The organism is Fibrobacter succinogenes (genome assembly GCF_902779965.1).
Classification (GTDB): domain Bacteria; phylum Fibrobacterota; class Fibrobacteria; order Fibrobacterales; family Fibrobacteraceae; genus Fibrobacter; species Fibrobacter succinogenes_F.
The window spans coordinates 1-45992 of record NZ_CACZDK010000027.1; the positions used below are offsets into that span (position 1 = coordinate 1).

A 45992-nucleotide genomic window follows, 5' to 3' on the forward strand; every position below is an offset into this window, starting at 1 on the left:
CTCTTGGAACATTTCCAAGGCTTTTGCCCACTCTTCTTCTGTGTGTTTCTTATACATGAAAACCCCGAAAGTTGTGTCCAACTTTCGGGGTTCACATCATTAGGCGGGGATTACTTTTTTATATCTACTCGTGTTTTGTATATTCCGTCATATGAATTATCATGTTGGAATGAAAATAGCTTCTCTTGCGGCGATATTCCTCTGTATGGCTTGCACACTATTTTGTACAGCCTGCTCAGATAGGGAAAAATATATCGCTTTAAATCGAGGTTCTTTAAAAGCCGAAAGTTGGCTTGAAGTTGAAAAGAATGATTCTCTCAAGGTTTGTATTGACACAAAAGTCCGCACGTGGGAAACCTCGCTGGATACTGAAGTTCTAAACGATTCTTGCTTAAAAGTTCAAGTTCCAACGCTTATTGGTGTCTACCCAATTAACGTGCTGTTTTCCGACTTAGACATATCCTATAAAATCAATCTGGTCGTCGGCATGAAGTATTTGAACTTCAAAAATGAAGAAACTTTATACGGAAATGATCAGTTTCAAATGCCTGCGTCTGACACAAAGATAGTGTCTGTTACAGGAACTTATCTAGTAGATGAATACCCAGTTACCAATTGCGAAATTACACAGTTGATGTGGGATGAAATTCCCTTAAATCCAAAGAATCATCAGATTGAAAAAGAATGGTCTGAAAGAAAAAAGTCTAGCATGCGTAACGAAAAAAAATGCGATGCTCATGATTCTGCAGCAAATATGATTTCTTTGTATATGGCAATGATGTATGCCAATGCGCGCAGCATTCGAGAAGGACTAAAACCGTATTATAAATTTTCTGCGACAAAGTATAGAAATATAAAAATAATTGAACCTGAATCAGGTGAATATGACGATTCAATAATCAATCCGCGATATCAATATGTTGCAATTCACTATCGTGACTATACTAAACAACGCAAAGGACCAAGGCATCAATATGTCATTATGTCTTATGATTTTTCTAATCATAAAGAAAAAGCAATTCTTGTTAGCATAGATTCAACTTCTGATGGTTATCGGCTTCCATATTATGACGAATGGATGATGCTTGCTCGTGGTGGAGAAAAAAAGGCCATGACGCCTTGGTGCAATAATTCCACTAAAATTAAAGACGTTACAAAATATGCAAGATTTGCCAAATATAAGGAACATGTAAAAACAGAACCTGTAGGTCAGTTGCTGCCTAATGGTTATGGTCTATATGATGTTTTGGGCTTGGTGGAAGAACACGTTCTTTTAGAAGATCACAATTGGTTAAGACCTAATTCCTATATAATGATTAATCCAGGTGGACCTGAGAGAGCGGAAATATGCCGTCCAGGAGATTGTCCATATTGTTTAAAAGAAGGCGAAAATTGTCCGTCTTGTTTGAAGGGTGGAGGCCTTTTTCACGATTGGAAAAGGATAAACTATAGTTATCGTTCTGAGGATCGATATACAGGTTATTCCGGCGGTTTCCGCCTAATCCGCAACATCGGCAATAACGCCAAATGGAGCGAAGTCAAGTCAGAAAAAGAATAACTTTTAAACGAAAAAAATGCCCCCGACCAAATCGGGGACAAAAATGTTATTGTCATTCTCCGTTAGGAGAATCCATACCTTTCAGCTTGCTTAATTCATAAATCCGGCAAAGATGTTATTGCTCAGGAACGGCAGGAATCCGAGAACGATCACGGCGGCGCTCAAGAGAATGATCACTTCGCGCTGGCGCTTGGTGAGGCGGAGCGGAGTGAGGTGTCCATCCGGTTCATCGACCCAAGCGGCCTTGATGAGCTGCAAGTAGTAGAAGAGCGCAATGACGTTGTTTAAAACAGCAAATGCGACGAGCGCGTAATGGCCCGTTGAGGCTCCGCTGAAGAACAGGTGGAACTTGCCGAAGAATCCGGCGAGAGGCGGAATGCCTGCCAAGCTGAACATCGAAATCGCAAGGGCAATGCCAAGGCTCGGGTTCTGCTTAGAAAGTCCACGGAGCGACTGGAATGTTTCTTCGCGGTGATGCCCGATAATGCCGAACACGAAGAAGGCGAGGTAGTTCGAAACGGCATAGACAAAGAGGTAATAGATGATGGCTGTTTTTGCGGTTGTTGCAGGGCCAAGCAAGGCGACCATGATGTAACCGGCCTGAGCGATTGAGCTGTAAGCCATGAAGCGGCGGAGGCGGCTCTGCTTTAAAGCACCGAGGTTTCCGACAAAGAGCGTGACACCTGCGAGGAGCGCAATGAGCGGTGCCATCTTGTCTTGAATCGGGGAGAGCGGGCCATAGACGAGCACGACGAGGAATGCAATGGCGGTTGCCTTCGATGTCACAGAAAGCACGGCGGTTACCGGCGTCGGGGCGCCTTCATAAACGTCCGGAGCCCAGGTGTAGAACGGGAACAGCGTGAGCTTGAAACCGATTCCGCAGAAGAGGAACAGAACGGCAATCCACAAGAGCGGGCTAGAACCGCTTGCGACAGCGGCCTGGATTTCGTTGAAGTGGAGGCTCCCGGAGAAACCGTAGAGGTAGCTGAAGCCGAACAGTTCAAATGCCGTTGCTACAGAGCCCATCAAGATGTACTTGGTGGCGGCTTCGGAACCGTACTGGTCACGTTTGTTCCAGGCGGCAAGAGCGTACATTGGGATGGTTGCGATTTCGAGGCCGAGGAAGAATGTGAGCAAGTCGCAAGCACTCACGACCGTGAATCCGCCGAATGTCGCAAATGCGATGGCTCCGATGAATTCGGCAATCTGGTGCATAGGCGGCTTTTTGTCGGCTCCGTGTTCAAAGTAATCCTTGGAAAGCCACATGCCAAGCAGAGCGCTCACCATGAGCACTTCGCGCATGAGCACACCAAAGTCGTCCACTTTCCAGTTGCAGATAAAGAACTTGCCGTTGCCACTGGCGAGCGGGATGAAGTTCAGTAAGAGGAAAATGGCGATAAAGCCGATGTTTGCCATACGCCAAGGGACCTTGGATTGTGTAGTCACGAAAAGGCGTATCCCAATCACGACGAACGGGAAAATCAGCAGCAAGACGTCAGGTAGAATGAAGTTTGGAATTGCAAAATTTGTCATAATTAAACCTACTATAAACCTGCCGATGAAATCTTTTCAAAAATCGGAGCTATGCTCTGGTCCAGGAGTTCCGAAATCCAGCCGGGGCAAACACCGATGAACAACAAGCAGGCAACGAGAACGACGATGACCAACTTTTCGCGGAAGCATCCATCGGTGAGGCCTTCGTACTTCTGCGGGAGCGGGCCGTGAAGCATACGGTTCGCGGTTTGCAGAATGTAGACGGCGGTCGTCGTGATGGAGAGAATGGCGAGAATCGTCACGATGCGCGTGAGCGTGGAATCTTGCTGGAATGCGCCAATGAAGATGGTGCTTTCGGCGATGAATCCGCTAAAGCCCGGGAGGCCGAGCCCTGCGAAACCGGCAAGCACAAAGCCAACGCCAAGGAACGGCATCTTGCGCATGATACCGCCCATTTCCGTGATATCGCGGGTGTGGGTGCGTTCGTAAATCATGCCGATGGTGGCAAAGAAGAGGCCTGTCAAGAAGCCGTGAGAAATCATCTGGAGGCTAGCGCCGCGAAGTCCAATGGGCGTCATGGCGGCAAGGCCTAAGAAGATGAGACCCAAGTGGCTGATGGAACTGTAAGCGGTGATGTACTTGAGATCTTTGTGGCGAATGGCGATGAACGGGCCGAGAACCACGTTAAAGATAAGGAGCGCTACAACGTACGGGAGCCAAATCTTGGCGGCTTCGGGCATGAGGAACATGGCAACGCGGAGGCATCCGTAGGCTCCCATTTTCATCATGACGCCGGCAGCGAGCATCGAAACGGCGGTCGGTGCGGCGGAGTGACCGTCCGGGCTCCAGAAGTGGAACGGGAAGAGCGAACTTGAAACGGCGAATCCCATGAACATGAGCGGGAAGGCCCACATCTGGAAATCCATCGGGAGAGTCGTCTTTGCAATTTCAATGAGGTTCCAGCTGGTAGCGTCGCTTTCGAAGAAAAGCCCGAAAAGCGTCGCAAGAATCATCGAAGAGCCAAACGCGAGTGTCAAGGTGAGCTTTTTACCACCGTAATCGCGCTTGCCGCTGCCGTAGCAGGCGATCATCAAGTACATGCAAAGTGCTTCCATTTCGTAGAACACAAAGAAAAGCACCAAGTCAAAGCTCATATAGACGCCGTAAACGCTTGTTGCTAAAAGCTGGATAAGTGCAAAGAAAATCTTTTGATTCCCTTTGATTTTGAGGCTTACAAGCACGCCAGCCCAGACGATGAACGCCGTGAGCGCAAGCAACAGCATGTTGAGACCGTCAGCGCCGACAATGTAATGGGCATTGAACATCGAAAGCCACGGAATATCCGTGAAGAAGCGGAGCGCAAGCGGTGCGGCTGCCGGATCGGTCGGTGTTCCCGAGAGGGCATAGACGGCATAAGTCAAGTAGCAGACAATTGCAAGAACAATCGTTGCCGACGTGACGTGGATGGTTCGGAGCGTTTTTTCGTACGTGACGGGAATCAGTACGCAGGCGAGAACCGTTAAGAGGGGGAGGACCCAAATGGAGTTAAAAAGTATTGTATTCATGGGTGCGCCTTACAGGGGAAGCTGGCCGAAGAATCGCCAAAGGAGAACGCCAACAATCAATGTGCCCAAATAGAACGGCAAGTATCCGGCCTGGGCAAAACGGACCAAGTCACCGAGCTTGTGGACAAACCAGACCGTAAAGGCGAGGAGTCCTTCAATCACGTAATCGTTGAATGCGCGGGCAACGCGGGCGATACCGCCAAAGATGAACTGGCGGACAACGGCGTAGTACATTTCATCGAAGTAGAACTTGTGGTAAATAACTTTGTAAATGCCGCTGCGGTTCGTTTCGTCGAGAGCGCGCTGGACTTTTGCCCATGGGCTTGCGTAAAGTAACCAAGCGATGACGAGCGCTACGACTGCAATGCCGACGGCTACATACGGAATCCATTCGGCATGTTCAAGCCTCATGAGTTGCGGCACATGCAATTGGCCCGGCACAAAGAACTTTTCGAAAAGGGGCTGGGCGGCAAATCCGCTTGCAAGTGCGGGTATCGCAAGAATGGCAATCGGGAGTGTCATGGCGAAATCTTCGTGCACATGGCCAGCCTTGACGCCTTCGTGACGCGGAGCGCCGTGGAAGGCGAGGAAGAACAAGCGGAACATGTAGAATGTCGTGAGCCCGCTCGTGAGGAGCGCAAGCCCGAAGACAACGTAATGGTGCCCTTGGAATGCGGCGAGAATGATTTCGTCCTTGGAGAAGAATCCGGAGAACGGCGGAATGCCCGAAATCGCGAGAATCGAAATAAGCGTGCAAGCGTAAGTGAGCTTCATCTTCTTGCCGAGACCGCCCATGGCATCGAGGTCGTTCGTGCCGACTTGATGGATCAAGCTACCGGCGATGAGGAACAAGCTGCACTTGAAGAAAGCGTGCGTAAAGATGTGGAACGTCGAAGCAGTCCAACCGGTAACGGCAACGACTTGCCCAATCTTGCAAGCGCCAAGCGCAAACATCATGTAACCGAGCTGCGAAAGCGTGGAGTAGGCGAGAATGCGCTTGATGTCCTTTTGCGTACAGGCGATAACCGCTGCAAAGACCATAGTGAATGCGCCCACCCACATGATAAGCGTGAGGGCGTTATCGCAAATGGCAAAGAACGGGAACAGACGAGCGACCAAATAAACGCCTGCGACCACCATCGTTGCACTGTGAATGATCGAGCTGACCGGAGTCGGACCTTCCATCGCATTCGGGAGCCAAATATGCATCGGGAACATGGCGGACTTGCCCCAGCCACCGGTGAAAATCAAGATGGAACCGAGAACGAGTGCTTCGGACTTGGGGACTGTCACAAGGCCAAGGTTGATGAATTCATTTTGGAAATTGATGAGGCTAAGCGAATTGAGCGTTGAAAAGTCGAAGCTCCCGACGACATAGCTTACAAGCACAATGCCGAGCAAGAAAAAGCTATCGGCAAAGCGGGTGAGGATGAATGCCTGCTTGGAGGCGCTCACGGCGCTTGGCTTGTGGTACCAGAAACCGATGAGCAAGTAACTCGAAACGCCCACCAGTTCCCAAAAGATGAACATCTGGAAAAGGTTTGTTGCAATGACGAGTCCGAGCATGCTGAAGCTGAACAGCGAGAGCAATGCAAAGAATCGCCCGGCGGCGCGGTCTTCGCGCATGTAGCCGATGCTGTAGATGTTCACCATGAAGCTGATGAACGTCACCACCACGAGCATCATCACGGAGAGCGGGTCGATGAGCATGCCGATTCTTGCGACAAGGTCACCCACGAACGGAATGAACGTATGGTCGAACAGAATTGCTTTTTGTGGAGCGAAGTCCGAACTGAAGTAATGGAAGGCGAGTGTGCCTGCGGCGGCAAAGGCAAGGCCGTTGCAGAGGACTGCGAAAATCGCGGCGGCTTTGGCGCACTTGTTTCCGAGGAAAAGCCCGTTCACGACGAACGTGATGAGCGGGAACAATAGAATCAAATAGCCGAGAGTGATATCATCAATCATGGAGGTCCCTCAACTGGTCAACGTCAAGACTCTTGTGGCGGCGGTACATGGTCACGATAATCGCAAGGGCGATGGCCATTTCGCAAGCCGTCACGGCAATGACAAAGATACTGAACAGAGCGCCTGCAGTCGCATCGTGTGCGGTGAAGTAGGCAAAACTGATAAAGTTGATGTTTGCTGCATTCAGCATGAGCTCAATGGAAATGAGCATGCCGATGAGATGGCGGCGGCGCATGAGGCCCCAAACGCCAATCCCGAACAGCAAAAAGGCGAGAATCAAACAATTCAAAAGGTTCATTTAGAAACCTCCTCTTCGGCATCTTCCTTGGTGCGGCGGGCGATTGTGATAGCGCAAATGAGCGTCATCAGGAGGAGCACGCTCACGATTTCAAACGGGATGATGAATCCGTTGGGATCGTTACCAAGCAAGCGCAAGGCGAAGTTCTGGAGTGAAGAATAGTCGGCGGGGGAGTTCACGATGCCGCTTGCCAAATCCGGAGTCGGTAAAACGCACTTGACCATCACGAATACAAACGCGATGGAGAGTACGAACGCCGTGAAAATTCGCGGCATCTTTGTCGAGAAGGCGTCTTCTCCCAAATGGCTTGTGAGAAGAATCGTAAACACCACGAAAATCACGACGCCGCCCACGTAAACCATCACCTGGGCAAGCGCAATGAATTCTGCGTGCATGAGCATGTAGAGAATAGCCGTCGTGACAAAGCTAAAGATGAGGAACACGGCACTCTGCAAGATGTTCTTCACGGCAACGCAACAAACCGCGGTCAACAATATCACGAGTGCGACGACATAGAACGCAATGTCCATGCCTCCCATCGGGAATGATAAAGGTAAATCCGGGAACATTAACCTTGTCCCTCCTTCTTATTTAAAATCATTTCGAGATCGTTGGGGTCGGTTGTCGCCACTTCGAAAGCGGGGCTCATCTGGATGGCTCCAAACGGGCAGGCTTCTACGCAGAGGCCGCACTGGGTGCAGCTTGCAAAGTGATAGACATAGCGCCCGAGAACCTTCTTGCCGGCAATGTTCTTTGTGGCAAGCACGTTGATGGAGGCGTTCGGGCAGGCGCGTTCGCACATGCCGCAAGCGGTGCAGTGGTTGTTGCCGTCTGCATCTTCAATCATTTCGAGGCGGCCGCGGTAGCGGTCGTGCATTTTGAGCGTCTTTCTGTTTTCGGGATATTGTTCCGTAACGATGCGCTTCGGGTTGAAAAAGTACTTGAGCGTCACGGACAATCCGCAAATAAGGCTCCACGGACCCGTGATGCAACGCTTCAAGTAGCGCTTGATATATTGTAATGTTGAAATCTTTTCTTGCATAAACTAACCACCAATTGCGATAAAGGCTGCGCCAGCGACGAGCAACACTAGGTTTACCGGCAAAAGGAATTTCCATTCGAAGTCCATGAGCTGATCGACTCGCGGGCGCACAAACGTCCAGCGGACCATCATGTAGCACCAGACCATAAAGTAAATCTTTGCGAAGAACCACACGACGCCAGGCACCATCTTCAAAACGTTGTCGATAGCGTCAATGCCCACGCACGGCGGGAAAAATCCACCGAGGAAGCATGTGGTCGCAAGGGCGGAGTTCGTGATGAGGGCGATGTATTCGGCGAGGTAGAACATGGCAAACGGGGTGCCATTGTATTCCGTGTGGTAACCACCGGTGAGTTCCTGTTCTGCTTCGGCAATGTCGAAGGGAGCGCGGTTCATTTCGGCGGTGCTCGAAATAAAGAACAAAATAAAGGCAATGAAACCGAGGACTGGAATCTTGAAAATCCACCAGTCAAAAATCGTTCCTTCCTGGCCCATCGTGATGCTCATGAGGTTCGTGGAACCCGAAATCATGACGACGAACAAAAGGATCATCGCAAACGAAATTTCGTAGCTGATCATCTGGGCGCCACTGCGGAGGGCTCCGAGCAAGGAATACTTGTTGTTACTGCTCCAGCCGCCAAGCAAAATGCCGAGCACGCCAAAGCCGTTCACCGCGATAATGAGCGGAATGCCCATGGAAACGTCGGCCACGACAAGGTTCTTGTCGAATGGAATCAAGGCGCAAACGATAAACGGTGCAATCAAGACGATGAGCGGAGCCAAGTAGAACATGAGCTTGTCTGCACCGCTGGGAGCGTACACTTCCTTGAAGAGCATCTTGATCACGTCTGCGATGGTTTGGATCGTTCCGTGCCAACCGAGTCGCATCGGGCCCAAACGGCATTGCACGTGGGCGCAAACCTTGCGTTCCATGTAAATAAGAATTGGGGCAGAACCGATGTTCACGATGCAAACCGCGATAATGCAAATCACGGCGTTAATGAGGAACGCGATAACGCTGTTGAGCGTGTCGGACTGGATGCTTGCCGGCAGATATTCTGCAATGCGCGGTACCAAGTCGCGGACAAAATCGCCAATAGGATGTGTTACTGAAGGTACAAACATAAACTACCTGTCAATTTCTGGAATCACGGGGTCAAGAGTTGCCATGATGGTCACGAGGTCCGAAATTTTGTGGCCCTGAGCCATCTTGTTAATCGCTGCAATATGCGGGAAGCTTGGGCCGCGTGTATGGATGCGGTACGGCTTTTCACCGGTTGTTGCGGCGACAACGTAAGTAGCGTAAAGGCCCTTTGCGGTTTCGATTTCGCTGTAGTAGCGGCCCACGGGGAGTCGCACCGGCTTTTCCTTGGAACGCCACGGACCTTCTGGGAACTTTTCAACGCACTGGCGCAGAATCTTCATAGATTCGTGAATCTCTGCAATGCGGATTTTGTAGCGGTCGTAGCAGTCGCCGTTTTGGAATACGGGAACTTCAAAGTCGAACTGGTCGTAAATGCTGTACGGGTTTGCACGGCGCACGTCAAAGTTCACGCCGCTCGCGCGGAGCACAGGGCCAGAGCAACCGTAGGCAATGGCATCTTCTTTGGAAAGAACGCCAATGCCGATACTGCGTTCCAATACAATGATGTTTTTCGAAAGGAACCTCTCGTAATCCTTCATCGTATCTTCCATGTGGTCGAGGAACGCTTTCACGCGCGGAATAAACGTATCGGGAACGTCATAGCGGCTTCCGCCCGGTCTAAAGAAGTTCGTCGTAAGGCGAGAACCAGTCACTTCTTCGAGGATGTCGTGAATCATTTCACGTTCCTTGAAGCCGAAGAGCAAGCATGTTTGTCCGCCAAGGTCACCGCCAAAGCAACCGTAGAACACCAAGTGCGATGCAATACGTCCAAGTTCTTGGAGCATCACGCGGATGTATTCGCCGCGGAGCGGAACGCCTACGTTCATGCCTTTTTCAAGAGCGATGACAACGCCCAAGTTGTTCTGGATAGCGGTCAAATAGTCTTGACGGTCCGACATGGCGATGTACTGCAAATAGCTCATCGATTCCGCTTGCTTTTCCATACCGCGGTGGATATAGCCAAAGTGCGGGACAAGTTCTACGATGGTTTCACCATCCATGCGGAGCGTGAGACGCAATGCACCGTGAGTACTTGGGTGCTGCGGACCCATGTTGATAAAAAATTCTTCAGTATTCGATTTGCGTTCGAGGCGAAATCCCGGAGGTAACTGATGACTCATATAGGCCTCCTGATCATTTCCGGGTGGGTAAAGTCTTTACGGAGCGGATAACCCACGAAGTCCTTGTCGAGGAATATGCGGCGAAGGTCGGGGTGATTTTCAAACTTGATGCCGAACATGTCGTAAACTTCGCGTTCCTTGACTTCGGCACCGGGGTAAAGGTGCGTGATGGATGGAACACTTGCAAGGAGCGATGTCGGGCGCTTTTCTTCTTCAATGGAGAAGTCTTTCTTGAGTTGCACACAAAGGAAAATCTTGTGGCCGATTTCAAGGCTACGGAGCATCGTGACCATGTCGAAGTGATCGTCGTAGTCAATGGCGGTCACGTCAATCAAGTAGTTCATCTTGAATTCGGGATCGTTCTTGACAAATTCAACAACGTTCAAGTAGTCTTCTTTTTCGAGCATGACTTCCAGCGGGCAGTCCGCAGGCATCTTGGCGACGACATCTTCTGGAGTGTCTTCACCGCGCGTATGCACTGTCACGTTCGGGAACTTGGCGCGGAGCTTTGCAAAAAGCTCTTGCTGCGTAAGACCCATGCGCTTGAACGGCACGCGTTCTACTTCTGGGAAATCCGGTTTCTTGACGCGAATCGGCTTGAAGGCGCTCTTGTAGTCCGGATTTTCTTCCTTGAACTTGGCGCGGGCTTCGGCCATCTGTTCGTCTTTCATTTCTTCGAGAGCGGCCCAAGTTTTTGCTGCTTCGCGGTAACGGTCCATCGTCGAAACATCTTTCGGTTCGCCGACCTGCCACGGATTACGGCATGTCTCGTGCAAAATCTTATCGCGAAGTGTCAAGAGCCCGTGGAACAGAGCTTCGGGGCGTGGCGGGCAACCAGGAACGAACACATCGACCGGAATCAAGTTCTGTGCACCACGGACAACGGAATAGTTGTCGTAGATGAACGGGCCACCGCTAATGGTGCAGGCGCCCATAGCAATCACGTATTTGGGGCCAGGAATTTGTTCCCAAAGCATCTGGATGGCAGGTGCCATGCGGCGGGTAATTGTACCGGCCAAAATAAACAAGTCTGCCTGTCTCGGGGACGAGCGGAACACTTCAGAGCCAAAACGGGCAATGTCATAACGGGCCATAGAACTCGACATCATTTCGATGGCGCAGCAGCTTGTGCCGTACGTCAGAGGCCAAATAGAATTTGCACGAGCCCAGTTGACTACGTAGTCAATTGCGTTGACTACATATTTTCCACCGGGAATCGGGTCTAAAATTTTTGGAGCGAAATTAATTATTCCCATTTGAGAATTCCTTTCTTCCAGGCGTAAGCGAGACCGGAAACGAGAATAGCAATAAAGATGACGAGGTCAATAATGACGACGGATGGCGGGAGCGCCGTGTGGCCTGCCATGATTTCCCTGAAGTTCATCATGACGGGGAAGAGGAACAGCGCTTCGATGTCAAACACGAGGAAGAGCAAGGCGAACAGGTAGTAGCCCACCTTGAACTGAATTCTTGCGTTGCCGATGGTTTCCATACCGCATTCGTACGGTGCCATCTTGTTCTTTGTATTCTTGGTGCGGTAGCCTAGCAATAGGCCTGTGACGGTTGCCGCCGCCGCGATAAACGCGCCCAGAAAAAGGAAAATGGATAGTATTATATATTCTGACATTCTTTCGTCTCTCGTCTATAGGGCAAAGCCCGTTCTTTCGTCTAATAAAAGTTCTGCAAATCCTGGACGGTTCCGAAGAGCGTGTTTGCAATTTGGAAACGGTCCAAAACGTGTTTCAACAAGTCCTTAAATTCATCAATTGTTCCGGCATTCATGGTGTTCAATTTCCCCTGAATGTCGCTCACGAAACCGTAAACCACCGGGCTCGATTTCATGCCTTGCATTTCCCCACTCCATTGCTGTAATACTTTATCTGTGTCAATCCTCGCAATCACATAGCGCGTTGTCGAAAGCAGCTCTTGCAAAAAGTGCACGAGGAAAATTTCTTCTTGCAAAATACCCCAGCGTTTGTCCTTAGAGTAAAGCGAAGAATTTTCCGCCTTGCCGTAAAAGATTGCAGCCTGCGCATATTCGAGACAAGTCATCAAGAGTCGTTCGTAACGCTTGATATCCTTGCTCAAATGCTGGTACCAGGCACTGTTGTCTTCGGGCGAGGAGTCTTTCGCATCTGCGATTTCGTTTGGGAACAGCGCACGGAAAGCATAATAAACTTCTTCGTAATAGCGGTTCCTCATACGGCAGTTGAAGGCGCGATTTTTTTGTGTGTAGTCGCAATGGTGTAGGGACGATATCATGCTTTTTCAACCCCTCTGACGCCTTCGACTTGCCTTATCTTGGTCACAATGGCATCGACCTGGTCCTTGCGGAACGCCTTGAATTCCATGCGGATACGGCCTGAGTATTGGGCACTTGCAATGCTTAGGCGGTCAAGCGCCAAGTTCTCGTCTTTCAAGACCATCAAAATGCTGAGAGGCAAGTTCTTTCGGTTGTCTGTTTCAATCGTGAGGTGCGTTGTAAATGGCTTTGTAACGTCTGCGCTCCAATCGACCGGAATGTGTTGACTTTCCGGAAAATCCTTGAGGCACGGGCAGTCGCTTTTGTGCACTTCGATACCGATTTGCGGACGCATGACGCCGACAATTCGATCGCCTGGAACAGGGCCGCAGCAACTGGAGAAATGGATGAGGAGACTGGTTTCTTGGCCAATCATCAACGGCATTTCGTCGGTAAGAGTATTTCCTTTGTCTTTGCCGAATATCGGGTAAAAGCGCAGTGCCGCCGTTTCTTTTGTAATGTCGTTGCCGCCATTCAAGAAGCGGTGGATGTCCTGAAGTGGTAGTTCGCCTTGACCGATGCGTTCGAAAAATTCGTTGATGCTTACTATGCCAAAGTGCTTGAGGATGTCCTCGTCTTTGGGGCGTTTGTCTTTTTCGATTTTGAGAAGGCGAAGTTCGCGTGTCCAGATTTCTTTACCGAGGCTGCGGGATTGGATGATGATGCTTGTCTTCATCCACTTGCGGAGTTCTTGCTTGGCCTTGATGGTCTTTACCATTTTTAGCCATTCCGGGCTCGGTTCCTGGTTCGGGCTCTTTAGAACTTGAATTGTGGCGCCATGAGGCACCGGTTCATCAAGGCTCACAACTTTATCGTTGATGCGAGCTCCGATGCAGTGCAGGCCAAGCTCCGTGTGCACGGCGAATGCAAAGTCCAAAACGATAGCGCCTTCGGGGAGTTCAATCGAAGCTCCTTTCGGGGTAAACACCGTCATGCCTTCGGGTTTCAAATCGACTTTCAAGAAGTCGAGGTATTCCTTGGAGTCCGAAATTTCGGATTGCAACTTTACCATGTGGTCGAGCCAGGCGAGCTCTTCGCCTTCGTGCTGCGTTTCCATCTTGTAGGCCCAGTGCGCGGCGAATCCCTTTTCGGCTGTTAAGTCCATGTCCTTTGTGCGGATCTGGACTTCGACCATCTTGTTTTCTGGACCGATGACTGTGGTGTGGATGCTCTGGTAAAGGTTCGGCTTCGGGGTCGCGATGTAGTCCTTGAAGCGGCTTTGGAGCGGCGTCCAAAGGTTGTGCACGTAACCGAGGGCGAGGTAGCATTCGGGAATTGTTTCGACGATAATGCGGATGGCAAAAATATCGAAGATGTCTTCGAATCCGCAACCGCGCGCAAGCATCTTGTTATAAATGCTGTAGATGTTCTTGGTGCGGCCCTGGATGGTGCAGTCAAAATCTTCGAGCGCCATCTTGATTTGTAGCGGGCCAATCACGGATTGCACGTATTTTTCGCGCTTTTCCTTGTTCTCGATAAGCGCATCGACAAGCTTTTGGTATTCGTCCGGATTGACGTACTTGAAGCTCAAGTCTTCAAGTTCTGTTTTAAGTTTATATAGACCGAACCTATGGGTAAGCGGAACGTAAATGTCTAGCGTTTCTTGTGCAATAATCTTTCGCTTTTCGGGCTTCATGTATCGCATGGTGCGCATGTTGTGGATGCGGTCTGCGATTTTAATCATGATGACGCGCGGATCTTTAGCCATGGCCGTAATGAGCTTACGGTAGGTGCTTGCCTTTTGCGCTGTCTTGCTCGCTTCTTGAACGGCGGTAATTTTCGTTACCGCATCGACCATGAAAGCCGTGTCTTCGCCAAAAAGTTCAGAAATTTCGTTGAGGGTATGTGGGGTGTCTTCCACCACGTCGTGCAATAAGCCTGCTAGTACCGTTGCCTGGTCTTGCTTTAAGTCGGCAAGAATCTTGGCCACTTCATAAGGGTGTTCTGTGTAGGGCATGCCGCTTTTGCGGTATTGACCATCATGGGCATCGGCGATAAAGGCTATAGCTTTTCTAAGAATCCCTTCGTCTAACTTCGGATTCTTTTTAAGGAGCACACTGACAATGTGCTCTTGGTTTGTTGTAAAATTAGCCTGATCCATCAATCTCAATTTATCTAATATTTTAACACTTATGCGGCTTTTTTTCGTAAATATGCCAAAAATATGATGGAAAAATAGTTCTTTAGTTTAAAAGTCGTGGAAATTGAAAAAAGGATTTACATTGTATCTTGGCTGTTGTATTCGTTACAACAAAAATGTTATTACACTATGCTCTTTTTTTTAAAAATAGATTAATTTACATAACAACAATTTTGCCGAATCCACGGCTGTTGTTGGGGTTGGTATATAATGATCAAATACACTCATCTAGTGCCAATGGCAGTAGTTGCCTTTGGTTTATGGGCGTGCGGTGATGACAATGTGTCTTCTGCCGCGCAATGTACAACACAAGAATGCTTTGAAAAGTACTGGTCTTCTTCTTCTGGAAATGTTCTGGAAGGGGAATTGAGCTCTAGTGCAGTCGATGGCCTTGATGCTAGTTCGAGTTCGAATGGTTCTTTGGAATCGTCGAGTCAAGGCGACATTGGTCCAATTTCTGCCGGAAATGAAAGCTCTTCGAGCGGTGCAGTTATTGGTTCATCGGATTCCACTCCTATTAGCGCAGGGGCGGAATCTTCGAGCTCTAGAAGCCACCGTTCTAGCAGTTCTGTTGTAACACCTCCGAAGGTCTCGTCTTCCAGCGCGGAAAAGCCTGTTGTATCGAGCAGCAGTGAAACGGCTCCGCAGCCTGCAAACGACTTCGTCGAAGACCACCGCAGTGAATGCCAGATTGGCAATATTCCGTCGAGCGTGAACAACGCTAAGCTTCCGGACCCGTTCATGGGTCTCGACGGCAAGCGCATTTCTTCGAAGGCCGATTGGAAGTGCCGTCGTGAAGAAATTGGTGCCATGTACGAAAAGCTCATGTTCGGTACAAAGCCGCGTAACCCGGAAAAGGTCGAAGGCAGCTATTCCGGCGGAAAGCTCACCATCAAGGTGACTGACAAGGGCAAATCCGGTTCGTTCTCCGTGAAGATCAGCAACGCGGGTACGAAGGATAAGCCGAAGCCGGCCATGATCGGTTTTGGCGGTGGCATGATGGGCGGTTGCGGAAGCCTCGGCAACGCGACGAACGGTCTTGATATCGCTCAGATTACGTTTAACCCGGATGACGTCGCTCCCGAAAGCGGTGGCGGTATGTTCTTCCAGCTTTATAACCAGGGTCAGGGCACCATCATTGCATGGGCTTGGGGCGTGAGCCGCATTATCGACGCTCTCGAAAAGACTCCGGAAGCGGGTATTGACGTAAAGCACCTCGCCATGACAGGTTGCTCTCGCTGGGGCAAGGGTACTCTTGCCGTGGGTGCATTCGATGAACGTATCGCACTTACGATTCCGCAGGAATCCGGTTCCGGTGGCGCATCGCTCTGGCGTGTTGGCGCTCAGGTCAACAAGCAGAAGGGCAAGCAGTTTGTGCAGGGCCTTGCTAGTGCCGGTACCGAAGGCAAGTGGATGATTTCTAGCTTCAAGAGCTACGATGGCAAGGAAAATACGCTCCCGTTCGACCAGCACATGTTGGTGGCCATGGTTGCACCGCGTGCGCTCCTCATTCTAGACAATGCCGGCCAGGAATGGTTGGGTGAAGTTCCGTCGAACTATTGCGGACAAGCTTCTAAGGAAGTTTATGACGCTCTAGGTGCAACGGAAAATTACACCTACAGCCAGGAAGGCGGTCACGGTCACTGCCAGCTTCCGAACGGACAGTTCGACGAAGTCAAGGACTTTATGAACAAGTTCTTGCTCGGCAAGGATGCTAAGACGGGTAAGATTGATTACTCCAAGAATACGCAGACCATCAGCTTCAAGAAGTCTGAATGGATTGATTGGGAAACACCTAACTTGAAGTAATTGTTAGTCATTAACAGAAAGGCCTCGCAATCGCGAGGCTTTTTCTGTATAAACAGTAATCTGTCTACTTCCGACTTGTAAATTCGCTACGCTCATTTACCAAATGCTAACCTCGGTCATGCCAAAATAAGTTTTTGCGCGACTCTCGGTTTACGCATTTGTCCTACTGTCTACTAATTTACAGCGAATCTTGGAACTTGTGGAATTTGTCCAAAAGTTCTGCGTAAGTCTTCGTGGCTTCGAGCTGCGGGAACTGGGCTACGATGGAATCCGGTGCGCAGAAGAAGCTGCCCTTGTCGGCTTGCTTGAGCATACCCGTATCGTTGAAGGAATCGCCCGAGGCGAACACCTTGAAGTTGAGTTCCTGCAAGTGCTTTACGACCTTCGTCTTCTGGTCGCTCATGCGCAAGTGGTAGCCCTTGATCATGTCGTTTTCGACCACTAGGTTGTGGCAGAAAATCGTCGGGAATCCGAGGTTCTTCATGATGGGGTAGGCAAATTCTTGGAACGTATCCGAGAGAATAATTACCTGGGCTTCGTCGCGGAGCGTGTCCATGAAGTCGCGGGCGCCTTCGAGGAGTCCGAGATTTGCAATAACGTTCTGGATGTCAGAGAGCTTGATATTTTCGCGTTCGAGAATCTTGATGCGGCCCTTCATGAGCACATCGTAGTCGGGAATGTCGCGAGTGGTGAGGCGGAGGTCCTTGATGCCCGTCTTTTCGGCGACGGCAATCCAGATTTCTGGCGCAAGGACGCCTTCCAGGTCAAGAGTGACAACACATTGCTTAGTAAACATAGTGATTAGTGGTTAGTGGTTAGTAAACAGTAGGAAGTAGGCGGTAGGAAGTGGCTTGCGTAGCAAGCGTCCCCATAGCTCAAAGCCCATTTCTCTCGTCTATAATTTCTTGCAAATCCGCAGGCGTTATCGTGTAGTTTGTACGGCAGAAGTCGCAGACTACATTCAAATCTTTGTTTTCGCTGCTGAGCTCTTGCAGGTCCTGGAGCGGGAGCGTTGCAAGCGTTGCGAGCATGCGGTCCTTGCTGCACGGGCAGTAGGGCTTCGGGTCGATTTCGCGCACCACTTCGATATCGTAGGGGCCGCGGAGCTGGTCCAAAAGCTCGTCGAGGTCAAATCCCTTGTCTGCTTTATACATGTCGCAGAACTTCGGGAGATTCTGCACGATGACTTCGATCAGGTTGATGTCCTTGTCTTCGAGGTCTGGGAAAGCTTCGATATAGAATCCGGCGGCGTAGTCGAGCCTGCTTGGGTCTTGCTTGTTGAACTGCGCTTCGATACCCACGGCGGAACGGATCTGTTCGGACTGGAGCAGGTACGTGGCGAGGTTTTGACCCATCGAAACGGAGGGCGCTTCGATAATACTTTCGTGAACTCGCTTGCCCAGTTCGTTCAACTTGACAACGCTTACATGTTGTGGCACAAGCGCGGGTTCGTTGGCGCCGATTGCTTGGAGTTCTGCCTGCGGAATCATGGCGCGGACAAGGCCCATCGGCGTAGAATCGGTTTGGATCTTTGTGATTTCGCCGCCGAAAGAGGTCACGTAGGAAACGGTTCCTGCAAACTTGAGGCCTGCGCTAAGGAAAATACTTGCAATAGAGTTTTCGGCAAGCAGTTTGAGTGCAAAACCCTTGGCGTCGTGATGGCGACCGATATCATTCATGGTCTCTGTTAAATCGACCACAATAAGGCGGAAAGGCGTCTTTTTGCCTGTCGCGCGGATGATTCTATCTTTAAAATTCATGCTGCAAATATAGAATTTTCTTATGAAACTGCGGACGGTTCATCATTCTCCGTAAGAGAATCTATTGTTTCTTTTATTATTCATCGTGGCAGAACGTTGTGACCGACGTTTTTTTATACAATACCGCCTTTATGATAATTTTTTTATGAAAATTTGTAGATGAAAACGAAAAAAAAGCTATAATAATTAAGTAACTTATCGGAGGTTTTATGCAGATTCTTGTTTTGCTCGCAGATGGTTTTGAAGAAACGGAATTCGTGGTTCCTGTAGATTTATGGCGTCGTGCCGGTTTTAAGGTGACTGTCGCTTCTGTTTCGGGAGCAGATATTGTCGATGGCCTTCATGGGCTCAAAATCCAGTCCGATGTTGCTTTGAATAAACTTGAACCGACCGATTTCGATGCTGTTTTCTTGCCGGGTGGCGGTGTTGGCGTGCAGAACCTCAAGGCAAGTGCCGCTGTTGAAAATACCGTTTGCTGCTTGAATGATGATAACAAGTGGGTCCTTGCCATTTGTGCTGCTCCGACAGTCCTCAGCAAGGCTAGAATCCTCGTAGACCGCAAGGCTACTTGCTATCCTGGATGCGAAACAGAACTTGTATGTCGTGAATTTACTGAAGAGCGCGTCGTTGTCGATGGAAACATCATCACGAGCCGTGGCCCGGGTACGGCAGAAGAATTTGCTTTAAAGTGCATTGCCACAATGGGCAGTGCAGAGCTTTCTGAAAAAATCCAAAAACAAATTGTTGCGCGCTAAGTTATTTGAATCATGACTGATTCTTAAAGATTAAATTTTATCATTGTTTCGAAAACCCCTACACTTTTGTAGGGGTTTTATATATGGTTGATATTTTGTTTATTTGCTGTGAATTTCGTAAGAATGTAAGAGCAGTGTTTGTATGTGACAATATTTTTTTGTTAAAAAAAGAGATTACCTGACACGTTGTTATGTAAAAAATGCTATATATAAAGTACTCCATATACACCAATAAGGGTCGGAAACTAAAATTTCCGGCCCTTTCCTTTTTTCGAAAAAAAAGTCAACAGTTTTGATGACGCTAGGAACGGCTGAATTTCGGTTATGGAGTCCGGACTGGAACTTTGAGTTCCGTCTGAAAGTGCTGAAAATCATCAAAAAATGCAAAAAAAAAACGTGTTGTTTGCGATGAAACAACATGTTTCTTTGAAATTTAACCGATCTAGGACCTTTAGTCTGTGGTGGTTGATTCTTGCTAGCCGACGCTGTGTTCGAGTTTTAAAGTCAACAGTTGGCGGGCTTCGGTAGCGAACTCACCGGGCAGTTCTTTGAACACATCTTTACAAAAACCGCCGACCATCGCTTGGATGGCATCTTCGCGTTTGATGCCTCGGCTCTCGAAGTAGAACAGCTGGTCCTCGCTAATGCGACTGGTTGTTGCTTCGTGCTCGGTCTGGGCGCTTGCGTTCGCGACGGTGATGTACGGGAACGTGTGGGCGGCGCTCTTGGTGCCAACGAGCATGCTATCGCACTGGGTGTAGTTGCGGGCGCCTGTAGCCGACTTGCGGATGCTCACCTCGCCGCGATAGGCGTTGCTGGAGCAGTCGGCGCTGATGCCTTTGGAAATGATAGTGCTCTTGGTATTCTTGCCGATGTGGATCATCTTTGTGCCGGTGTCGGCCTGCATGTGGCCGTTCGTGAGCGCCACGCTGTAGAATTCGCCCACAGAATTGTCGCCCTGCAAAATGCAGCTTGGGTACTTCCACGTGATGGCGGAACCCGTTTCGACTTGAGTCCAGCTGATGCGGCTGTTCTTGCCGGCACACTTGCCGCGCTTTGTAACAAAGTTATAGACACCGCCGGCTCCCGTCTCGCGGTCGCCTGCGTACCAGTTCTGCACGGTAGAATACTTGATGCTTGCGTTTTCCTTGGCCACGAGTTCCACGATGGCGCTGTGCAACTGCTTGCTGCTGAATTCCGGCGCGGTGCAGCCTTCGAGGTAGCTTACGCTGGCATCGTCGTCGGCGATAATCAATGTGCGTTCGAACTGGCCTGCTTCCTTGTTGTTGATGCGGAAGTAGGTGGAAAGGTCCATGGGGCACTTGACTCCAGGCGGAATATAGACGAAGCTTCCGTCACCGAAGACGGCGCTGTTGAGGGCCGCAAAGTAGTTGTCGCCAGCCGGGACCACGCTACCGAGATATTCTTCGATGAGTTCCGGGTATTCCTTGATGGCATCGCTGATGGAGCAGAAGATGATGCCCATTTCCATGAGCTTCTTCTTGTGGCTCGTGTAGATGCTGACGGAATCGAACACGGCATCGACAGCCACGTTTGCGAGTCGTTTCTGTTCGTCCAGCGGGATGCCGAGTTTTTCAAAAGTTGCCAAGAGTTCCGGGTCCACGTCTTCGATCTTTTCGTGGCTCTTCTTGGTCTTCGGTGCGGAGTAGTAGACGATGTCCTGCAAGTCAACAGGATTGAAGTGGAGCTCGCCCCAGTTGGGCTGTTCCATCGTCTTGAGCTTTTCGTAGGCTCTCAAGCGGAAGTCGAGCATGAATTGCGGTTCGCCACGGAGCGCTGACGCCCTGCGGATGATATCCTCGTTAAGACCTTTTTCGAAGGCTTCGTTTTCAATATCAGTGACAAATCCGTATTTGTAATTTTCGCTCATCTTTAACCCGCTTTAAACGAGTGCAAAGATAGTAAAATGTGGGAGCGATTCAAAATGTGATAACGCTATTTCCATATTAACCTATAAATAATGTAGACTAGTCGTAGCGATTATATGTTGATTGAATCAATAGAATAAAAAACGGTATATAGCGAGAAGGTTTGTTATTATAAAAGGTTGATATTCAGTGTTGGAAGAATGGAAGCGTCGGCCAAGGATGGGGAGGGGGCAGGGAGGGGCCCGTGCGGCCTTCGCAACTCTGAGCTGGGGCCCCGCCCGCATAATGCGGGTCTAAGGGTTTACCCCTTCTTTATCACTTCCACAGTCAACTTATTGAAAGCTAGCTTTCCGCCTTCGCGCAGCTCTAGCGCTGCCCTGAATGTTGTGTCGTTCTTTTTGAACGGTTCAAGGATCGGCGTGGATTTGTTCTTTAAAAGCGTTTCGACTTCTTCGTCTTTAAATTCTCGCTGGAAAAACGCCTTGGGAATCCCGTAATTGCAGGCGGGGTTCATGCACACGTATGCCGCAAGCGTTTGCACTTCGCCGTTTGGCGTTTGCGTGGTCGTGCCGCTACGGAATCGCAGCTGGTCGCCGCAACAAGGGCAGGGGAGGTCTCTGTGGACAAATTCAAAATTCGTGCGACCGTCTTCGCCAAGCTTTAAGTAGGCATCGAAATCCGTTCCTTTCTTGCTTTTGAATCCGGTCAACAGTTCAGTTTTGCCGCCGGTGAGGAGCGCTTTGATATCTGCCACGCGGAGCTTTTTGCCTGCAACGGACTTGAACAGGGTAAAGTTACAAGCTGGGCAGAAAATGGCGTTTTTGTTTTCTTCGAGTTTCTTTTTGCAGAGCGGGCAGTTGAACTTGGTTTCGGTGCCGTGGAAATGCCCGTCGTTCTCGAAAGCGAATGTCGCTTTGAAATCCTTGTCCCAGACGATTTTTGCGTTGAAAGTCGTACCTTTCTTGGTCAAGAAGCCGCTGATGATTTCTGTTGTGCCGTTGCTGAAGAGTTCTGCGATTTCCGTGTCGCTCATGACATGCCCGGCAATCGTCTTGTAGAAAACGAAGTCGCAAGTTGGGGCGGTATCTGGCGTGAGCGTCGGGTCGCCGTTTTCGTTGTTCGAAGTCGTGACGTCGCTCCCTTCGCAAATCAGGCGGTTGCCGGAATCCAGCAATGTTTTGCCGCACTTGGGGCATTTATAATTGGTTGGCGTTTTGGCGCGGGCGTCATCGGAAAATTCAAAGCCGATGTTGCCGTCATCGCCTAACGTGAGCGTGGCGCTGAATGTCGTTCCTTTTTTGCTCTTGAAACCGCTGAGCAAATCGGACTTGCCTGTTTTGAGGAGTGTCGCCATTTCGGCGTGGCTCAGTGTGCGGCCGGCAATCGTGTGGCCCGCCTTGAAGCCGCATTCTTCGTTTTTGCAGACATAGCCCCACGGCGCAATTTCGAGCGGACTGGAACATTTCGGGCAAGGAATCGCATCGGTGACGGTTTCGCGTTCGAACTGGCTTGCATATTTTTGGTGCAAATGTTCGAAAAGTTCTTTGACGTAATTCACGATGCCGTCGCGGAATTCAATCGGCGTGAGTTTGCCTTTTTCGACTTGCGAAAGCTTGAATTCCCATTCGCCGGTCATTTCGGGCGATTTGACTTTCTCGTCCATGAGCGCGATGACTTCGCGTCCGCGCTGGGTGCTGACAAGGTAATTCTTTTGCGCTTCGATGAATCCGCGTTTTTTGAGCGTCTCGATGATGCCTGCTTGTGTGGCTGGCGTGCCGAGACCGCGTTCTTTCATGGCTTCGGCAAGTTCTTCGTTTTCGATTTGCTTGCCCGCCGTTTTCATTGCGGCAAGGAGCGTGGCTTCGGTAAAATACTTGGGCTTGCTCTTCTTTTTCTTTTGCAGTTCTAGGCTGTCGAAAGGAGCGTGGTCACCAACATTCCATTCCGGGAAAGTCTCAACGATGTTCGTGATATCGTCGCTATCACCCTTGCCTTCGGCTGCCACGTCGTTATCGCTTTTTTTTCCTTTCGTCTTTCGTCTTTCGTCTTTCGTCTCTTTTGCGAGTGCACGGAAACCTAAATCTTCATTCCTCTTGAGTTTTAGCCTAAAGATTTCGGCGTTGGCGGCATCCAGCAGAACTTCCATTTCGCTCCAGACATACGGCTTAAGCCATGCCTGCACAAAGCGTTCCTTTGCGAGCTTGTAGATGTTCTCTTCCATCTCAGGGAGGTTTTGCGGATCTTCTCCCGTAGGGATGATGGCAAAGTGGTCCGTGACTTTGCTGGAGTTGATGAAGACAAAGTTTTCGTTGCCGCCACGCATGACGGATTTTTCTTGCGGTGAGGCAAGTCTTTGGGCAAGCGCGTATGCTTCTTGCTGCATCGTGTCCGGCAAATATTGCGAGTCCGTACGCGGGTAGGTGAGCAACTTCTTTTCGTACAAGTTTTGTGCACAGTCGAGAACTTGCTGAGCACTGTATTTAAAACGCTTGTTGCCCTCTTTTTGCAGTTCCGTCAAGTCAAACGGTTTTTGCGGAAACTGCTTTTTCTGCTGAATGTCGATTTTTGCAATCGTCGCTTCTTCCGGCGGTGAGCATTTGTCTATAACAGCTTGCGCCGGCTCTTCTTTCTCGAAAATCGCAACTTTTAAATTGCTGCCGAGATCCTTCGACTTCGCTTGCGCTTCGCTCAGGATGACACCATTTGCTTCTGCCACACCGCTCGCTTCACTTGAAACGTTCTTAGGCACTTCGGCAAGCTCAGTGGCCTTATCCGGCTGCGGTTTCTCTCCTCTTTCGTCTTTCGTCAAGGTTGGTGAGCCTGCCGAACCACGTCTATCGTCTAATAACTGTGCCTGAAATCCTTTCCACGTTCCGACTACACTGTAATAAAACAGTTCCTTGAACTGCTCGACAATTGCATCGCGTTCCACGACCAGATTCAGCGTCGGCGTTTGCACTCGTCCCACAGAAATCATCTTTCCGCGCCCGGCGGTGAGCGTGTAAGCGCGCGTCGCATTCAGCCCGACCATCCAGTCGGCACGCTGGCGGAGCCTTGCCGCATAGCTCAAGTTCAAACGCTCTGTAGCATCTTCCAGATTCTTCCAAGCCTTGTCCAAATCCTTCGCCACATAGCTGTTCACCCACAAACGCTTGATCTGCTTTTTGCGGAAGTCCGGCGTGTAGTCGAGAATCAAGTCGAAAATCAAATTACCTTCACGGCCCGCGTCCGCGCCGTTCACAAGAACATCCGCCCTTGCCATCATATCGCGCACAACCGCGAGCTGCTTTCGTGTGCTCTCAATTTCCATCAACTTGAATTTTTCGGGCAAAAGTGGCAAGTTCGAAAGCCGCCAACCGCCCTCGAAACCGGGATAGGCGTCCAGCGGAGCAAGCGTAATCAAGTGACCCACGCACCACGTGATGCAATGGTTCTTGCCGATCAGGCACCCGTCGCCTTGCGTAAACTTTTCACCCTCAATACGCTCCAGCATTGGCTTGTAATGTTGGTTTGCAACGGAAGGTTTTTCGGCGACGAGTAAAATCATAATTGCCGAAAAGATATAAAAATTTTGGATGGAACTATGTGAATATGGTTCCTTGTAATTTGAATGTTTGTTTTGTTTTGATTGTGAAGAATTGTAAAAAAATTATTTGTGAAATAAACTATATTAGAATAAACTGAATAGAGTGAAAAATGCGCTATTGTTATGAATTTGTTTTTTTGTTAGCTTTCTTTGGCTTTGTGTATGCTCAATCACCGATTTCTGTAGAAGCTTATGATGAGCAAGGGAATAATCAAAGTCAAATAACGCTTCGATTAAAACTGATAAACAATACTTCAGATACGCTATATAATATCCATGCAAGATATTTTTTGAATAACGAAAAAAATAGGACTTTGAAAATCGCTCCGTACTATATGGAGGGCGTTTCGGTGTCGTTAGATACAATTGAAGATTATCTTGCTGTAAAGATAAGCTTTCCTGTAATTGCTCCGGGGGTATTTCCAAATTCTAGTGGGATAAGCCTCGGTATGAGGTATAGTGATGACAGTTCATTTCATAAACAGGGAAATTATAGCTATCCTATAGGAAGTAGTTTCACTGAAACAGATCGAATTCCGGTTTATTATGGCGATGTTATTTTAGTTGGCTTTGCTCCAGGTATACTACCCGATGCGAATCCTATATCAATGGTTTCTGGCTCTGAGCTTTTGCTTGATTCTACTAAGCGAGTACGCTTTGCGTGGCGTGAGGTTGAAGGTGCGAATAGTTACAAATTGACTGTTCTTTCGGCAACGGATTCCAGCATGTTAATACAAAAGGAAACGGAAAAGACTCGTGTAGATACTGCATTAAATGAAGGTGATTATTTTTGGCGAGTAGAGTCATCTGAATTTGTCGTTGGCAATGGATTTTGGGATAAAGTTGTTGATTTTACAAAACAGGCTTGGAATAGTGTTCATACTTTTTTGGATAAAATAATTGTTGATGGTGTAAATCCTTTAATAAGAACTCCACTTGCTGCACGAAAGGATACTTATCTTTTAGATGTAAAATGGGGGGAAATGTCTATCGTTCGTGAATGGGATAGACCGCATTTACATCATGAGCTTTATGACGAAGAAGAAAGTTACCGTTGTTGGGCTGTTGGTGCACAAATGCTTAATCATTATTACAAAGGCAATGTAACTCAAGATGAAATAAAACTAAAATTTAAAAGTAATCGTAATTTGTTAGTCTTTAAAGATTCCGTTTCTTCAGTGATTCTCGGAGCTTTTTTACATAGTTATCAAGGCGCTATGAGTACAGATAGTTTTGAAACTGTATTGTATTGGACTTTAAATTCCAATGTAACTTTAAATAAAAATAATCGCTCTCCAACAGAATCGGAAGTGAAATTATTTCTTAAAGACTCTGTTCCATTATATATATGGACTCATACGCATGTCGAAATTCTTGATGCTTATAAAAAAACTCTAGATGGAAATTTTTTTGTACGAGTTGTTAATACGGATAACAATGGTGATACCGCATGGGTGTCTTTGGATTCTGCTAAAATTGAAGGTTTTATGGCTCCTCAAGTTGTAGGGCCTGTTCGAATGAGTGACTCTTTAATACATAAGGACTCTGACGGAGACGGTCTTATGGATTATGATGAATTATACCGTTTTGGTACAGATTCTACAAAGTATGATTCTGATGGAGATAGTATTAGCGATAAAATTGAAATAATGTCTTATACGATTTTGGAATCTTTATATGGTGATTCTTCTAAAGTAAGCAAAGGAGTAGATGCTTTACAATTTGCTGATGTTGATAAAGACAACTATAGAGCGGAACATGATTTAGATTCTGATGGCGGCGGTGTTAGCGATGGCAAAGAGGATTTGAATTTTAATGGAATGCAGGATAATGCGGAATCTAGTCCCTATAATGCCGATGATGATTTCTTTATTGCAGAGCCAATTTTAGATATTCCCGATACATTTACCATATATGCGTTAAATGAGTTGCGCATAAACGATGGTGTTAAATGTAGCAAGGCTGATAGAGAAGTTCTTGGTTCTTTACGTAATGTAGCTTGTTCCGTAGCTTCAGAATCACAAAAAATTGAGTATGCTGTGAATATTGGTAGAAGTGTTATTGTAAACCATATTGCTTCTAAAGGAGGTGTTTTTTTAAGAGATCGTTCTATTGCAGTCGCTCCCATAAAGATATATTCATTACCTGATCTGTCTTTAAATCCGTTTGCTCAAGGACGAGCTCGAATTAGATCTGTATCTATGTGCTTGTTGCAGTCTTTGTGGCCATATAAAGTTGAAAATATTTCCTCTCTGCTAAATGTTGGAAATTCTTTCAAAGAAATATTCTACAAAGAAATCTATACATTAAAGAATGGCGATACCTTTAAAAGTTTGAAGGTTCATCCTGGTGGAAAGTTGCTAATTGAGCCTGGTGAGATGTTTGTTGGCGATATTCAACTTGAATCTGGAAGTAGAATCCAGTTTACAGAACCTGGAAGAAAAACAGTAATTCATGCAAATGGTTCAGTTATATGGAGGTCTTGGACTTTAAATGATGATAAAATACAAGTTGCTAAGGGCTTTAAGCTTATTCAACATAGTTCAGAGACCATGTTTGTTGAAGGACAATGGGCTGGAACTATACTTGCTCCGAATGCAGATTTAGTGCTTGGACAATCAAATAAGACTCTTTACGGTCGATTTTTAGGACGAAATGTTGATGTTCACCAATATTCTTCAGTTTACAATGTCTATTTTGATCCTGAAACAATAATGAACTTAGTTTTTAAAATGGAGTAGTTATGAAAAAATTATTGCTTGTTATTGCCGTTCTCTCAGAGGCTTTGTTTGCCATCTCTCCCAAAACAATGGAGATTGTTTTTAAATCCCTGAAAATAGATGACTCGAAAATAAAAGAAGACTTATGTGATTCAATTTATTCGGGATTGCCAAAAGCGGAAACTTCAAGATACCGTGCTTTATGTGTGTCAGTTTACGATATTATTGAATACAATTCCCCTATAGATTATTCTGTTCTTTTCACTTATGAATCAGGTGGTTTTACCCTGAGAAGGCAAAATCAAACATGTAAGAATCCAATTTTGAGTGATGACGCTGAGGGAACTCCAGGGACTGCTCAATTTAGCGAAGTTTTGTTTGCCGAATTGATGCGATTGCAGAAATATGGCGTTATACAAAATGATCGGGATTCTCTGGAAACTTTTTTATTTGGTGAAATAGCAAAAATGAAAGAAGCTTCATTTTGTGAGGATATTGATTTAGTTGTTTATGATGAAGAATTCGGTGCTAAAAGACCTGATATGGGTGAACAAGGTTGCTGTTCTTTAGTGAAGTCGCCTAGTGCCTTGCCTGTGCAAGTCCGGTTTCCTTCATATATTCGCGTTTCTAAAATTATTGAAAACAGATTTTTTCTGTCGAATGCAAAAATTGGCTCTAATTTTGCTTTATTCGATATGAATGGCAAAGTGCTAAAACAAGGGGTTGTGCTGTCAAAAATTATTCAAGCGCCTATGCTTCCTGCTGTTTTAAAAATTCAGAACCAAATTATGATGTTGAAGTAAATTTAATAGATGAGGGCGCGTAAAAGCTTTTTGCCTGCTGTTATATCATTTTTTTAGAATTTATGGGGAGTAATCAAAAGTAATATATGTTTATACACATATTCAATGTGAGGTTACTTATGCTGGCAGTCGTGGATGCGCTCCTTATGCAGAGCTCACTGACAAGCCGGTCTCCTTTAGAATCGAGGGTTATAATATCCCGAAGCCGGTTATTGCGTTCTTTTCCATCAACTTGAATTTTTCGGGCAAAAGCGGCAAGTTCGAAAGTCGCCAACCGCCCTCGAAACCGGGGTAGGCGTCCAACGGCGCTAGCGTAATCAAATGACCCACGCACCACGTGATGCAATGGTTCTTGCCGATCAGGCATCCGTCGCCTTGCGTAAACTTTTCACCCTCAATGCGCTCCAACATTGGCTTGTAATGCTGATTGGCAACAGAAGGTTTTTCGGCGACGAGTAAAATCATAATTGCCGAAAAATATAATTTAATTCTTGAGAGGCTAGTAGGAGGATTAAGTTCTTATTGTAGAATCGCTTTAGCCCATTCCGGGATGTTTTCTATGTATTTTTTGATAAGCTTCCCATCTGATAATCGAAAAAGCAAACTAGCATCAGATCCGTCAATGGAGTTGTCATAAACATATAAGCGGTCGATTGTAGATGCTATACGTTTGCAATTCAAAATTGACTTTTGATATCTTGAGATGATTTTTGAAATGGGAACATCGTGACCACCGCATATAACTCTATTTGCTATTCTTGAAGCATTGATAGATGGATGGTTTGTAGCGACAAAGAAAATACGAATGAAATATCCTTGTTGCTTTGCTTTTTGAACAAAATTTATTTTTTGTTCCGAAGAAAAAACGCTTTCAAAAATTATGTTCTGTCGTTCTTTTAAACAGTGTTCTCGCCATTCGTCGCAAAATTGAGCTGCTTTAAGCACCGCTTCAGGTGAGTTCCAGTTTCCAAATTTTTCTTGGGCTACATTATCGGGATTGATGTAAACTGCATTCTCCAGCCATTCGTGCCGAAGAATTTTAGAAGTTATGGTTGTTTTGCCCGAACCATTAGGCCCTGCAACAATTATGAGTACGGGGCGATGTTGTGTTGTTTCCGTAGTCATTTTAGTGGATTGCGAGTGCTGCTTTTTTTAATTCATCGAAAAATTGCTTTGTTGCCTTGGCGTTTGCTTTGCGAGCGTCCTCGGCGGCTTCACTCATTATTTGAGCAAGCATTTCATCGGAAGGTTCGTCTAGATCAGTCAATCTGTACGAATTGATGTCTTTTTTTGTTGTCATGGACGCCTCCGAATGGTGAAATACTTTTCACCAATATATGTTTTTCTGAAATTTTAGTCAATAAGATAGTGTTTGTGATAAAAAAAAACGGATATGTAATGTGTTGTGAAATATCTAGCCCGATTTAGTCGGGTTTTCTTTTTTGCATTTTGCAAACCACTTTTAAAATCGATTTCTTTTAATTCCCTAAAATTCCATGCGCTACAAATCATCTTCTAATTCTCCGAGATTTAAATTGGGCGTACTGTTATTAGGAAAAGGAAATCGAGGACGGGGCATGGGTTTTGGAAAGCCTGCATCATCCAAGATACGTTTACGGTTGGATTCGAAGCGGTCACTTTGGATAGCTCTCTGCATGAACGAAGCGTAATCTTCTATAGCCTGACTGGCCTTGTCTAACGTCGGACGTAATGCGTTACGCTTGCTTTCCACACGTGGCGTCGGTAACTGGCTTGCAAAATCCAAGGCAAGAACCTGAACGGAGTCGAACAGGCTCTGCATTGCATCGTAAGCCTGACGAGCACTGTCGCGAGAAGCGACGGACACAATTGGCTGTTCCGTGCGATTTTCTGCTTGATTCAAAGCTTCAAGGGCGTCCTGATAATTCTTCTTTATGTAGTTGCAGTAACCCATAACGAGGTATGCTTCAGATACGAGGAAAGATTCAGGAAGGTTGTTTATAATCCATTTGGCGTACTTTATAGCTTCATCCGGCTTGTTGGCCTTGATAAAGGCCCATGCGATACCGAGCATCGCTTCGTCGAACACCGGAGAATCCTTCTGCACCAGGCCATACATCCGAGCGGCGGCTGCAATGTCCGGCTTTTCACCAGAGAAGAATAGGTGACCGAGCTTCACCTTAGCTGCATTCTGTATGTCACGTTCGGACTTGTTGGAAACCGGCTGTTCCGTAATAGAGCGGAAACAGTTCTCGGCTTCGTCAAACTTGCTCATTCGACTGTTAGCGATGCCCATGGTGTAACGGGCGTAGAGATAGTTTGCGTTACCCGGAGGGATGGATGCGTGCAGGTCAATGGATTCTTGATAGAGGCCCTGTTCGAACTTGATCTGGCCGGCAACGTAGTCAGCGTCAGCCTTCGCATCGCTTTTGCCGAACTTCTGAGCGATGGTCTGGTATATGGCCATCGCTTCTTTGTACTTGCCTTCCTTATAGTTGATGTTCATCAACTGGAAGTGATACTTGGCGATTTGGTCACTTTGCGGATAGCGCTTGATGGCGTCGCGGTAAATTTCCCTAGCCGCTTTGTGCATACGGAGGTTTTCAAAGGACTTTGCCTCGTAGAAAGCGGCCTGGTCCACAAGGCGAAATGTTGGGTACTTCGTTTGGATTTCACCAAAGGCGTATGCAGCGTCCAAAAACTGACGGTTCAAGTAAAGGCTCTTTGCTGCATAATAGTCGTTTTCAGGTTGGATTATCAAACGGCGATAACGTTCTTCGCCGACCTTCTCTTCGCGAGTATCACCGAATCGGGTCGTGAACTTGACTGCCCACACAAAGCCGCGGTTCTTTTTAGCCCAAAGATCGTCGTGAGACATTTCGAGATCAAGAGCGAGGTAACGGAAGATGCTCAAGTCCTTGAAATTAATTGTCGCTCCGAGGACCGGATTGCCATCCTTCGTGTAGCGAGCGCGAACGCCGAGGTGAGGAAAAAGATAATAGGTCAAGGAAAAGCTCATTTCGAGGTCGCAACCCTTGCCATCTTTAGAATCGTGGATGAGGTCCAAAATGGAGAATTCGGCTTTGAATTCGAGGAGACGGTTGAATCCGCGATAGAACAAAGAGAGGTTCAAGTTCGTCGGAATTTTGTAAGCGTCATCAGCTTCGTCAACAATCGGAGCGAGGAGGTTCTGGATGCTCGCGCCAATGAGCAAGTAACCGTACTTTGATGATGCAAGCGGGTTCCAGCTTAAACCCGCATCAGCATTAACCTTGAGCTGATAGTTTTTATCAAACTGGTTGATGTAAAGCACATCGAAGTTGACGCCAAGAGATAGCAAGTGGAAAAGTCTGTACGCGTAACCGAATTGAGCGGCTATTTCGCCATAAGATTCGCCATCTTCAAATGGAGCGCCTTTTTCAAAAAGGGATATGCCCAAAGTGTGCTTGTAGTCAATCGGGTACGTCAAGCTGACGTATTCCTGGCTAGCTTCGCCACCAGTGGAGCTAAAGAATGCAACACTGAATTCGAGCTGATCGGCTTCAGAAATACCAGCTGGGTTCACATACATCGCGGTGTTACCGCCAAATTCTGCAAACCAATCGTTCTGCTGATACTGATTCGGCGTGTCGGTGGCCTTTGCAAACAAAGAAGTGCAGGCTACGGCAAGTCCGATAGCGGCCGCCTTGATGAAATTAGTACGCAACACCATTTTATTTATGATTGAAAAACTCTTCTATAAAACCCACCTCAATATACTTTATTTTGTTTGGGTGAACAAGCGATTGGGCTTAGAAAAGTTTTGTACAGTCGATTTAAAACCGGGACCGATAAAAAGACAAAATTGCGTTTTATGAGAGGGCGTGACAGAAATTTTTTTGAAATAGTATATATTTGTGCATGAGCATAAAAAGGAGTAGATTGCTCATGAGCAAGTTCAACAATTTGTGGATTTGGATATCGAAGAATGGCGAAGAACGTTTCAAACTGACGTTCAAGCAAATAGAAAACATCGCGGGTATTCCAATAGATCACTCCTTTTTGACGTATAAAAAAGAATTGCCGGAATACGGCTATAAAGTTGGCAAAATATCACTGAAAGAACAAACTGTATCGTTCAAAAAAATATAAACCCCCTTGACTCGTCCCTTGGGGCAGGCCTTATATTTCTAGCAGATTCGAATCCTAACCAAAATCGTACGATGACAAACTACAAAACAAAACTCAAAATCGGAGAGTTCTCGCAGCTGATGCAGGTGACCGTAAAGACCTTGCGTCACTACGAACAGAAAGGTCTGCTATTGCCCCAAGACGTGGACAACCTGACGGGTTACCGTTACTACAGTATCGATCAGATGCAAAAGTTGAAAAGCATCCGCGAATTGCAAAATCTCGGATTCTCGCTGGACGAAATCAAGGAACTGTACGAAGACGATTCGCACACGCCGAGCATCCACCAGATGGAAGAGAAAATCAAGGAAACGGAAACACAACTGAAACGTTTGATTGCCCGCCGCGACCAACTGCTCAATTGGAAGAATTCTCTAAAGGAAATGAATTCAATGGATAAATTTAGCATCCAGTCTCTGCCGGAAATCATCGTGGCAAGTCATCGGGAAATCATTCCCAATTTCGAAGCGCTGGGCCCCATGTGCTATGAAAAAATAGGCCCTGAAATGAAACGTCTCGGTTGCAAGTGTCCCAAGCCCGAATACTGCTTTACTGTCGAACACAACAAGGAATATACCCCGACAGATATCGATATCGAATACTGCGAGCAAGTTGTGGAAATGGGAACTGATAGCGACATCATCAAGTTCAAGCGCATTCCGGCAGTCCCCAAGGCCCTCTGCATGAAGCATGTTGGCCCTTACGAACGTTTCTATGAGTCGTTCATCGAAGCGTTCCGCTACATCGAAGAAAAGGGCTACAAAATCGCAGGGAAGCCCCGCACCAGTTACATCGACGGGCCCTGGAACCAAGAAGACCCTGAAAAATGGCTCTCGGTTATCCAGTTCCCCGTAGAATAAACTATATCTATAGTCTGCCCCGTTTGGGGGCGGACTGTGAACTATTTTTGTACAGCGCAACTTGATAGAAAAAAATGCTGGATGGAGTTGTTATGCCTTTTGACTTTAAAAAAGAATACAAGGAATTCTATATGCCGAAAGGCAAGCCCGAAATCGTCACCGTTCCGAAGATGAACTACATTGCGGTGCGGGGCAAGGGCAACCCGAACGAAGAAGATGGCGAATACAAAAAGTCCATCGAACTTTTGTACGGAATCGCTTATACGATTAAGATGAGCAAGAAAGGCGACCATAAAATCGAGGGTTACTTTGATTACGTGGTGCCGCCGTTAGAAGGTTTCTGGTGGCAAGAAAATATTGACGGGATTGATTACGGCCACAAGGAAAATTTCCTGTGGATTTCTGTTATCAGGCTGCCTGACTTTGTAACCAAAGCCGATTTTGATTGGGCGATTGAAGAAGCGACTCGCAAAAAGAAAATGGATTTCTCGAAAGTCGAATTTCTAGAAATCGAAGAAGGGCTTTGCGTGCAGTGCATGCATTCTGGCTCATACGATGACGAGCCTGCAACTGTCGCGACAATGGACAAGTTCATCGCCGACAACGGTTACGAAAATGACATATCGGAAACGAGGCGTCACCACGAGATTTACCTTTCTGATGCGCGCAAGGTTGCTCCGGACAAGTTAAAGACCGTCATTCGCCACCCGATTCGGAAAAAGCTGTAACCCCCACCTTCCACCCTTGCCATTTCTCTCGAATCTTTGTATATTCATGCACATGAGAAAAATCTTGAACCTTCTACTTCTACTTAGCATCGCTACCGAAGCGAGGTTTTAGGGATTTTTCAAAGATTTTCAAAGAATTTAAACCTAAAAGCGCCCGCTTCAAGAACGAAGCGGGTTCTTTTTTAGTTTGAAATTCTATTTTTGGTTTGAAAACTAAAGGAACTTTGCGGTCTTGAAGCCGGCAAGGAGATAAAAATGACTGAAACGAGAAAACCATTCTTCTATGACGTAACACTGCGTGATGGTAACCAGGCTCTTCCGAAGCCCTGGAACAACGCCCAGAAAAAAGATGTTTATCTGTTGCTCTTGAAGCTCGGTGTGCAGGGGGCCGAAGTCGGTTTCCCGGCCTCTAGCGAAATGGATTTTGAATCGGTCATGGAACTTGCAAAGCTCACCGCGCAGATGGCGGAAGAAGGCGATGAAACCGCAAAGAATGTCGTGGTTTCCGGCCTTGCTCGCTGCATCGAAAGCGATATCCAGCGCTGCTGGGAAGCGGTCCAGTACGCACCGCACCCGCGCATCCACACGTTCCTCGCTACAAGCCCCCTCTCCATGGAAAACGTCCTGCACATGACGCCCGAACAGGTCAAGGAAAAGGCTGTGAAGTGCGTGAAGTTTGCAAAGTCCTTGGTAGGCGACAAGGGTGATGTGGAATTCAGTGCCGAACATTTTGGCGACTGCCTCGAAAACATGGATTTTGTGATTGACGTTCTGAAGGCTGTTGTCGAAGCCGGTGCTACGACGATTAACCTGCCGAATACGGTGGAACGCTACCGCCCGAAGCTCTATGTGGATCAGGTCAAGCAGGTTTACGAAGCTCTGCCCAAGAACATCACGATTTCTGTCCACTGCCATAACGACCTCGGCATGGCGACTGCAGCAACCGTCGAAAGTTTCTTTGTCGGTGCAACTCAGCTGGAAGTCGCTTTGAACGGCCTCGGCGAACGTTGCGGCAACACGAACTTCTACGAAGTGGCGATTGGCCTGCACAATTCCGGTGTCGAAACGGGCCTGCATCTCGAACGCATTTACGAAACTGCAATTCTCGTGAGCCATTGGAGCGGTGTGCCTATATACATTCGCGCTCCGTTGATCGGAACCGAAGCTATTGTTCACCGTAGCGGCATCCATCAGGATGGTGCATCCAAGACGAAGGACATGAAGAAGGGCGCTTATCGTCCGATTGATTACTCTATCATCGGTCGTAACCAGAACGATACGCTCAGCTTTACAAGCCAGAGTGGTCGCACCGCTGTGTATGAAATCATCACGAAGTTTGGCTACAAGATGACTTTGCAGGAAGCCTCCAGGTTGCAGCCGGTGCTGAAGCGCTTGAGCGAAGCCGAAGGCGAACTCAGTGCTGAACGCGTGCTCGATGTGTTCCGCGAACAGTTCGTCAATGTGAATGGTCGCCTGGTGTTCAACAACATCGAAGTTATCCCGGACGAAAACCGCTTCATTTTCCATTTCAAGAAGGATGGCGAAGCGCTTGTGAAGTCCGTGACGGCAGAAGGCCCCATCGAGGCAGCCCTAATGCTCATGCGTGAAATCGGCATGCCGGTGGAACTCGTGAAGTACCGCCAGCTGGTCGTGCCTGAAAAGGACAAGTTGTGGGCCGGCCGTGGCTTAAGCCGCATTGTGCTCAAGGCTAACAACGAAGAAGTCGAAGGTCGCGGCGTTTCGAGCGATACGCTCAAGGCGAACATGCGTGCCCTCTTTGGCGGCGTGAACTTGCTGTATAAGAAGTAAATAAAGAATGTGATTCCGGCTAGGTTCCGGCTCAAGGGCCGGAATGATGTGCGTCATGGCGGACTAAGGTTGGTGAGCCTGCCGAACCATCCGCCATCTCGTCATCAAAGGAGAAAATGATGTTAGAACAACTTAAGACGCCGTTCAAAAAAGTCTATGGTAAGGTTCGTTCGCGTGCGGACGGATTTGTGGGACCTGTTAAGGATTCGGTGTCCAAGTTGTTGGCGCTTTTCCCGAACATCAAGGCTTTTGCCGGTTCCGAAGATTTGGCGAATGCGAATGATGCTGACAGTGTTCTCGTGGATGGCGAAAATGCCGAGGGCAAAGCAGCAAAGCCGGGCTTGCGTGCTCGCTTCAAAAACTTCAAACAATCGCTCAAGGGATTAAGCGACCTTCAAAAACTGATCCTCTTGACTATCGCCGTCGTGCTCCCTGCGGGCATTCTTATTGCGGTCGGGCTTGCGAGTTTCTTGAAAAAGCGCAAGAATAAAGAGTAATTGGTACACTGCTTGGTGGACCACCGTTTGGTGTACTATTTAGTACACTACTTGGTGAACCAATGAAAAATAATGTATATTTATGCATGGAGGTCTATTATGGCTGATGCATTTATATATGGTTCTTCTGTTGAAGGCGAAAATTTCACAGATCGTGAAACCGAAACCAAAAGATTAAAGGCGAATTTTGAGCATGGTGTGAACACTTTGCTTATTTCCAATCGCCGAATTGGCAAGACCTCTCTTGTTCGTCATGTAAAGAATCTAGTCAATGCAAAGAAAGTTTCTGTTGTTTATTTGGACATTTTTGATTGCCGTAGCGAATACGATTTTTACAACAAACTTGCGACGGCGGTGCTTCGACAGACTGCTTCAAAGATGGATGTACTCTTGCAGAATATCAAGACATTTCTTGGGCGCGTGTCGCCTAAGATAATCATGAGTCCCGATCCATCAATGGATTTTTCGTTGTCATTAGGAATTACTCCTAAAGAATACGCGCCAGAGCAAATTTTAAATCTTGCAGAAAACATTGCTCAGAAACAGGGAAAGCGTATAGTTGTTTGCATTGATGAATTTCAGCAAATTGGTGAATTTCCTGATTCACTAACTGTGCAAAAACGCCTTCGAGGGGCTTGGCAGTTGCAGCAGAATGTTTCTTATTGTTTGTTTGGTAGTAAAAAGCATCTGATGACAAACATGTTCCAAAATAAAAGTATGCCTTTTTTTCAATTTGGAGATGCCATATTTTTAGGTGTTATACCTGTAAAAAAATGGGTGTCGTTTATTTGTGAAAAATTCAAGAAGCATGGACTTTCTATTCATGAAGATTTTGCTGCTCGAATTAGTGATGAAGTCGAAGGTTATTCATCTTATGTGCAGCAATTAGCGTGGCTGGTCATGCTGAAAACTGAAAGTGTTGTGACCAAGGAAATTGTAGATGCTGCCGTTAACGAACTTATCGCCCAAAATGCGGCTTTGTTTATGCAACAGACTGAGGGGCTGACGAGCTATCAGATGAACATGTTACGAGCACTTGCTAGTGGCGTTCATGATGGATTCTTGTCTAAAGAAGTAATGGACGAGTTTAGGTTAGGAACGAAATCGAATATTTCAAAGGTGAAAAAAATTTTGATAGATCGCGATTTGGTTGAAGTTCGTGAAAATGGATTGTATATTAGCGATCCCGTATTCCAAATGTGGTTCAGAAAATATTGCTTGTAGGAGTTTAATTTATGCTTTCTTCCCGCTTGCCTAAAGATCTTACTCCGTCGCCGTTCTTTGCTGAACTGGAACGCGCAAAAGCCGATGTTCTTGCAGAGTGCGCCGATGTGGATGGTCGTGCAGGGAATGCCGCCGCACTCCCGTTTATCGATATGACGGTGAGTAGCCCGCTTCGTGTGGGGTTGTCTTTTGATTTGCAACCTGCCGTTGAACAGGCGAAGGGTGAATTTGGAACTTGGGTGGCCGATGCCGCGGGGCGTCGTGATGCCCGTGAAACTGTTGTGGATTATTACCGCGAACGCGGTGGTGCTTTTACTGCGGGGCAGATAATCCTTACGGCGAGTACGAGCGAAGCATATTCAGTTTTGTTCAAAACATTCTGCGATCCGGGCGATGTGATTTTGACGCCGATGCCCGGCTATCCGCTTTTGGATACGCTTGCGCAGTTGGAACATTTAGAATGTGCGCCGTACTTTTTGAAGATTAGACGAGAGAACGCTCGCAGGCTCGCTACTGACGAGAGTGTAGAGGGCGCGGGGGGTCGTAATGACAAGACTGCTGCAAAAAACAACGTCATTCTGAGCGGAGCGAAGAATCCAGTAAAATCTGGTTTCCGTTTTGTTCTGGATTCCGACAGCCTCTTGGCGGCGCCGGAGCGTGCAAAAATCTTGTTGCTCGTCTCTCCGCATAATCCGACTGGTCATTGTGTTTCGCGCGAAGAATGGAACGAGGCTGTACGCTTCTGCGAAGAAAACAACATGATTCTCGTTGTCGATGAAGTCTTTGCGGACTATGTTTTTTCGGATAAAGTCTCGCGCACTTGGCAGTATGTATTAGACGAGAGTGCGGATGTCATCCTCGACCCTGGAGTGCGTAGCACGATAGGGGAGGGGATCCATACAAGTTCCGATTGCGATAACTCTGCGTCGAAAGATCTTTGGGATGCGGGTGGGGGAGACTTTATTAACCTTCCCGAAAATGGTCCGAAGTGCCCGATTTTCTGGTTGAACGGCCTCAGCAAAGCAGTGGGCTCGCCACAGTTAAAGCTCGGCTGGATGGCGTTCTATGCTCCGCGTGAAAAGTTTGAAGAAATCCGTGCGGCCCTTGAATTTGTGGAAGACGCATATTTGAGCGTGTCTTCGCCTGCGCAGTCTTTAGCGCGTCCAATGCTTGCCGCTTCCGCTGCTTACGAATCGCGCATTCGCGAACGCCTTTTGCAGAACTGGAAAACGCTTTGTGAAGCGTTCCCGAGCAAGTATTGCCCCGAAGTTCTTGGCGGCTGGTATGCGGTTGTGCGCCTCGGCGAAGACGATGAAGAGCTCACGCTCCGCTTACTTCGTGAAAAGCATGTGCTTGTGCAACCGGGCTTCTTCTTCGATTTTGACGAGGACGGCTGGGTGGTTATTTCGTTATTGCAAGAGCCTGCGTTGTTTAAAGAAGCGATAGAACGCATTCGTAATTTTGTGTAAGGAGATGCCCGCATCCGCAGGCACGACAATGTGCGGAATGCTAGCATTATTATTGCATGAAAAAAGCCCTCGCGATTGCGAGGACTTGATAATTTCTTGAGATCCTTCGACTTCGGCTTTTCTAGCCTTCGCTCAGGATGACAACGCTTTAAATCCCGTTCACCTTGAACGTCTTGGTTGCATTCTTGGAAGAGATCTTGATAATCTTCAAACCTTTGTTTTGAATGCCTATGTTCAAGCTGTGTCCATCGCTAATCAGTTCCTGTTCAAGCTTGCCAGAAACACCGAAAACCTGAACTGCGAACGGAGTGTTGTTAGCATTGCTAATCGTGATAGAAGATGTGCTGCGGAGCAGGTTGAATGCGTTCGTATTTGCGATACGGCCAGCAACAATTCCTTCCTTTTTCTTTCTTTCTTCCTCTTCTTTTTTCTTGCGTTCTTCTTCCTCTAGACGTTTCTTTTCTTCTTCGTCTTCAACGTCACTTCCGACCTTTTCGACCGGGGCTCTCTTGCTCAAGATGTAACCGAGTGCACCAACAAGAGGAGCGTTCAAGTCAACGCAGACTTCGTTTACTCGCCAGTTGGCGGTAGACCCATCATGACTCCCGCTATTGAAGTTTCCTGCAATCATACCACCCAAGAGCTTGTTTTTTTCAGGAGGATTTCCTGCACCGTTGACATCGCGTCCCGGATCTTCGTTGCCGTAGTAGCCGCGGTGGTGTGGTCTCGTGGGAGCCTTGGCGCCGTTGCGGGTGAAACCGACGACGTAGGATTTCTTGTCATTGTTGTCGCCAAGGAGGTAGGCTATGTTCTTTTCGATAGCCTTGTCGTATGTTGTATCCTTGGAAAATTTGGCATAGAGAGCGTAAAGGAATGCGCCACCCGATGGGGTACGGACATGAAAATAATCTTTGGAGGAGGTTTCTTTGTTGTAAATGCCCTTGCTGTCGGCTTGATCCGCGTACATTTCGTCGAGGTAGCCTATCGCACCAGCGAAGTCGCCAAGCGGATTAAAACCGAAGGTGAATTCACCGAGGATGTAAGAGAGCGGGCTTGCGTCAGAATAGCTAAAGCGAGTGTAGCTGTTTTTGTCGAAGTTAATCAAGTCCCAGTATTTTTTCGCTTCGGATTTGTAAGATTCGTCCTTAGTTGTACGGTAGAGTTCTGTAGCGGCAAGGAACGGACCATCTTCCCAAATGCCATTCCACCAGCTGCTTTCATAGAATCCTTGAGAGTTTGTGACGCCTTTGTGCTTCTTGGCGTATGCGAATGCGGTCTTTGCGGCCTTCAAATACTTTTCGCGAGCGCTTTCGTCGGGGTCGACACGGGCCATCACGGCAAGCATTGCCGCTGCCATACCTGGTGTGTAAGCGTCGTCTGCGTTTCCTTTGATTTCGCGCGGTTCACCACCGTCGCCTGTTCCGAGCTTGGTCATGGCTCCTGCAGTAACCCACTTGTTGTGGTCCTGGTTGCCGTTGCCCTTCACGGTCACAAAGTTGTTTTCGTCGATGGCTGCCTTGACCCAGAAATCGGCTTCGTAGCGGAGTTCTTCCAGGAGGTCGCGCACGTCGTTCGGCTTACCGCCTTTGCGGGTATAATCCTTGCTTGCTTTGTAGTCGGTGTAGTCGCCGGTATAAAGGTCGTAGAAACCCTTCGTAAATTCGGCAAAGCTCACTGCCAAAACGTAAGAAGCGTAGCCTTGAGTCTGACCGAACATCACGTGGTCACCGCAGTCGAACCAACCGCCGCTGACGTCTTTTCCGTTGTATTTTTCGTTTGTAAAACTGGTGGGATTGTTTGTTCCGTCGAGGATCCAGTTTGGCCCCTGACCAGAACGTTGGGCCCCGTAAAAACGCGTCGTCATCCAGGCGGCTTCGATGTAATCGTCATCGCTTAGGCCTGCATAGCTTTCTGTAAAAGCGAGCCCAAATACTGCAAGTCCTGCTAAAAAAGTCTTTTTTAACATAATTATCCTCTAAGGTATCCCATCCACACCTAGCGACCACAATATAAAATTTTATAGAAAAAATTCACGCAAAATAAAATTCACCTTTGCGAAACGGGGTCAAATTACGTCAATTATGTAATTTTTTTGATGCTTTTGAAAAACATGTTGATAAAAATTGACAATAACTGTATATTCTCCAGTGGTGCAGGGCAACCTTTGTTGCCTAAAAAAGGGATGTATTATGAAACGAATCGTTTCTGTTTTTGCCTGTGTTGGCTTTTTTACGGTCGCCAATGCTCAGGTTTCTCTTGAAAATGCTTCTGGTGCGCTGGAGTCTGCGTACGTCGAATGGGCTTCGGACGGTTCCGATAGCTATAACGTCTATTATTCGGGCGCTGGCGTCAATAATGTCAAGGTCGATGCTCCGCTCATCCGCAAGTACGGTTCCAAGTTCCGCGTCGATGCCGTGGGCCTCAAGGCGGGTGATTACACGCTCAAGGTGGTTTCGGTCAAGGGCGGCAAGGAAGGTGCTTCGTCCACATCCAAGTCGATTACGGTGAAGGCTCACGACCGCAGCGGTTTTGCTTTTAGCGACGGGCATGTTCCGGGCGCTTACAAGGCTGATGGTACGCTCAAGAGCGGAGCCGTTGTTTTATACGTTACGGAATCGACTAAGAATACGGTCAAGTTCGATGTGGTGACGAGTAACAAAGGCGCTACGACGGAATGTATTGGTTTGCAGAACATTTTGACGGCGTTAAAGAAAGGTTTTGAAACGCGTCCGCTTGCAATTCGTTTGGTTGGCAATGTGACGGATCCGACCGATACGGATCATGGTGATATTGTCATTGATATGGGTAAAAAAGAGGGGATGGCGGTAACGCTCGAAGGTGTTGGCAACGATGCGACTGCAAACGGTTGGGGTATTCGAATAAAGAATGCGCAGGATGTCGAAGTGCGAAATATAGGGATCATGAACGTTGATTCCGATGAAGGCGACAACATTGGCCTCCAGCAAGACAACAAATACATTTGGGTGCATAACTGCGATTTTTTCTATGGCCATGCGGGGAGCGATAAGGACCAGGTCAAAGGCGATGGCGCTTTGGACTGCAAAAAGTCAACGTACATCACGTTCAGCTACAACCACTTTTGGGACAATGGCAAGTCGAATTTGCTAGGCCTTTCCGAAGGTTCGACCGACGGGCTCTACATCACGTATCATCACAACTGGTATGACCATTCCGATAGCCGCCATCCGCGTGTGCGTTACTACAGCGCTCACGTTTACAATAACTACTACGATGGCAACGCCAAGTATGGCGCGGGTTCTACGCTAGGTTCCTCCGTTTTCATGGAAGCGAACTATTTCCGCAACTGCAAGTATCCGATGATGACATCAATGCAAGGGAGTGACGTTTATGCGGGCGGCACCAAGCGCGATCCGAAGAACTTGGGGACGTTCAGCAGCGAAGCTGGTGGCGCTATCAAGGCCTACAATAACTTTATGGAAGGTTCCTATACATTTATTCCGTATGGCGCAAGCAAGTATGTTTTGAAGGGCAAGGAAACGGCGGTGGGTTCTATCGATTCCAAGGCTGACTTTGATGCTTATGTTGTTAGCAGTCGCGAAGCCCAAGTGCCCTCTAGCGTAAAGTCTTACGAGGGTGCAAATTCCTACAATAATTTCGATACGGACAAGTCCATTATGTACAGCTACACGGCTGATTCGCCGGAACAGGCGGTGACGAATGTGCGGGCCTACGCGGGCCGCGTGCAAGGCGGCGATTTCAAGTGGACGTTTGATAATTCTGTTGATGACGCTTCATCGGACGTGAATCAAAAACTCAAGGATGCTCTTATGGCATACAAAGGAAGCAATGGGGAAGTGATGGAATACCCGAGTTCATCGAGCAAAGTTCCCGGCAGTTCTTCTAGCAACGTCATTCTGAGCTCATCGAGCGAAGAATCCAGTAACAATTCCAGCAGCAGTTCGGAGGGAAGCGTGGGTCTTGCCAAGATGGTTTCACCTTCGAGAAATCTCTTCTACGATTCTCGTTCTTCCCAGCTAGTGATTGGTTCTTTGAACATTGTTAGCTTAGATATCGTGAGCGTTGATGGTCGTCGAATTGACGTTTCGAACCTCAAAAAAGTGGGTGATGTTCGAGTACTCGATATGAGTTCACTCCGTGCCGGGATTTACATTGTGCATCTTACGACGTGGCTTGGTACGCAAACGATGAAGTTTGTGAAAAACTAGAGATGGGTCAAAGGGCTATTTCTGTAAATTTTTATATCCCAAATTGCGTTTTTTTTGCGAAAAACCATGTTTCTAAATAAGTTACATCTATTGCCCCATATAATAGTTATCTTTCATTCGGGATAAATGGTTGCGGAGATTGGGTGAACACAAAAGGATGTTTATGAAAAAAGTCTTCGCATTTTTGATGTGCGCTGCCGTAACTTCTGCTATGGCAGTTTCTGCTAGCCGTCTTGGCCCGGTGAGCACATACGGTGAACTTAAGGCTAATGGTGGCAAGCTTTCTGGCTCTTGCCCGGATTACGCCAACAAGCCGGTTCAGGTCAAAGGCATGAGCCTCTTCTGGAGCTCGGGTGCAGATAGCTCTACGGTTTTCTATTCTGAAAAGGCCGTGAACGCCATGGTGAAGCAAATGAACATCGAAGTCATTCGCTTTGCAATGGGTGTGACTCAGGAAAAGTTTCAGGATCAGGGCCGTGGCTACTTGAGTAGCCCGCAGGGCGAAACCCTCCAGAAGGGTTACCTCAAGAACGTGGTCAATGCCGCTATTGAAAACGACATTTACGTGATTATTGACTGGCACATCGAAAGTGCTAACGGCAATACTTCTGAAGCTGTCAAGTTCTTCGAATATGCCGCTAAGGAATATGGCGAATACAACAACGTGATTTTCGAAGTCTGGAACGAACCTGTCGGTGCCGATATGGGGACGGTCGCTTCTCATGCCAACTCCGTGATTGCCGCCATCCGTAAGTATTCCGACAACCTCGTGCTCGTGGGCAGCCCGGAATGGTCCAGCCATCCGGAACAGTGCGCCCAGGCTGGCATTCAGGACAGCAAGAAAAACTTCGGTTGCACGCTCCACTTCTATGCTGCAACGCACCAGACGGGTAACGGCGGTTACAATGAACGAGCCGCTCAGGCTATGTCTGCCGGCGTTCCTGTGTTTGCTACGGAATGGGGAACGGTCAGCGCCGACGGTAACGGCTCTCCGAACCAGAGTGCGAGCCAGGCATGGATTAACTGGATGAACCAGAACAATGTTTCTTGGGCGAACTGGTCTGCTTCTGCTATCAAGGAACAGTCCGCTGCATTCCAGAACCTCGCTATCGACAATGGCCTTACCTTTACGACTTCTGGTAACATGGTCAAGGGTTGGATGAACGGAACGAGCGGCTATAAGAACTGCGGTCTCCAGAACGGCAATGGCAGCAGCAACAGCGGTTTCTCGACGGGTGTTGCTAATGGTGAAAAGACCGACCTTATCGACGACCTCGAAGACGGTGACCGTTTTGCCTACACGGGCGGATGGTGGTCTGCATTTGCGGACTCCGACGACGATACGGATGGCAAGGGCGAAACCTCTATTTCTAACAGCAAGTGGGAAAACGATTTCGGCAAGAAAGTCTATGACGTGCTCATGCCGAAGAAGGGCGACAAGAACACCTCCAAGTACATGGCCGGTATTGAAAAAATCAAGCTTGCCAAGGGTGCTTACAAGTACGCTCCGTATGTAGCAATCGGCCTCAACCTCAAGCGCGATACGACTATTATCGACCTCTCTGCTTGCAAGTCCATCAGCTACAAGTTCAAGGGCGCAAGCCACAACTTCCGCGTTGAAACCTCTCTCGTCACGAACTGGAACTTCCATCACGTGAACAAGGACGGTTCTGATGAATGGAAGGAAGTGGAACTCACTTGGGACCAGTTCACTCAGGAAAGCTGGGGCGATGATGACAAGCACTTTAGTCTCGGTGACAAGGGTATGAACAAGGTGCAGCGTTTTGCTTGGGAAGTCAAGGGTGCTCTCGATGTTCCGGATAGCAAGAACCAGCCCAAGTACGATTACCTCTATGTGGATGACGTTCGTTGCAATGGTGCTTCTATCACTGCTATTAGCGGCGGTAACGGCCCGGCTCCGACTTCCTCCTCTTCTGCAAAGGCTAAGTCCAGCTCTAGCGCTGTTCGTTCTAGCTCTTCTGCAACTCCGGTTTCTTCTTCTTCTGTGGTTCCGGTTAAGGATCTCCTTGTTATTGACGATGTTGAAGACGGTGACGAAGTTCTCAAGACGGGCGGTACGTGGTATGCTTATACCGATAGTGCTTCGGGCGGAAAGTCCAGCATTTCTAACGTCTATGATCCGAAGCTTCCGGGCTATGTTGTCGTGTTCCCGGGTGCAAACGATGCAACCAATGGTACTCAGGGCTTTGTCGGCCTCACGGATATTGTTTGGAATCAAGCTGAATATGCTTATGCTCCGTTTGTGGCCCTCGGCCTCAATATGAATGCCGATACCTCCAAGGGCATTGACTTGAGTGCTTGCACTGCTCTCAGCTACCGCTACAAGGGTGCCTCTCACAAGTTCAAGGTTCAGGATGGTCAGGTGACGGACTTTGCTTTCCACGAATTCCTCGCTACGGATGCTGCGGAATGGAATACTGTTGTGATTCCTTGGGAAAAGCTTGAACAGCCGGCCTGGACGCAGGATCCGAAGGACTTGAACCATGCCGCCATCAAGAAAATGGCTTGGGAAGTTGTTGGCTATGCAAACTTTGACGAACAGCCTGAAATTAAGCACCTCTATGTGGATGACCTCAAGTGCCTCAGCGGATCCGTTGCTATCAAGACTGTTGCTCGCGCTGCAAGTGGCATCAAGCTTGGCTTGAAGGGTAACGTATTGAGCGTGAACTTCAGCAAGGCTGGTAAGGCAAGTGTCCAGGTGTTCGACATGATGGGCCACGTTGTTGAAAGCTTCAATGAAAATGTGGCTGCCGGTGCACACCAGTTCTCTCTCAAGAACATGAGCACAGGTAACTATGTCGTGCGTGTGATGATGAACGGTGCAAGCAAGAGCGCTCGCATCTCCATCAAGTAAAGACTGATGCGCTCACAGTAATGAGGGCGCTAAAGTAACCATCAAAAAACGTCTCGGGCGAATGCTCGGGACGTTTTGGCTTAAAAAAAATGAAATTTGGCCTATATGACATTTGGGTACCTGAATTTCTTGTAACCCTTTGATTTATAAGGCGTTGTAGCAAATTTTTCTTTTATGGGAAAAATTTGCTTTTTTTGTGGGTCAAACAAGGTCATCAAGAAG

35 protein-coding genes are annotated in these 45992 nt (G+C 47.8%); 14 read left to right on the plus strand and 21 right to left on the minus strand.

Going from position 1 to position 45992, the window contains the following annotated elements:
* The first annotated feature begins 169 nt into the window (after nt 1–169).
* Nucleotides 170–1558 carry an SUMF1/EgtB/PvdO family nonheme iron enzyme gene (locus HUF13_RS12325; RefSeq protein ID WP_173475414.1) on the plus strand — a complete coding sequence of 463 codons (1389 nt, stop codon included), beginning with the start codon at nt 170–172 and terminating at the stop codon, nt 1556–1558.
* A gap of 90 nt (nt 1559–1648) precedes the next feature.
* Here HUF13_RS12325 and HUF13_RS12330 read toward each other — a convergent pair whose 3' ends face one another.
* The 12 genes from HUF13_RS12330 to HUF13_RS12385 are packed head-to-tail and all read right to left on the minus strand — an operon-like array spanning nt 1649 to nt 14590.
* Complete coding sequence (locus HUF13_RS12330; RefSeq protein WP_173475415.1) at nt 1649–3091, minus strand: NADH-quinone oxidoreductase subunit N; 1443 nt, start codon at nt 3089–3091, stop codon at nt 1649–1651.
* A gap of 11 nt (nt 3092–3102) precedes the next feature.
* Nucleotides 3103–4617, minus strand: coding sequence for a NuoM family protein (locus HUF13_RS12335; RefSeq protein ID WP_173475416.1), 1515 nt, complete (start codon nt 4615–4617; stop codon nt 3103–3105).
* 9 nt (nt 4618–4626) lie between these two features.
* The gene (gene nuoL, locus HUF13_RS12340; protein ID WP_173475417.1) at nt 4627–6582 is read right to left on the minus strand and encodes an NADH-quinone oxidoreductase subunit L; all 1956 of its coding nucleotides are present in this window, start codon (nt 6580–6582) and stop codon (nt 4627–4629) included.
* Nucleotides 6575–6880, minus strand: a complete 306-nt coding sequence (gene nuoK, locus HUF13_RS12345) for an NADH-quinone oxidoreductase subunit NuoK (RefSeq protein WP_014546971.1) — start codon at nt 6878–6880, stop codon at nt 6575–6577. Before nuoK ends, nuoL begins: the two co-directional genes overlap by 8 nt.
* Complete coding sequence (locus HUF13_RS12350; RefSeq protein ID WP_173389809.1) at nt 6877–7449, minus strand: NADH-quinone oxidoreductase subunit J; 573 nt, start codon at nt 7447–7449, stop codon at nt 6877–6879. The genes nuoK and HUF13_RS12350 overlap by 4 nt, the downstream gene beginning before the upstream one ends.
* The gene (locus tag HUF13_RS12355; RefSeq protein ID WP_088640192.1) at nt 7449–7922 is read right to left on the minus strand and encodes an NADH-quinone oxidoreductase subunit I; all 474 of its coding nucleotides are present in this window, start codon (nt 7920–7922) and stop codon (nt 7449–7451) included. Before HUF13_RS12355 ends, HUF13_RS12350 begins: the two co-directional genes overlap by 1 nt.
* Nucleotides 7923–7925: 3 nt before the next feature.
* Nucleotides 7926–9047: a complex I subunit 1 family protein gene (locus HUF13_RS12360; RefSeq protein ID WP_173475418.1), complete on the minus strand. Its 1122-nt coding sequence runs from the start codon at nt 9045–9047 to the stop codon at nt 7926–7928.
* A gap of 3 nt (nt 9048–9050) precedes the next feature.
* A complete protein-coding gene (locus tag HUF13_RS12365) occupies nt 9051–10187 on the minus strand; it encodes an NADH-quinone oxidoreductase subunit D (RefSeq protein ID WP_173475419.1) in 1137 nt (378 codons plus the stop codon).
* Entirely contained in the window at nt 10184–11443 is a 1260-nt protein-coding gene (nuoB, locus tag HUF13_RS12370; RefSeq protein ID WP_173475420.1) for an NADH-quinone oxidoreductase subunit NuoB, read from the minus strand. Before nuoB ends, HUF13_RS12365 begins: the two co-directional genes overlap by 4 nt.
* Nucleotides 11434–11814, minus strand: coding sequence for an NADH-quinone oxidoreductase subunit A (locus HUF13_RS12375; protein ID WP_173475421.1), 381 nt, complete (start codon nt 11812–11814; stop codon nt 11434–11436). Before HUF13_RS12375 ends, nuoB begins: the two co-directional genes overlap by 10 nt.
* Before the next feature lie 41 nt (nt 11815–11855).
* Nucleotides 11856–12449, minus strand: coding sequence for a hypothetical protein (locus HUF13_RS12380; protein WP_173475422.1), 594 nt, complete (start codon nt 12447–12449; stop codon nt 11856–11858).
* Nucleotides 12446–14590, minus strand: a complete 2145-nt coding sequence (locus tag HUF13_RS12385) for a bifunctional (p)ppGpp synthetase/guanosine-3',5'-bis(diphosphate) 3'-pyrophosphohydrolase (RefSeq protein WP_173475423.1) — start codon at nt 14588–14590, stop codon at nt 12446–12448. Before HUF13_RS12385 ends, HUF13_RS12380 begins: the two co-directional genes overlap by 4 nt.
* A gap of 276 nt (nt 14591–14866) precedes the next feature.
* Here HUF13_RS12385 and HUF13_RS12390 point away from each other — a divergent pair, with 276 nt between their 5' ends.
* Nucleotides 14867–16438: a hypothetical protein gene (locus HUF13_RS12390; protein ID WP_304039131.1), complete on the plus strand. Its 1572-nt coding sequence runs from the start codon at nt 14867–14869 to the stop codon at nt 16436–16438.
* 178 nt (nt 16439–16616) lie between these two features.
* Here HUF13_RS12390 and thrH read toward each other — a convergent pair whose 3' ends face one another.
* Together thrH and HUF13_RS12400 are read right to left on the minus strand one after the other, a co-directional pair.
* Nucleotides 16617–17234 carry a bifunctional phosphoserine phosphatase/homoserine phosphotransferase ThrH gene (thrH, locus tag HUF13_RS12395; RefSeq protein ID WP_173475425.1) on the minus strand — a complete coding sequence of 206 codons (618 nt, stop codon included), beginning with the start codon at nt 17232–17234 and terminating at the stop codon, nt 16617–16619.
* A gap of 79 nt (nt 17235–17313) precedes the next feature.
* Nucleotides 17314–18198, minus strand: a complete 885-nt coding sequence (locus HUF13_RS12400; RefSeq protein WP_173475426.1) for an Hsp33 family molecular chaperone HslO — start codon at nt 18196–18198, stop codon at nt 17314–17316.
* Between the two features lie 209 nt (nt 18199–18407).
* On the opposite strand from HUF13_RS12400, the gene HUF13_RS12405 reads away from it, so the two are divergent.
* A complete protein-coding gene (locus HUF13_RS12405; protein ID WP_173475427.1) occupies nt 18408–18953 on the plus strand; it encodes a DJ-1 family glyoxalase III in 546 nt (181 codons plus the stop codon).
* Nucleotides 18954–19428: 475 nt separating this feature from the next.
* Here the strand turns inward: HUF13_RS12405 and sufB are convergent, their stop codons facing one another.
* Both sufB and HUF13_RS12415 read right to left on the minus strand, forming a co-directional pair.
* Entirely contained in the window at nt 19429–20844 is a 1416-nt protein-coding gene (gene sufB, locus HUF13_RS12410) for a Fe-S cluster assembly protein SufB (protein WP_173475428.1), read from the minus strand.
* A gap of 299 nt (nt 20845–21143) precedes the next feature.
* Complete coding sequence (locus HUF13_RS12415; RefSeq protein WP_173475429.1) at nt 21144–24389, minus strand: type IA DNA topoisomerase; 3246 nt, start codon at nt 24387–24389, stop codon at nt 21144–21146.
* A gap of 149 nt (nt 24390–24538) precedes the next feature.
* On the opposite strand from HUF13_RS12415, the gene HUF13_RS12420 reads away from it, so the two are divergent.
* Both HUF13_RS12420 and HUF13_RS12425 read left to right on the plus strand, forming a co-directional pair.
* Nucleotides 24539–27169: a hypothetical protein gene (locus HUF13_RS12420; RefSeq protein ID WP_173475430.1), complete on the plus strand. Its 2631-nt coding sequence runs from the start codon at nt 24539–24541 to the stop codon at nt 27167–27169.
* Between the two features lie 2 nt (nt 27170–27171).
* The gene (locus HUF13_RS12425) at nt 27172–27951 is read left to right on the plus strand and encodes a hypothetical protein (protein WP_173475431.1); all 780 of its coding nucleotides are present in this window, start codon (nt 27172–27174) and stop codon (nt 27949–27951) included.
* A gap of 189 nt (nt 27952–28140) precedes the next feature.
* Here HUF13_RS12425 and HUF13_RS12430 read toward each other — a convergent pair whose 3' ends face one another.
* The 4 genes from HUF13_RS12430 to HUF13_RS12445 all read right to left on the minus strand — a co-directional run bounded on the left by HUF13_RS12430 (nt 28141) and on the right by HUF13_RS12445 (nt 31642).
* Nucleotides 28141–28416, minus strand: a complete 276-nt coding sequence (locus tag HUF13_RS12430; protein WP_173475432.1) for a hypothetical protein — start codon at nt 28414–28416, stop codon at nt 28141–28143.
* Nucleotides 28417–28470: 54 nt separating this feature from the next.
* Entirely contained in the window at nt 28471–29076 is a 606-nt protein-coding gene (locus HUF13_RS12435; RefSeq protein WP_173389883.1) for a zeta toxin family protein, read from the minus strand.
* Nucleotide 29077: 1 nt separating this feature from the next.
* Nucleotides 29078–29251 (minus strand): hypothetical protein, encoded by a 174-nt coding sequence (locus tag HUF13_RS12440; RefSeq protein ID WP_173475433.1) that lies wholly within the window; start codon nt 29249–29251, stop codon nt 29078–29080.
* Between the two features lie 201 nt (nt 29252–29452).
* Nucleotides 29453–31642 carry a tetratricopeptide repeat protein gene (locus tag HUF13_RS12445; RefSeq protein ID WP_304039132.1) on the minus strand — a complete coding sequence of 730 codons (2190 nt, stop codon included), beginning with the start codon at nt 31640–31642 and terminating at the stop codon, nt 29453–29455.
* Between the two features lie 215 nt (nt 31643–31857).
* Here HUF13_RS12445 and HUF13_RS12450 point away from each other — a divergent pair, with 215 nt between their 5' ends.
* From HUF13_RS12450 to HUF13_RS12480, 7 genes are all read left to right on the plus strand, one after another.
* Nucleotides 31858–32061 (plus strand): hypothetical protein, encoded by a 204-nt coding sequence (locus HUF13_RS12450; RefSeq protein ID WP_173475434.1) that lies wholly within the window; start codon nt 31858–31860, stop codon nt 32059–32061.
* A 71-nt stretch (nt 32062–32132) separates the two neighbouring features.
* Nucleotides 32133–32960: a MerR family transcriptional regulator gene (locus tag HUF13_RS12455; RefSeq protein WP_173475435.1), complete on the plus strand. Its 828-nt coding sequence runs from the start codon at nt 32133–32135 to the stop codon at nt 32958–32960.
* A 92-nt stretch (nt 32961–33052) separates the two neighbouring features.
* Nucleotides 33053–33688, plus strand: a complete 636-nt coding sequence (locus tag HUF13_RS12460) for a GyrI-like domain-containing protein (protein ID WP_173475436.1) — start codon at nt 33053–33055, stop codon at nt 33686–33688.
* Between the two features lie 255 nt (nt 33689–33943).
* Nucleotides 33944–35497 (plus strand): 2-isopropylmalate synthase LeuA2, encoded by a 1554-nt coding sequence (gene leuA2, locus HUF13_RS12465; protein WP_173475437.1) that lies wholly within the window; start codon nt 33944–33946, stop codon nt 35495–35497.
* 116 nt (nt 35498–35613) lie between these two features.
* Nucleotides 35614–35994, plus strand: a complete 381-nt coding sequence (locus tag HUF13_RS12470; protein ID WP_304039133.1) for a hypothetical protein — start codon at nt 35614–35616, stop codon at nt 35992–35994.
* Nucleotides 35995–36093: 99 nt separating this feature from the next.
* Nucleotides 36094–37218, plus strand: a complete 1125-nt coding sequence (locus HUF13_RS12475) for an ATP-binding protein (protein WP_173475438.1) — start codon at nt 36094–36096, stop codon at nt 37216–37218.
* A gap of 11 nt (nt 37219–37229) precedes the next feature.
* Nucleotides 37230–38687, plus strand: coding sequence for a pyridoxal phosphate-dependent aminotransferase (locus HUF13_RS12480; RefSeq protein ID WP_173475439.1), 1458 nt, complete (start codon nt 37230–37232; stop codon nt 38685–38687).
* A gap of 148 nt (nt 38688–38835) precedes the next feature.
* Here the strand turns inward: HUF13_RS12480 and HUF13_RS12485 are convergent, their stop codons facing one another.
* Entirely contained in the window at nt 38836–40653 is a 1818-nt protein-coding gene (locus tag HUF13_RS12485) for a glycoside hydrolase family 9 protein (protein WP_173475440.1), read from the minus strand.
* A 223-nt stretch (nt 40654–40876) separates the two neighbouring features.
* On the opposite strand from HUF13_RS12485, the gene HUF13_RS12490 reads away from it, so the two are divergent.
* Both HUF13_RS12490 and HUF13_RS12495 read left to right on the plus strand, forming a co-directional pair.
* Nucleotides 40877–42895: a T9SS type A sorting domain-containing protein gene (locus HUF13_RS12490; RefSeq protein WP_173475441.1), complete on the plus strand. Its 2019-nt coding sequence runs from the start codon at nt 40877–40879 to the stop codon at nt 42893–42895.
* A gap of 163 nt (nt 42896–43058) precedes the next feature.
* Nucleotides 43059–45770, plus strand: a complete 2712-nt coding sequence (locus HUF13_RS12495; RefSeq protein WP_304039134.1) for a CIA30 family protein — start codon at nt 43059–43061, stop codon at nt 45768–45770.
* Nucleotides 45771–45992: the final 222 nt, after the last annotated feature.

Coding starts and splice junctions, on each gene's coding strand:
- HUF13_RS12495 (WP_304039134.1), top strand. CDS start 43,059: ATGAAAAAAGTCTTCGCATTTTTGATGTGCGCTGCCGTAACTTCTGCT.
- HUF13_RS12440 (WP_173475433.1), bottom strand. CDS start 29,251: ATGACAACAAAAAAAGACATCAATTCGTACAGATTGACTGATCTAGAC.
- HUF13_RS12480 (WP_173475439.1), top strand. CDS start 37,230: ATGCTTTCTTCCCGCTTGCCTAAAGATCTTACTCCGTCGCCGTTCTTT.
- HUF13_RS12490 (WP_173475441.1), top strand. CDS start 40,877: ATGAAACGAATCGTTTCTGTTTTTGCCTGTGTTGGCTTTTTTACGGTC.
- nuoB (WP_173475420.1), bottom strand. CDS start 11,443: ATGGGAATAATTAATTTCGCTCCAAAAATTTTAGACCCGATTCCCGGT.
- HUF13_RS12430 (WP_173475432.1), bottom strand. CDS start 28,416: ATGATTTTACTCGTCGCCGAAAAACCTTCTGTTGCCAATCAGCATTAC.
- HUF13_RS12390 (WP_304039131.1), top strand. CDS start 14,867: ATGGCAGTAGTTGCCTTTGGTTTATGGGCGTGCGGTGATGACAATGTG.
- HUF13_RS12470 (WP_304039133.1), top strand. CDS start 35,614: ATGATGTTAGAACAACTTAAGACGCCGTTCAAAAAAGTCTATGGTAAG.
- HUF13_RS12325 (WP_173475414.1), top strand. CDS start 170: ATGAAAATAGCTTCTCTTGCGGCGATATTCCTCTGTATGGCTTGCACA.
- HUF13_RS12475 (WP_173475438.1), top strand. CDS start 36,094: ATGGCTGATGCATTTATATATGGTTCTTCTGTTGAAGGCGAAAATTTC.
- HUF13_RS12450 (WP_173475434.1), top strand. CDS start 31,858: ATGAGCAAGTTCAACAATTTGTGGATTTGGATATCGAAGAATGGCGAA.
- HUF13_RS12350 (WP_173389809.1), bottom strand. CDS start 7,449: ATGTTCCCGGATTTACCTTTATCATTCCCGATGGGAGGCATGGACATT.
- HUF13_RS12455 (WP_173475435.1), top strand. CDS start 32,133: ATGACAAACTACAAAACAAAACTCAAAATCGGAGAGTTCTCGCAGCTG.
- nuoK (WP_014546971.1), bottom strand. CDS start 6,880: ATGAACCTTTTGAATTGTTTGATTCTCGCCTTTTTGCTGTTCGGGATT.
- HUF13_RS12380 (WP_173475422.1), bottom strand. CDS start 12,449: ATGATATCGTCCCTACACCATTGCGACTACACACAAAAAAATCGCGCC.
- HUF13_RS12435 (WP_173389883.1), bottom strand. CDS start 29,076: ATGACTACGGAAACAACACAACATCGCCCCGTACTCATAATTGTTGCA.
- HUF13_RS12355 (WP_088640192.1), bottom strand. CDS start 7,922: ATGCAAGAAAAGATTTCAACATTACAATATATCAAGCGCTACTTGAAG.
- HUF13_RS12485 (WP_173475440.1), bottom strand. CDS start 40,653: ATGTTAAAAAAGACTTTTTTAGCAGGACTTGCAGTATTTGGGCTCGCT.
- HUF13_RS12360 (WP_173475418.1), bottom strand. CDS start 9,047: ATGTTTGTACCTTCAGTAACACATCCTATTGGCGATTTTGTCCGCGAC.
- leuA2 (WP_173475437.1), top strand. CDS start 33,944: ATGACTGAAACGAGAAAACCATTCTTCTATGACGTAACACTGCGTGAT.
- HUF13_RS12335 (WP_173475416.1), bottom strand. CDS start 4,617: ATGAATACAATACTTTTTAACTCCATTTGGGTCCTCCCCCTCTTAACG.
- HUF13_RS12385 (WP_173475423.1), bottom strand. CDS start 14,590: ATGGATCAGGCTAATTTTACAACAAACCAAGAGCACATTGTCAGTGTG.
- HUF13_RS12415 (WP_173475429.1), bottom strand. CDS start 24,389: ATGATTTTACTCGTCGCCGAAAAACCTTCCGTTGCAAACCAACATTAC.
- HUF13_RS12425 (WP_173475431.1), top strand. CDS start 27,172: ATGAAAAAATTATTGCTTGTTATTGCCGTTCTCTCAGAGGCTTTGTTT.
- HUF13_RS12375 (WP_173475421.1), bottom strand. CDS start 11,814: ATGTCAGAATATATAATACTATCCATTTTCCTTTTTCTGGGCGCGTTT.
- HUF13_RS12330 (WP_173475415.1), bottom strand. CDS start 3,091: ATGACAAATTTTGCAATTCCAAACTTCATTCTACCTGACGTCTTGCTG.
- HUF13_RS12365 (WP_173475419.1), bottom strand. CDS start 10,187: ATGAGTCATCAGTTACCTCCGGGATTTCGCCTCGAACGCAAATCGAAT.
- HUF13_RS12460 (WP_173475436.1), top strand. CDS start 33,053: ATGCCTTTTGACTTTAAAAAAGAATACAAGGAATTCTATATGCCGAAA.
- thrH (WP_173475425.1), bottom strand. CDS start 17,234: ATGTTTACTAAGCAATGTGTTGTCACTCTTGACCTGGAAGGCGTCCTT.
- HUF13_RS12445 (WP_304039132.1), bottom strand. CDS start 31,642: ATGGTGTTGCGTACTAATTTCATCAAGGCGGCCGCTATCGGACTTGCC.
- HUF13_RS12420 (WP_173475430.1), top strand. CDS start 24,539: ATGCGCTATTGTTATGAATTTGTTTTTTTGTTAGCTTTCTTTGGCTTT.
- HUF13_RS12400 (WP_173475426.1), bottom strand. CDS start 18,198: ATGAATTTTAAAGATAGAATCATCCGCGCGACAGGCAAAAAGACGCCT.
- sufB (WP_173475428.1), bottom strand. CDS start 20,844: ATGAGCGAAAATTACAAATACGGATTTGTCACTGATATTGAAAACGAA.
- nuoL (WP_173475417.1), bottom strand. CDS start 6,582: ATGATTGATGATATCACTCTCGGCTATTTGATTCTATTGTTCCCGCTC.
- HUF13_RS12405 (WP_173475427.1), top strand. CDS start 18,408: ATGCAGATTCTTGTTTTGCTCGCAGATGGTTTTGAAGAAACGGAATTC.